The sequence below is a fragment of the Akkermansia muciniphila genome, assembly GCF_900184965.1.
Lineage (GTDB): Bacteria > Verrucomicrobiota > Verrucomicrobiia > Verrucomicrobiales > Akkermansiaceae > Akkermansia > Akkermansia muciniphila_A.
The window spans coordinates 1-57,671 of the sequence record NZ_FXYA01000122.1; the positions used below are offsets into that span (position 1 = coordinate 1).

Genomic DNA, 57,671 nt, shown 5'->3' on the forward strand with positions numbered 1-57,671 from the left:
GTTGTGATAGTGTGTATTTATCCATAATGATTACCAGTTAAGGGTTGTTGATGTAGAGGATTGCGACGCGCGGCGGCGCATGGCGGCGTAGTCGTCGCGGGTGGGGAGCGCCGGGGGTACGGGCTGCACCCTGGCGGAGTCCTGTTCCGCGGCGCGCTTGAGGGGGTCCAGGGCATAGGAACGGGCACGGCGGACTGCGGCGTCCTTGAGGCCGGGCTGGCAAGCCTGCACCTCGCCAAAAACCGCAACGGCCCCACCGGGGACATCCCGCTCCGCTTTGAGGCGGAACTCATGCGTTTCTCCACCCGCGAACCCGAAAAAAAATAGTGTCCCACATGGGACACTTGACCCTTTCTCTTTCCCCCCTCCTGACCCTTACGATTATTTATGGCTCCACCCTTACCGTCATTTATGGTTGGTCACAGTTATCAAAACGGGGGATTAACTGCCCGAACAAAAGACTTCCACGATAACGCCGAGCCAATTTTATCCCGTACTGAAGCAACACGCCGCGCTGTTCCGTTGTCAGGGGATGATGCTGCGCAATCAACTCCATGATCTCCGCAGTCAGCCCAGGAATCAGAGGCGCGGAAAGCTCCAATATGCGCCGTACCTCCTTTTCCACGGTTAAACGGGGAAAGGCGGTATTGAGATTTTTATAAGCCGGCGTTGAAACCTCCATCGGAGCATCCGCTTTGCCTTCTTCCAGTTTCAACTCCCGGCAAATGGTTTCCGCCATGGTCGCCGTCCCATGTTTATCCATCAAATCTTGAGCATGCTTCACTCTCTCGGTATCCTCACCGTTCCCGCCATCTTCTGAAAGGCTGTTAGACCATGAGGCATTATTGTCGTACCCTCTGTTATGAGCATACCAGCGGAGAACATGCCAAAGCTCAATCGGGGCGAGAGTTCGATGCCCTTTTAACGCTTCTGACGCCAAATAAAAGGGAGCGGGGTGCCCGGAAGTTTCTTTCATTTCCGGCGTGATGATTTGCGCCTGAACCAGCAATCTGCCGATACGATCGATGCGAACGCGCCGGGAGCGGATATTGCGTCTCAAACGTCTGTATTCACGCCTTTTAAATGCCTGACAATCATCTTTCGGAAACAGAACCGTACCGCAACCGCAAACCGAGGGATCCGCATCATCATGGGGTGCGGAAGCAATGACAGCCCATCCAATGGATGCATAACCAATATCAAACGAAAAAGTGAGAGAACGCGACATCACAAAAAAACTGCTTTAATTCATATTATATACCAATATTGCATTCCATCAAGTATTTTAAAAATTATTCCATTCAGAAAAAAAACAGTTGACAAAACATCTGAACATCACTTTAATTCCCAAAGGATTCAAGACAAAATTTGAAATGCAAACCGATTTTCCTGACTGCCAGCCAGTCACACCGGTAACAAAAGCATTTTTATCAAACTGCCATGTGTTTCAGCACATGGCAGTTTTTACACCTTCTGAAAGTTCGAAAGACTGACAAAAATCCGTCTGGAATTGCGCGGCCAAAGACGGACAATCCCCTGCGCCGGGAGCATCCGGCGCCCCTCTTTTTCCAACCTTTCCGCCATTTTCCAACCATGCCAGCAACCAGCCCTCCCCGCGCCTGGGCCGAAATCGACCTCGGGGCCATCCGCCATAACCTGAATGTCGTCAAGCAGGCGGCCAAAGGGGAATATTACATGCCCGTCGTGAAGGCAGGCGCCTACGGCCACGGGCTGGAACAGGTTTGCCGCACGCTGGATTCGGAAGGCATCGCTTTCTTCGGGGTGGCCAATGTGGGGGAAGCCCGGCGCATCAGCCAGGCGGGCTGCCGCACCCGCCCTTACATCCTGGGCCCCGCGTTCCCGGAGGAACGGGAGGAAATCGTGCTGAACGGCTGGCGCTCCTTCATTTCCACCATGGAGGAAGCAGAGCATTACAATTCCCTGGCGCGGCTGTACGGAAAGACGCTGCCCATCCACCTTTCCGTGGATACGGGAATGGGCCGCGGAGGATTCCTGCCGGACCAGCTTGAAGAACTGCTTTCCCGCCTGGGAGAACTGGACAGCCTGCATCTGGAAGGCCTGGGAGCACACCTGCCCTGCGCGGACGAGGACCGGGAAATCACGCTCAGGCAAATCGCCCTCTTTGAACGGATGGCCGCCCGCATCCGGGAGAAACTGCCCTTGAAGTATTGCCACCTGGCCAACAGCGCCGCCTCCCTGGATTATGAAATCCCCTCCAACAACATGTGCCGCCCCGGGCTGGTGCTGTACGGGTTTTCTCCCATTGACTCCTCATGGGCCTCTCAATTAAGGCCGGCCATGGCTCTTTTTTCCCGCCTGACGGTGGTGCGCACGCTGCCGGAAGGCCACGGCATTTCCTACGGGGGCACTTATGTGACGGACCATCCCACCAGGGTGGCGACCGTGGGCATAGGCTATGCGGACGGCTACCTGCGTTCCCTGGCCCATAAGGGCGCCCGCGTCATGGTGGACGGGGTTTCCTGCCCCCTTCTCGGGCGCGTGACGATGGATCAGATCATCGTGGACGTCAGCCGGGCGCCTCACGCGGAACCGGGCATGACCGCAGAGATCATGGGGCCGAATATTCCCGTGACGGAACTGGCTGAAAAGGCCGGCACCATTTCCTGGGAAATTTTTACCGGAATAGGCCCCCGGGTTCCCCGCCATTACAATTATTAGACTTTCAACCGGGGAAGAAGCCCGCCATTCCGCGTGGAACCTTCATTCCCTATTGACGGGCATCCAGAAATATCGTTTATTTAACCAATATGATGAAGGTTTCCACCAGAGGACGTTACGCATTGCGCCTGATGATTGATCTCGCCCACCACCGCAACGAAGGCTACGTTTCCCTGAAGGAGATTTCCGCCAGGCAGGACATTACCGTACGTTATCTGGAACAGATTATCGCCATCCTCCTGAAAGCGGGATTTGTCCAGAGCTTCCGGGGAAAGGCGGGAGGATACCGCCTTTCCAGACATCCGCGCGAATACACCACGGAAGAAATCCTGAAACTGACGGAAGGCTCCCTTCTGCCTATTTCCTGCACGGCTCCCCACGAAAATCCGTGCCCGCGGGCGGCAGGATGCGCCACGCTGCCTTTCTGGCGCGGGCTCCAGCAAGTCATTGAGAATTATTTGCGCCGCGTAACGCTGGAAGATCTGGCCGAACAGCAGAAGGAAATCGGCTGCGACTACGGAGCCGGCATTTAAGCAGCGGCCGCGGGCCTGAACATTTCTCCACCTTTTCCCATTCCGGCCCATGTCCCGTTTTTTTTACCCGGAGCTTGACATGGGCTTTTCTTTTCGTTATCTATTTCCTAGTTTTCCGATAGGAATATAAAAACATGAGCAAGAACCATCGATTTGAAACACGCCAGATCCACGTGGGTCAGGAAAGTCCGGACCCGACTACCGATGCGCGCGCCGTACCTATTTACGCCACCACTTCCTATGTCTTCAAAGACTCGGAACAGGCGGCGGCCCGTTTTGCCCTGGCGGAGCCGGGCAATATTTATAACCGCCTGATGAACCCAACCGCAGATGTTTTTGAACAACGCATCGCCTCCCTGGAAGGAGGGGCGGCCGCGCTGGCCGTATCCACCGGGGCCGCCGCAGTTACGTATGCCATCCAGAACATCGCCCGGGCCGGGGACCACATTGTTTCTTCCTCCACCGTATATGGCGGAACGTACAATCTTTTCGCCAATACACTGGCGGATGCCGGCATAGAAACCACTTTCGTGGACGCGAGAGACGTTCAGAATTTTTCCAGGGCCATCCGGAACAATACCAAGGCCCTGTACGTGGAAAGCCTGGGCAACCCGAATTGCGACATTGTGGATATGGAAGCGCTGGCGGAAGTGGCGCACGCCCACGGCATCCCGCTCATTGTGGACAGCACATTCGCCACGCCCTTCCTGTTCCGCCCTCTGGAACACGGAGCTGACATCGTGGTGCATTCCGCTACCAAATTCATCGGCGGCCACGGCACGGTGATGGGCGGCGTGATTGTGGACGGCGGCAAATTCGACTGGACGCAGAACGACAAGTTCCCAGGCATCAGCAAGCCCAACCCCAATTACCACGGAGCCGTGTTCGCGGAGGTATGCGGCAATCTGGCCTATATCGTCAAAATCCGGGCCACCCTGCTGCGGGACACGGGAGCCACCATCAGCCCGTTCAATTCCTTCCTGCTTCTCCAGGGGCTGGAAACACTTTCCCTGCGGGTGGAACGCCATGTGCAGAACGCTCTGCGCGTAGCGGGCTATCTGGCCGCCCATCCCCAGGTGGAAAAAGTGAACCATCCCTCCCTGCCGGACCATCCGAACCACGACCTTTACAAGAGATACTACCCGAACGGGGGCGGCTCCATTTTCACCTTTGAAATCAAGGGTGGCGCGGAAAAAGCTCGCAAGTTCTGCGAAAGCCTGGAACTATTCTCCCTGCTCGCGAACGTGGCGGACGTCAAGTCCCTGGTGATTCACCCTGCCTCCACCACCCACTCCCAGATGACGGAGGAAGAACTGAAGGCGGGGGGCATTACGCCATCCACCGTGCGGCTCTCCATCGGGACGGAACATATCGACGATATTCTGGAAGATCTGGAACAGGGCTTCCGCGCCATTCTCTAACGATTTGACGGCAGCAACGCTCTTTCCCTACAAGCCATGAAAATTTACAAAAACATTACGGAACTGATCGGCGGCACCCCGTTGCTGGAACTGACCAATTACGAACGCAGGAACGGCCTGAACGCCACCATCCTGGCCAAGCTGGAATACCTGAACCCCGCCGGCAGCGTGAAAGACCGCATTGCCCAGGCCATGATTGACGCGGCGGAAGCCGCCGGAGAGCTGAAGGCGGATTCCGTCATCATTGAGCCCACCAGCGGAAACACGGGCATCGGCCTGGCGGCGGTGGCCGCTTCACGCGGGTACCGGATTATACTGACCATGCCGGAGACGATGAGCGTGGAACGCCGCAACCTCCTGAAAGCCTACGGCGCGGAACTGGTGCTGACGGACGGCGCGCTGGGCATGAAAGGAGCCATGGCCAAGGCGGAGGAACTGGCCGCGGGACTGCCCAACAGCTTTATCCCCGGCCAGTTCGCCAACCCGGCCAACCCGGAAGCTCATTTCCGCACCACAGGACCGGAAATCTGGAATGATACAGAAGGCAAAGCGGATATTTTTGTGGCGGGCGTGGGTACCGGAGGAACGATCACAGGCGTGGGCAAGTACCTTAAATCCCGTAATCCGGACATCCGGGTCGTGGCTGTGGAGCCGTTCTCCTCCCCCGTGCTGACCCAGGGCATGGCCGGCCCCCACAAGATTCAGGGCATTGGCGCGGGATTCGTTCCGGAAACGCTGGACACCTCCGTGTACGATGAAGTCATCACCGTCACCAATGAAGACGCTTTCGCCACAGGGAAAGAGCTGGCGCGCACGGACGGCGTGCTGGCGGGCATTTCCTCCGGCGCCGCTCTATGGGCCGCCACACAGGTGGCGCGGCGGCCGGAGAATGAAGGCAAGACCATCGTCGTCCTGCTGCCGGACACGGGGGACCGCTATCTTTCCACCCCTCTGTTTACGGACTGATTCTTTCCATTCCTTTGTCATGAAAAAATTCAACCTCCATCTCTACCTGGTTACGGATGAACCGTCCAAATGCCGCTACAGCCTTCTGGAAACCGTCCGGAAAGCGGCGGACGGGGGAATTACCATCGTGCAGTACCGCTCCACCAACCCGGATGCGGGAACCTGTTACCGGGAAGCCCTGCCCATACGGGATTTCCTGGCCTCCCGCGGTATCCCCTTCATTGTCAATAACCGCATTGACCTGGCCCTGGCGCTGGAAGCAGACGGCGTCCACATCGGCCAGAGGGATCTTCCGGTTCCATCCGTCAGAGCCATGATCGGCCCGGATAAAATCCTGGGACTGTCCGTCTCCAATGAGAACCAGCTCCGCGCCGTGGATGCCGCCCTGGTGGACTACCTGGGCATGGGCCCCGTCTTTCCCACCATTTCCAAGCTGAACGCCCCGCCCGTGCTGGGCGTGGAAGGCTTCTCCGCTCTGGCTTCACAGTCACCGCTGCCCGTTGTCGCCATCGGCGGTCTGGACGCGGAACGGGCCCGGCAGGTGCGCGCCACTGGAACAGCCTCCGGAATTGCTGTTGTCTCCGCCATTTGCGGAGCGGAGAACCCGGAAGCCGCCGCACGGGCTCTGGCCTGACGGGCGGACCGCGGAAAATGCCGGACACCATCATTTTTTAACGCCATGCTTTCATCAACAAACCTTGTTCAAGCCGTTGCCGCCGATCTGGAAAAAATCCGGGAAACGGCCCCGCTGGTTCTTTCTCTGACCAATTCCGTCGTCCAGCCTCTGACGGCTAATCTTCTGCTGGCCATAGGCGCTGTGCCCGCCATGCTCAACGATGCGGAAGAAGCGGCGGACATGCTCCGCAACGGAACAGGCGCCCTGCTGGTCAACCTGGGCACCGTGACGCGCGAACAGGGGGCCGCCATGCAAACGGCGGTGCGGGAAGCCAACCGGCTGAATATCCCCTGGGTGATGGATCCTGTGGCCGTAGGGGCGCTCTCCCTGCGCACGCGGCTGGCGGGGCAATTAAAGGAACAGTCTCCCCGCATCATCCGCGGAAACGCTTCTGAAATCATGGCCCTGGCCGGCTATTCCTCCGTCATGAAAGGGCCGGAAAGCACCAGTTCCAGCGCAGACGCCCTGCATGCGGCCAGGGAACTGGCCCTGCACACGGGGGCGGCCGTGCTTGTTACGGGGCGTACGGACTATTCCACGGACGGCTGCCAGGTAATCGCCACGGAAAACGGACACGCCATGATGTCCCGCGTCACGGGCGTGGGCTGTTCCATGGGGGCATTATCCGCCGCCTGCGCCGCCGTTTCCCCCACTCCCCTGCAGGCGGCCGTTTCCACAGCCGTACTTATGGGCATTGCCGGAGAAATGGCCTTTGAACAGAGCCCCGCCCCCGGTTCCTTTGCCGTATCATTGCTGGACAGCCTTTATTCCCTTTCTCCGGAAGACATTGTCCGTAGAGCGCGCTTTCTTTCCCTTTAACCGTCTCCCTCCCCCCTGGAAGGTTACGCCGCATTCATACGGCCTGATTCTGCCGGCTCCGGAGGAGGCAGGCGCCTCAGCTGAGGCTATCCGGGAGAAAGAAAGCTCCGGGGCCCGCCCCGCTGGAAAACCTGCGCCATGCTTTCAGGCGTTACGCCCACGGAGCAGGAAACAGCATCCCGGGGACCTGCCCGGATCCCGCCACAGCCGTTTGCCTATCCCGACCGCCGAGCGCTGGGACTGCAAGCGGATTTAGTGTTGAGAAATACCTGCGGCTCCCTATAATAAAAAGCAATCCATTTCAGCATGGCAAACTCCACTACCACGCAAAAACTCTGCAACTGGTTCATTCAGCAGTCGAACGCCAGGGGGCACGTCCTGACGCCCGTCAAACTGAACCATCTGGTCATTCTGGCGGACTGGTGGCATCTGCACCGGACAGGCGGTTTTCTGATCAATGAACGGGTGGAAGCATGGCCTTCCGGTCCGGTACTCCCTTCCATTTATCATGAATACAAGGATCAGCCGCCCTACTCTTCCATAGAACATCCCAGCCGCCGCCAGCCCCCTTTGGAGGAGGAAACGGACATCATTCCCTTTCTGGAACATATCTGGAACGTCTATGGCAAATATACGGCCCAGCAGCTCGGACGCATCAACACCGCCCCTTCCTCCCCATGGCGGCAGGCCCAGGGCAGGCACGAACAGGCGCACCGCCAACAAATCACAGAGGAACATGTGCAGGCGTACTTTCAAAGCCTGGCCGGATAATTCCGGAAAAAACAGCCTGCCGCTTCCCTGCACAGCCTTTTTCCAATCAAAACATATCTTTGAGTAAAAAAAAACTTGCAAAAAACGGCCGGTTCCGCTTTAATGCGCCCGCGCTTTCAAAGCGTCCGTTACATAGCCCTATAGTGTAATCGGTAACACAGCGGATTCTGGTTCCGTATTTTGGGGTTCGAGTCCTCATAGGGCTACCACTTCTAATAAAAGAGCCGTCTCTTCGGAGACGGCTCTTTTATTTTCTTTTTATTTCCCAGTTCCGCCTCCTTCCCCCCAAACCCGGACAACAAGGAGACGGTAAAAAATCTGGAAGCAAAAGATGATTCTTTGACAGAACCTGTTTCCTCCCCGTTTATATTGGAAATATGGCACGTCTTTTATTCCTTCTCGGCGGCATTCTGCTCTCCTTCTCCCCTCCGGCAGAAGCGGCAGCCCAATACAGCATTATCCCTGAGCCGTCCAGAACGGAACTCAAGCAAGAAACAGCAACAACTTTACAGCTTCTTTCCGACCGGGAAGCTCCGTCCCTGAGAACGGACGCCTACCGGCTCACGGTCACCCCGCAGGGAGCGCACCTCGCTTCCGGAGGAAAGGAGGGCAGAATTTACGGGCTGGCAACCCTCCGCCAGCTCCGGGACCAGTTGGCGGAGCAGCCGGAGGGCATCCCCTGCGGCGTCATTACGGACGAGCCGCGCTACCCCTGGCGCGGCCTCATGGTGGACCCCGCGCGGCATTTCATCCCCGTCAAGGACCTGGAAAAATTCGTGGACCTCATGGCCTACTACAAATTCAACAAGCTGCACCTGCATCTGACGGACAACCAGGGCTGGAGGCTGCCCGTGCCCGGTTACCCCAAATTGAAAAGCGTCGCCTCCAGGCGGGCGGAAAGCTTCGGAGACGGAATCCCCCACGAGGGGATGTACACCAAACAGGAATTGAAAGGCCTGGTGGAGTACTGCGCCAAGCGGGGGATTGAAGTCATCCCTGAAATAGACATGCCGGGCCACAACCAGGCGCTCCATGCCGCCTACCCGGAATTTTTCTGCTTCCCCAAACCGGACATAAACGTGCGGACGACAGCGGGAAACAGCAGGGAACTGGTCTGCCCCCAAAAGCCGGAAGTCTGGGAATTTTATGCCGCCGTTTTCAAGGAACTCAAAGATATTTTCCCGTCCGGCACGGTTCATCTGGGCGGGGATGAGGCCCCTACGGAACTCTGGGGAAAATGCCCTCTGTGCCGGGAAGCCCGGACTAAAGCAGGCATGAAAGACGAACAGGAACAAATGAGAGCCTTTTTTGCGAAAACGACAGCCCTGCTTGCCAAAAACGGACAAAAACCGCAATTCTGGTATGAGGGGAATGCCGGCATTTACCATCCGGGGGAAACGGTTTACGCCTGGCGGCAAAACCAGGCATGCCAGTCTATAGAGAAGGCCAGAAAGGCGAAATTGGACCTGATTATGGCATCCAACGAATACTGTTACCTGGATTTTCCCCAGATTCAGGGGCAGCACAACTGGGGATGGATGAAAACCACCACCCTGCAAAAATGTTATGAACTGGATCCCGCTTTTGGAAAACCGGAGAACGAGGCAGGCCATATCCGGGGCGTTCATGCCCCCATATGGGCGGAACGCCTGCCGGACCTGGACCACTTGCTTTACCGCGCCTATCCGCGCGCCTGCGCCATTGCGGAAGCCGGCTGGTCCCTGATGAACGCGCGTTCCTGGGAAAACTTCCGGCGCAAGCTGGCCGACCACCGTCAATTCATCCTCAAACGCTTCAATTATGATATGGAGCGCACCAGGGAGAATGAACCCGCCTTCCCGTGGAAAAACAAAAAGTAATTCCCGCCGTTTTTCCTTATCACGCCTCCTTCACCATGATAGAGTCTTTTCCGAAACAACTTACCGTGATGTTCAAACTGCCCTCCATCCTGGCCTGCGCCATTTTTTCCGCACACACGGCATGTGCCGCCGCAGCGGAAAAATACAGCGTTATCCCGGAGCCGGGAAAAACGGAGCTGCAACAAAACAGTACCAGAACCCTGAAACTTCTTTCCGACCGGGAAACCCCGTCCCTGGGAACGGACGCCTACCGGCTCTCGGTCACTCCTCAGGGGGCGCACATCGCTTACGGAGGAAGGGAGGGCAGAATTTACGGGCTGGCAACCCTCCGCCAGCTTCGGGACCAGTTGGCGGAGCAGCCGGAGGGCATCCCCTGCGGCGTCATTACGGACGAGCCGCGCTACCCCTGGCGCGGCCTCATGGTGGACCCCGCGCGGCATTTCATCCCCGTCAAGGACCTGGAAAAATTCGTGGACCTTATGGCCTACTACAAATTCAACAAGCTCCAGATCCACTTGACGGACGACCAGGGGTGGCGTCTTCCGGTGCCCGGCTACCCCAAACTCAAAAGCATCTCTTCCAAACGGAAAGAAAGCATGCGCAACGGAACTCCTCATGAGGGGATGTACACCAAACAGGAACTGAAGGATCTGGTGGAGTACTGCGCGGCGCGCGGCATTGAGGTCATCCCTGAAATAGACGTGCCGGGCCACAATCAGGCCCTGGCGGCAGCCTATCCCGAATTCTTCTGCTTCCCGAACCCGGATACGAAAGTAAAGACCGATGAAGGCGTCACTCTCTACCTCATCTGCCCGCACAAGCCGGAAGTATGGGAATTTTATGCCGCTGTTTTCAAGGAACTCAAAGACATCTTCCCGTCCGGCATCGTCCATCTGGGCGGGGATGAAGCCCCCCTGGAAAAAACCTGGGCCCAATGTCCCCTCAGCATCCGGTACCGGGAGCAAAAAGGCATGAAGGACGTCCATGAGGAATTGAAGGAATTCATCAAAAAAATGTCCTCCATGCTGGCTGTTCACGGCAAGCGCATCCAGCTATGGTATGAAAAACCGTGGGCCAAAGCCAACATTTACAGCAAAGGAGACGCCGTCTTCACCTGGCGCATGGGCCAGACTCCGTCCACCATCACAGAAACAAAAAAACAGGGACTCTCCCTGATCATTGCTGCCGGAGAACACTGCTACCTGGACTATCCGCAAATTCCAGGGCAAAACAACCGGGGATGGATGCCCACCACCACGCTGGAACAAAGCTATAAGCTGGATCCCGCCTACGGCAAACCGGAAAAGGAAGCGAACCATATCATCGGCGTTCAGGGCACCGTGTGGGGAGAGCATCTCCCTGCCCTGAATCACATTCTCTACCGCGCCTATCCGCGCGCCTGCGCCATTGCGGAAGCCGGCTGGTCCCCGATGAACGCGCGTTCCTGGGAGAACTTCCGGCGCAAGCTGGCCGACCACCGTCAATTCATCCTCAAACGCTTCAATTATGATATGGAGCGCACCAAAGAAAACGAACCGCCTTTCAAATAATCCGCATTCTTTTTCCATGAGCAACATGAAATTTGCACGTCCGCACCGCCCCTCCGTAGAAGAACTGGCCCAGGGAGTACTGGCCGGAAACCGCGCCCTGCTGGGAAGGGCCATTACACTGATAGAAAGCAATGCCGTCCGGGATCAGGAATCTTCCCGCGCCCTCATCTCCAGGCTCCTGCCCCATTCGGGCAACGCCGTCCGCATCGGCATCACGGGCGTTCCGGGCGCCGGAAAATCCTCCTTCATTGAAGCCTTCGGCACCTACCTTTGCAAAAAAGGCTTCAAGGTGGCCGTGCTGGCTATTGACCCGTCTTCTTCAGTCTCCCGCGGTTCCATTATGGGAGACAAAACACGCATGGAGGAACTTTCCGGAGAGGAAAACGCCTTCATCCGCCCTTCCCCTTCCGGAGGCTCTTTGGGCGGCGTAGCCCGGAAAACGCGTGAAACCATGATTGCATGCGAAGCCGCGGGCTTTGACATTATTCTCATTGAAACCGTGGGGGTCGGCCAGTCGGAAACTACGGTGCGCTCCATGGTGGACATATTCATGCTCCTGCTCATCACCGGAGCCGGAGACGATCTCCAGGGAATCAAGCGGGGCATTATGGAACTCGCGGATATCCTGGTAGTTACCAAGGATGACGGCGACAACCGCCAACGCGCCGCAGCCCACTGCCAGGAACTGAAAATGGTGCTTCACTACCTGCAAAGCCCCACTCCCGGCTGGACGCCCTCCGTCCTCACCTGTTCCTCCCTGGAGGGACGCGGTCTGGACACCATTGAAGAAACGCTCTTCCGCTTCCGGGACAGCATGAAGGAATCCGGATTCTGGTACAACCGCCGCCGGAGCCAGTCCCTCTCATGGGTACAGGCCCTGGTGCACGAAGCTCTGCTCACCGCCTTTGAACAGCACCCCGCCGTAGCGTCCCGCATGCCCATTCTGGAAAACATGGTGGCGGGGGACAAGATGGACCCCGTTTCCGCCGCACACGACCTGCTGAGCCACTTCACTTATCCAGCGCCCGGACATTAAAGAAATCTTCAAGCACCCTGGCGTAAACTTCCTTTTTAAACTCCGGCAGCCACTCCAGCTTAAATTCGGCCGGGGTTATCCATTGATAGGCGCAAAACTCCCGATTGTCCAGGTCGGGGGCCGGAGCGTCCGCATGCAGCCGGCACAGGAAATATTCCTGCTCCTGCCCCACAAAAGGCTGCCGCCGCTTTTCACGGACATACTCCAGCACCTCCGGCGGATAATCGTAACGATACCCTTTCCGGGATTCCACAATATCATACTGGGTCGGTAAAAACCCCACTTCCTCTCTAATCTCGCGCCGCACGGCATCCAAAGCCGTTTCCCCCGGGTCAATTCCGCCCTGGGGAAACTGCCAGGCCCCTTTCTGCCCGGAACGCTCGCAAATCAATAATTTCCCGTCCTGCCGGACCATCATCCCCGCAACATTCGGACGATACAATCTTTCCATGCCTTGTTCATTAACATAACCTTTTCCGCATTTCCAGCCATGTTCTTCCATAAGCCTGTTGAAAACGGGCAAAAAATCCTTTTACAGATTTTTTCCCCCTCCTTCCAGGCGGCCCGGACATCATCCACCTTCCATCAGAAAAATAAAGACGGAAAATGTTCCGTTTGCAGCGGGAATGCCGTCCAATCAGCTAAAAATTTTAGTAATCAGATATTAACATCCTCCCTTTTTTCGAACATTGTTCTTTATTGGCAAGTCTATTGTTTTCACATAGTAAACTCCGGGAAGCAGGCCTCCCTTTTATTTTTCGCGCATTCCATTAATAAAGCTCCGATATGATCATAAAAATAAACTGTTTGGCCACCGCGCTTCTGGCAATGTCCGTATGGGGAGGCGGAGTGTACGGAGCAAACAAAAATGACCTTCACAGCATGCAAGATGCGGAACAAGGCCCCAAAGACAAACCGGATGCGCGGAGCATTTCCCGTTCCAATGCCAGAAGAGCGCTGTTTGAAGTCACGAAAGGAATTTACCAGATTCACGGGAACGGTTTTCCGAACATAACTATTATGGAGGGACAGGAAGGCATCATGATCATTACCCCTTTCGTCCCGGAAGAAATCATGACCGAAAGTCTTGACCTTTACTACCGGAAAGCGGGAAAACGGATTGTCAAAGCCATCGTCCATACACACCCCCATATCGACCATTTTGCCCATGCCAGAAGAGTGACATCCGGGCAGCACATCAATTCCAAAGGAACGCAGATACCGATACAGGGAAACTCTCCGCAAAAAGCCATCCCGGAAAAGGCTCATGCGGGCAATACCATGAAAAAAGATTCTGCCCGCATGGAGGCCGCTCCTTTTGATAAAACGGTAAAAAGCGCCCTGCATTCCGGCAGGGGCGCCGCTGATTCCGGTAAAATCATCACAGCGTTCCCGCCTGCCGGAACTACCGCCAAGACAGGTGGAACAGTAAGGATAGACGGCATAGAAGTGGAATTCATGACGGTTCCCGGAATGGGAACCTCTCCTGCCGCACTAATGTATTTTCCCCAATTCAAGGCGCTTTTTTATGGAGAAGACACGGCAAGGGCCATGCATGATATCTGCACTCTGGGAGTATCCAACATAAGGGACGCAAAAAACCGGTGGAAAGCTCTTGATCAAGCCATTCAGCGTTATGAAGACAAAATAGAAATTTTATTCGCGCAACATCATCGGCCCAGAATGGGAAAAGAAAATATTAAACGGTTCCTGGCCAGGGAATGCCGCAGCTGCAAATACATGCATGACCGGATATTGAATCTGGTCAGCAAAGGGTATTCTCCCGCAGAGATTGCGGAAAAAATCAATCCGATGCCGGAAGACGGCAGAATCAAGATTAGCTCTCCGGAAATCACCGGGCAAAAGGACTATCGTCAAGACGCCGGGGCATCAAGGCACGTTATGTTTGCCAATCTAAAAAGCGGCAACATAATGAATCTTGCAGGAAATATATTGAAACAATTCGGTTATCAAACGGAGTCCTTATTCCGAAACAATGAACTTCTCGTCAATGCCGGGGAACCGGGAAGCGGTCTGCTTAAAAATTCCCGCGAACTCGTCTTGACGGACACGTTATCTGCCCTGACTCCTGAACTGCTGTTCGACTACCTGGGCGTCAGCCTGAATAGCGAAAAGACCAAAGGGAAAAAGCTGGCTTTCAACTGGATTGCCCAAAATGGAAAACCATACGGTTTCTGGATTGAAAACGAAGTACTGATGTACCGCGAAGGAAAACCGGTCAAACACCCCGACGCAGTCATTACCGGAGACAAACTCCACTTTTCCCTGGTTGCCACGCGCGCAATGCCCTTAAAGACGGCGCTGGACAAAGGCATGATCAAAATTGAAGGCAATACGGATAAATTCAGGGAACTGCTCGGATGCATGGATAAGTTCCATGGGAACTTCCATATCATAGTTCCCTGAGCTCATTACCTCTTGAAGAGTACCGGCATTATTTTTTTCAACATCATTAACCGTATCAGCAAATATTGTTCAAACGGCCATGCCTTCCGGCGCAGGAAAGCAATTGAAACAAGGAATGGCTATTTCTCAAGGGCTAAACATATTCTCTCCCCGCAACATCCAACGATTTTTCTTCCCATAGGGTAAGGGCTAATATTAAATGGAAATCATGAAACGTTTTTTCCTTCCTGTTTTAGCGCTACTTGTTTGTGCAGCCGCACCTCTTTCCGCCCAGGCCAGGAAAGGAGCCGCCACCCCTTCCACGGACGACTACAACCAGAGCCAGTTCTGGATAGGCAATTTTCCGGAGGGGCAGTATGTGGTGCATCTCAGCCGGATTGTAGCGGTGGCGCAGCATAAGTATATTCTGGACAATGCCTGCATGGTGTATGAAGTGACGCTGATTACTCTGGGGAATACGCCCACCAAGTTTTATTATCTGGAAACGCTGGGGCAACATTCCGGCATCAACGCCATCAAAAATGTGACTGACCGGGCGAAGGAACTAGGAGCCGGCGCCGTCAACCGGGCGACGGGAGGAAGCATTGACCCGGATACAACCGTCGCAAAGATTTACCCGAATACGAATACCGTGGAATTCCGTGTAGCGACCCTGGAACAGCTCAATAAAATGTATGCCTCTCTGCTCAAGGCGTGGCAGGACGGGAAAGGGAGGACGTTCAAACCCTGAAGGCCTGAATCAGTGATTAAAGCGTAACTAAGCATGGTCTGATTCCAATCCGCGGCAAGTACGGATTTTTTAATCATCTTTCCTCACTGCTAAATATATTTCCTCTCCATCATGTGGGCCTTCAGAGGATCCGCAGAATAGAGGTGGGTAAGGCCGATCGCCAGAGCGTCGGCGGCATCGGATTCCGGCGTTTCCCGGAGTTCCAAAAGAGCCCGCACCATAAAGGCGACTTGCGTTTTTTGAGCGGCTCCGCGCCCCACGACGGAGAGTTTCACGCTTTTGGGGGAGTACTCCATGATACGCAGCCCGGCTTCCGCCGCGGCAATGACCACGGCCGCCTTGGCCGCTCCCATCGTGATGGCCGTCTGATGAGACTGGACATAGATGATGCGCTCCACCGCCATTTCGTCCGGGTTCCATTTGTCAATGAGGTTGCCCAAATGCTGCTTGATGGCAAGCAGACAGCCGGACTGGGACACGCTCCGGGGAATGGAGAGCGTTCCATAGTCCAGCGCGCGCGCCCGTCGGTAGTCGCCCTCCACCACGGCATAACCCGTGTTGCGGATGGCCGGGTCTATGGCAAGAATGCGCATGGGATGATCTTCATTCCATCAGAGAGAAACATCATGTTTCCCCCTCCTTAGCGCCTGCGGCGCTTGGGGCCCGCGGGTTTGGGCTTGCGGACGGATTTGACGGGCTTGTCTTCCAACAGGGCGGTGTACGTGTAATTGAACCCGTCCAGTTTTTTGCGCTCAATGGGTTTCCCGATGAAATTTTCCACAGCCGTGGCAAAGTCCAGTTCATCCGCCGTCATGATCGTGAACGCATCCCCTGAAGCTTCCGCGCGGCCGGTACGGCCGATGCGGTGCACATAGTCTTCCGCATTTTCCGGAACGCGGTAGTTGATGACGTGGGTCACGCCGCTGATGTCAATGCCGCGCGCCGCCACATCCGTAGCCACCAGAATATCGTATTTTCCGCTTTTGAATCCCTTAAGCGCCTCCATGCGCTCTTTCTGGGGAATGTCGGAGTGCATGACGGCCACTTCCCCGCGGTAACCATGATGCTTGAGCATGCCGCATACCGCGTCCGCCTCCTTGCGGGTGCGGGTAAAGATCATGACGGAACGGAAATCCGTTCCCTTGAGCAGGGCCAGCAGCAGCTCATCCCGCTGATCCAGAGCCACCGGATAAAAGGCGTGGCTGATGGTGGCGGCCACTTCACGCCGGGCGATGGTGACTTCCGCGGGGTCCGTCAGGCACCATTTGGCAAATCCCGCGATGACCGGAGGCATGGTAGCGGAGAAGAAGAGGGTTTGCCTTCCTTCCCACGGGCAGAGGTTGACGATTTTACGGACAATGGGCAGGAACCCCATGTCCAGCATTCGGTCCACTTCATCCAGAACCAGGGCCTTGACTTCGCCGAAGCGCATGGTGCAGCGGTAGAAGTGGTCCACCAGACGGCCGGGAGTGGCCACAACGATGTCCGCTCCTTTTTTCAGGTCTTCCGTCTGCTTTCCGTATCCCACTCCGCCGTACAGCAACGCTACTTTCAATCCGGTGAATTCACCGTATTCGGCAAAAGCTTCCGCCACCTGGTCGGCCAGTTCACGGGTGGGTTCCAGCACCAGTATCTGAGGTTTGCCGATGGGTTGAAGCTTCGTCAGCAGAGGGAGGGCAAAAGCGGCGGTTTTCCCCGTTCCCGTCTGGGAGGCCCCAATGAGGTCCCTGCCTTCCAGAATGATGGGAATGGCCTGCTCCTGAATGGGGGTGGGATGTTCATAACCGCATTTCTCCACCGCCTTCAAGACGGGTTCCGATAAACCTAATTCTGAAAATAACATTGATCTTGTATGCTTGCTAAAGAGTAGAACACGATTCCGCACAGAGGCGCAGGAACCGCGGTCAGGAGATGAACGGATTGGTCAGCAGTTCGTTCTTTACGGTGGTATAAGGCCCGTGTCCCGGGAAAATCATAGTCGTGGCGGGCTGGTTGAGCACTTTCTTTTCAATGCCCTGTTTCAGCAGGCGCAGGTTTCCTCCCGGAAGGTCCGTCCGCCCGATGGAGCCGGCAAAAATGACGTCACCAGTGAACATGATTCCTTCATCCGGCAAATCGTAAACAATGCTGTCCGGAGAATGGCCGGGCACCTGGTGGAGATGCCACAACAGGCCGCCCCAGTTCGCCGTGTGAATGTCCGGAGTGAGTACTTCATCCACCACAAACGGCTGGACGTTGAGGGGAAGCCCCCAGGCGTCGCGGGCCATTTTTTCCAGCGTCAGGCTTTCATTGTAGGGCTGCCCGGCATGAATGCGGCAGTCGAAAATCTGGCGCATGCGGCAGGCGTCCTCCACATGGTCAAAATGCTGGTGGGTAATGAGAAGGTCCGTGATGATGATATCGGGCTTTTTGGAATAGATCCAGTCCGCGAAGCCGGACGGAGCATCCACAGCCACGTAAGTGTTATCCCTCGTTTTGAAGAGGTAACCATTACAGGAAGCCACTCCACCCGTATAAACGCGAATCCGATCCATGGACAGGGATTGTAGTGAGATCGCCCGGAATATCCAGTATAAAGACGATTCCCTTAAATCGCTTTCTGTCATCTTCCCCTGGAAAAGCCCCTCACATCAGTCTCCAGGGAATGGTGCGTCCGGCATCCATCGGCACCACTTTCTGTCCATGACCTTCGTAAGCGTCCGGCACCGGCATTTCACGCCGCTGCAAACGGACTGTCCTGGCAGGCGGGTTCAGACCGTACAGAGCGCAGGCATGGCCGGAAACAAAGCCCTGCAGCCGGTCCAGGGCTCCGTGTTCGTCAAACAGAGCCGCCAGACGCGGAAGGGCGATGGGAGCCGTGAATACGCCGGCGGCGCATCCGCACGCTTCCTTGGCATGGATGGGATGAGGGGCGGAGTCACTGCCGAACATGAGGCGGGGATGCCCGGCAAGGGCAGCCTGCAGCAGGGCTTCCCGGTCTTCCGGCCTTTTGGCGATCGGCTTGCAGAACAGATGCGGCCTCAGCATGCCTCCGGCCACATCGTCCAAAGTAATCAGAAGGTGCTGGAGGGTTACCGTGGCGGCCAGGTTTTCAAATTCATCCAGCAACCGCACGGCGGCGGCCGTGGTAATGTGTTCCATGCAGATAATCAGCCGGGGGAAGCGCGTGGCCAAATCACGGTAAACATTCAGGAATTCGGCCTCCCGGTCCATCACGAAGCCGTGGCTTTCTCCATGCACCAGCAGGGGAATATCCATTTCCTGCATGATGGACAGGGTGGCTTCCGCATCCTTCATGGCTTTCACGCCGCCTTCGCTGTTCGTCGTAGCCCCTGCCGGGTACAGCTTGATGCCGAACACCAGTTCCTTGAGCCGGGACAATTCCTTCTCGGAATAGGAACGGAAAAATGCCGTCATGTACGGATGGAACACATCGCCTCCGCAAGCGTCCAGCACCCGCTTCCGGTAAGCCTGCACCGCATCCGCATCAGCCACCGGAGGCACCAGGTTGGGCATGATGACCGCTCCGGCAAAGGAGGCGGAACTTAACGGGGCGACCAGTTTCAGCATATCGCCGTCCCTCAGGTGAAGATGCATGTCCAGCGGGGAGTGCAGTTCCAGAATCATGCCGATATCATGAGGGAAGATTGCGCCTAAATCAAGCACGCTCCCCCGCCCCGCAGAAAAGCAATTCTCCAACGGGGGAGAAAAACGGGCATTTCCCCGCAAACCGGAAGGGACGCGGTATGCTTCGCGCTGTTGAAATGAAGTCAAATTCCGCTCCATGCCTCAGAATCCGGGGGCCATCCCGGACGATTTTCCTGAAACGGCAAGCGGAATACGGGAACAGCAACAATCCAGGCACAAAAAAGCCGCCCGGAGGCGGCTGTTTCTTCTGAACAAGGTGGCGAAGCGGACGGGGCTCGAACCCGCGACCTCCAGCGTGACAGGCTGGCGCTCTAACCGAACTGAGCTACCGCTCCATAACCTTGGATGCCGTCCCTGCCTGATGGCGGGGACGTGGAGGCTTATACACGCCTTCATACCCCGGTGACAAGAAAAAAAGACTTTTTTTGCAACTTCTGCAACCGCCGGCGGTTTGTACGGTGAAGAAACCGTAACTTTTCAATTTCCTGATTTATTTCAATACAACAACAAATTCTCAACCTTATTTGTTTTAGTTTGACAACAATTAACCGGTTTTGACATAACACCCCCATGCTTCAGACTGCCGCGGATATCACTGCCTCCGTTCACCAATTTGAGACGATTCTTTATCAATTCAAAAGAGATAACCTGAATGAGGTGGACCAGAACCATTACCAGAAAATCATGGGGCTTTCCGTCCGGCAGATGAACGCCCTGGGCGCCCTGAACCGCCTGATGACCAACCGCCAGGAAGGCATTCCCCTGAAAACGCTTGCCCATTATCTCCGCATGAGCATTCCCTCCACCTCCCTGCTGGTGGACAGCATGGTGAAGAAAGGACTGTTCGACCGCAAGGAGAATCCCCGCGACAGGCGTTCCCTGTGCATCCGCCTTTCCGAGGAAGGCGAATCCAGGTTCCAGATGCTTTTCAACGGCATGAAGGAAAAACTGGACACCCTGTTCAGCATTCTGTCGCAAGAGGACAAGGAAAATTTCTGCCGCATTGTGGATACCCTCTACAACCACGTTTACAATAAATAATACCACATGAAAAAACACACGCATCATCGGAAGGCGCCCCTCCGCCTGCTGGCCGGCTCCGGCCTGCTTTTTTCTCTGTTTGTTCCGGGTTATTCCCAGGGAGCGCCGGGAAGGGCTACGGCCAAGCCCAGCACCGTACTCGTCCAGAAAGCCGCCGCTATTGACAGCGCGGTGAACAAAAAGTACATCGGCCAGGTGGAAGCCATTGACCGGGTGGCTGTGCAGCCCCGCGTCTCCGGCAACATCGTAGCCACCCGCTTCCAGGAAGGAAAGGTCGTGAAGAAGGGGGATCTCCTGTTTGAGATTGAGGACACGCGTTACAGGGCGGCTGTGGAGGAAGCGGTAGCCAAAAAGGCCCAGCTTGAAGCCAAACTGCTTTACGCCAAGAATAGTTTTGAACGCTACAACAGGCTGCTGGCCTCCAAATCCGTCTCCATGGACACGGTGGAAAACGCCAAGAGCACCATGCATGCCCTAGAAGCGGAAATCCAGTCCGCAAACGCCGCCATTACGGTAGCGAAGGATAATCTTAATTACACCAGGCTCACGGCCCCCATCACGGGCCGCACGGGCCGCGTCACTTTTTCCACGGGCAATTACATCACCCCCACCTCCGGTTCCCTGGTGACCATTACGGGCATTGATGAGGTATATGTGAAGTTCCCCATCAGCGAACGCGACTTCCTTTCCCTGTTCGGCACCCAGGAACAGATGAAGAAAGACGCCCTGGTGTCCGTCAACCTCGCCAACGGCAAGGCATACGACCAGCCGGGCAGAATTTTCATGACGGACAATACCGTCCAGACGACCACGGACACCCTGAATGTCTGGGCCAAATTCCCCAATCCGGAAGATGAGCTGACGCCCGGCGGCGCAGTCACGGTTAATCTTTCCAAGAAAAACGTGGACCGCTTCCCGGCGGCCAACATCTCCTCCGTGATGCATGATGCGTACAAGAGCTACGTTTACATCGTCAACGACCAGGGCGTCGTGGAACGCCGGGACGTTACGCTGGGCAACACGGTCAATAACGAACAGTGTTTCAGTTCCGGCGTCAAGGAAGGGGAAGTCGTCATCATCGACGGCATGCACAAGGTGCGTCCCGGCGCCAAAGTGAATCCGGTCTATTCCGTCCAAAACTGAGCTACCCATGATTGCGGACCTGTTTATCAAACGCCCCAAATTCGCCATCGTCATCGCCATCCTGATGATGCTGGCGGGCGGCATCTGCCTGAACCAGCTCCCCATTGCGGAGTATCCGGAAATCGCCCCCACCAGCATCAATGTGCAGGCCACCTATACGGGCGCCAGCGCCCAGGTGGTGATGGAGACGCTGGCCTCCCCCATTGAGGAAGAACTCAACGGGCTGGAAAACCTGCTCTATTTCTCCTCCAAGTCGGATAACACCGGCGGCTATTCCCTGTCCCTGACGTTCAAGAGCGGCACGGATTCGGACATCAACATGGTGAACGTTCAGAACGCCTTGAAACGGGTGGAATACAAACTTCCCAGGGAGGTGACGGACCAGGGCATCAAGATCAAGAAACGCTCCTCCGACATCCTGGGCTTCTTCGCCTTCCGGTCCACCAGCATGAGTTCCCTGGAGCTGAACAACTTCGTCAAGACCAGGGTGAAGGATGAGGTCGCCCGCGTACCGGGCATCTCCGCCGTCAACCTGATGCCGGAAAAAAATTACAGCATGCGCATCTGGCTGGACGCCCTGCGTATGTCCGCCCTGAATATCACGCCGGAGGACGTTTCCAACGCCATCAAGGCGCAGAACGTCCAGGCCGCGGCCGGCTCCATCGGCTCGGAAGGGGAAAACAACTTCATCCAATACAAGGTGAACGTCACCGGACGGCTGCAAACCGTGGAGGAATTCAGCAAGATCATCGTCCGCACGGGCCAGGACGGCCACGTTACCCGGCTGGATGACATTGCCCGCATTGAGCTGGGCGCGGAAACCTACACGGGCAGCAGCCGCAACAACGGGGAAGACTCCGTGAACATGGCCGTGTACCGCCTGGACGACGCCAACGCCCTGGAAGCCATGAACGGCGTGAAAAACACGCTGGAGGAACTGGCAAAACGTTTTCCGGAAGGCGTGAGCTACGTCGTGAGCTACGACCCCACGCAATACATTTCCGCCACCATGGCGGAAATCGTGGAAACGCTTGTCATCGCCCTGATTCTGGTGGTGGGCATCACGTACCTGTTCCTGCAGAACTGGCGCGCCACGCTCATTCCGGCGCTCGCCATTCCCGTCTCCCTGATAGGCACCTTCGCCATCCTGCTGCCCCTGGGCTTTTCCATCAATGTGCTGACCATGTTCGGCCTTATTCTGGTAATCGGCTCCCTGGTGGACGACGGCATCATCGTGGTAGAAAATACGATGCGCATTCTGGAGACGGAGAATCTCTCTCCGGAAGAAGCCACCAGGAAGAGCATGCACCAGATTACAGGCGCCATCATCGCCACCACGCTGGTAACGGTAGCCATTTACGTGCCCATCGCCTTCTTCGGAGGCATGGTGGGGAACATTTATATGCAATTCTCCGTAACCATGTGCGTGGCCCTCTGCCTTTCCGCCGTCAATTCCCTGACGCTCAGCCCCGCCCTGTGCGTGTTGCTGCTGAAAAGGAAGCAAAGGAAACAGAGCAGGTTCAGCCTCTTCCGCCCCTTCAACGTCTCTCTGGAATGGGCGCGCAAAAGCTATATCAAATGCGCCGGCATCATGGTGCGCCGCGCGTGGCTGACGCTGATTCTTCTGGCCGCCGTCCTGGCCGGCAACTGGAAACTGTTTGAGACCGTTCCCAAGTCCTTCCTTCCCCCGGAAGACAAGGGCACCGTTTTCTGCGATATCCAGCTGGCCCCGGGCGCCACGCTGGGCCGGACGGAACAGGCCATGCGCAGTGCGGAACAGAAGCTGATGAGCATCCCAGGCGTGCGCCAGGTCTCCTCAACCTCCGGATTCAGCTTCATGGGCGGCAACGGGGAAAACCTGGGCATGTGCATCGCCCAGCTTGACCCCTGGGACAAGCGCAAGACGCCGGAGCTCTCCCTGGACTCCATCATGCAGAAAGCTTCCACCCTGTGTGATGAAATTCCGGCGGCCAAGGCCACCGTGTTCAGCCCGCCCGCCATCATGGGGCTGGGCCTGACGGGCGGCGTCTCCTTCATGCTCCAGGCCAGCGGGGAGGAAACGCCCAAGGACCTGGAACGCGTGACGAACGACCTTCTGGACAAAATCAACAAACTGCCGGGAACCATGTATGCCCGCAGCGCGTATGAGGCGAACACCCCCCAGCTTTTCCTGAACATCGACCGTGAAAAGGCGCAGAGCATGCACGTGCCCGTCAGCCGCATCTTCACGACGCTTCAAAGCAAGCTGGCCTCCATGTACATCAATGATTTCAACCTGATCGGCTACACGTTCAAGGTGAAGATGCAGTCTGCGGCAGAAAACCGCACCACCATCAATGACATCATGAACACCTACATTCAGAACGATCAGGGCCAGATGGTTCCGCTCAGCTCCGTAGCCACCCTGTCCTACATGGTAGGGCCGCGGCAGATATCCCGCTTCAACCAGCTCATGTCCGCGGAAGTGACCGCCCAGGCAAAACCCGGCGTCAGCAGCGGCGAGCTGATGAACCAGATTGAGGCTATTCCGCTGCCGGAAAACTACTCCATCACCTGGACGGACATGAGCTATCAGGAACGGCAGAACGACGGAAAAATCGTCCTGCTGATGGGGATGGCCCTGCTCTTCGGTTACCTGTTCCTGGTGGCGCAATATGAAAGCTGGACGGTCCCCATTTCCGTCATTGTTTCCGTCTCCGTGGCCCTGCTGGGCGCTTTGCTCGGCCTGATTATCTGCAACACGCCTCTGAGCATTTACGCTCAGCTCGGTCTGGTGATGCTGGTAGGCCTGGCCGGGAAAAACGCCATTCTGATGGTGGAATTCTCCAAGATGGAGCGGGAGCGCGGCGTTCCTATCCAGGAAGCCGCCCTGGAAGGGGCCCGGCAGCGCTTCCGCGCCGTGATGATGACGGCCATATCCTTCATCATCGGGGTATTCCCCATGGTCATCGCCTCCGGAGCGGGCGCGGCAAGCCGCAAAGCCATTGGCATCTCTACCTTCTACGGCATGATCCTCGCTACTTTGGTGGGCATCCTGTTCATTCCGGCCCTGTACGCCATGTTCCAGCGTTACCGCGAATGGGTGAAAGGTCTGTTTGCCGGAAAGGCGGAATAGATGTAAAGAAAAACTGCTCCATGCCAGACGGGGCGGCCCTGCCGCTCCGTCTTTTTTATGCCTTCAGCGCCTGAGCGCAGAGTTACGGACAAGAGCGGCTATTTGACCTGCTCGTACAAATACAGGTCAAAATTTTCAAACCGTTCCTTCAGGACGGCATGCGCCAGCCGGTCCTCAAACGGAGGAAGAAAAGTGTCCGCCGGATATTCCCCCTTTACTTTGGAAACCCACATGCGGGACATGGCCGGCATCATCAGGGAAAAAATCTCCGCCCCCCCGATAACCATGACTTCCGGGTCCATCAATTCCAGACGTTCCAACTCCCCTGCGGAATGAATCACCTGAACGCCTTCCGCCGTCCACGCCGGGTCACGGGTCAGCACGATGTTCTGCCTGCCGGGAAGGGGCCTGCCTATGCTCTCATACGTTTTCCGGCCCATCAGCACGGGGTGCCCCGTCGTAATGCGCTTGAACGTTTTGAGATCGTCCGGCAGATGCCAGGGGAGCGCTCCCCGGTAACCAATGCCGCGGTCGGGAGCCATGGCGACCACTCCTGTATAAGTAACGGGCTGTGACATGATGGGTTAAGGGATGAATGCGCTAAACGGAGATGGGAGCCTTGATGTGCGGCAGGGGATCATACCCCACGAGCTCAAAGTCTTCATAATGGAACCCGTCAATGGTGTTCACCTCCGGGTTGAGCTTCATGACCGGCAGAGGACGGGGCGTGCGGGAAAGCTGTTCCCTCGCCTGGTCCAGATGGTTCCGGTACAGGTGCAGATCCCCGAACGTATGGATGAATTCCCGGGCTTCATACCCGCATACCTGGGCGGTCATAAGCAGCAGCAGCGCATAGGAAGCTATATTGAAGGGAACCCCCAGAAAAAGATCCGCGCTGCGCTGGTAAAGCTGGAGGGAAAGGCCGTGTTTTTCTTCTCCCGGCTGGGCGGGAATCACGCAAAACTGGAACAGGGAATGGCACGGAGGGAGGGCCATATCGTCCACCAGGGCCACATTCCACGCGCTGACGATGTGCCTCCGGGACCAGGGATTATGTTTCAGGCCGTCAATCAGTCTGGCAATCTGGTCAATGGGTTTTCCGTCGTTTCCCGGCCAGCAGCGCCACTGCGCTCCGTACACGGGCCCCAGATCCCCGTTTTCGTCGGCCCATTCATCCCAGATGCTGACGCCGTTGTCTTTCAAAAACCTGATATTGGTATCCCCTTTCAGGAACCAGAGCAGTTCATAAATGATGGAGCGCAAATGAAGCTTCTTGGTCGTCAGGCACGGAAAACCGTCGCGCAGGTCATACCTGCTCTGCCGCCCGAACACGCCGATGGTGCCCGTTCCGGTACGGTCCTCCCGCCCCGCCCCATTAGTCAGAACATCCTCCAAAAGTGCCAAATACTGCTTCATTCCCTTAAATTACGCTTTTCTAATCCCTGAACCCGTGATAATACGAGCATGCGCCACCTTAGTATCATCTCCTGCTTCAAAAGCCAGCCTTTTCACTTCTCCCCGCCGTTTTCCTCCCCCGCATCTTTTCCGGTTTTCCGTTCCATGATCATTCCTGAAGAGCCATATTTGGGATTTGCCGCCTTTTGCCACATTGCAGGCGCTTTCTGCCTGATTCCGGCCCTGCTCCACACGCGCACGCCTCAGGGAACAATCGCGTGGCTCATTTCCCTGCTGGCGTTTCCATATATCGCCGTCCCCTTTTACCTGATCCTGGGACGCCGGAGATTCAGCGGATATGTGGAAACGCGCCGCCGCCAGACGGACCCCGAATCCGCATGGGGGGAACTGACGGATAAAATCACAGACTGCATGGTTCCGTATGCCATACAGTCATCAGACACGGCGGGAAAAATCATGCGCACGCTTTCCAACATCGTGCGGCTGCCCGTCTGCCGCGGCAATTCCTGCCGCCTGCTTATTGACGCGGCCAATGCCTTCCCGCGCATTTACGACGCCATCAAGAACGCAGAGCATTACATCCTGATTGAATTTTTCATCATCAAAAATGATTCCGTGGGGCAGAACCTGAAAGACCTGCTGATTGAACGGGCCAGGGCCGGCATCCGCATCTACATGCTGTATGATGAAATCGGCTCCCACAAGCTCCCGCCCGGTTACATTTCCGCCCTGCGGAAGGCAGGAGTGAACATTGAGCCTTTCAACGGGAAACGCCATTTCCTGAGCAACATCCTGCGGCTGAACTTCCGCAACCACCGGAAACTGGTGGTGGTGGACGGCTCCACCGCCTTTATCGGAGGCATGAATATAGGAAGGGAATACCTGGGCAAAGGCGCTCTGGGCTACTGGCGCGACACGTTTGTCCAGCTTGAAGGGCCTTCCGTCCAGCAAACGCAAATCAGCTTTCTGGAGGACTGGAACTGGGCCATGCTGAAATGCGGCCCCTCTTCCCTTCCCCGCCTCCGCTGGGAAATCACGCCCCAGCCGGAGGATGAAACCCTGCTCATCCTGCCCTCCGGTCCCGCAGACGTCATTCCCGCCTGGAAAACCGCGCTCATCGCCCTGGCGAACAGCGCCACCCGCCGGCTCTGGATCGCCACGCCCTACTTCGTCCCGGACGAGGGGGTCATGGCCGCCCTGCAGGCGGCGGCCCTGCGGAATGTGGACGTGCGCATCCTGCGCCCGGAGCGGGCGGACCATATTCTGGTGAAACTGTCCTCCTTTACTTTCCTTCGGGACCTGGACACATACGGCATCCAGCTCTGGGCCTATCAAAAGGGGTTCCTGCATCAGAAAGTGGTTCTGATGGACGATGACATAGCCACCGTGGGAACCGCCAATCTGGACAACCGTTCCCTGGCCCTGAACTTTGAAATCACCGCCGTTATCCATTCCCCCTCCGCCTGCGCGGAGGTGAAAGCCATGCTGGAGCGGGATTTTTCCTCATCCAAAAGGGAATCCCTGGCGGATTACAACAACAAATCCCTGGGCTTCAAAATGCTCTGCAACCTGGCGCGCCTGACGGCCCCCGTCCAGTAGTTCTTCCGGGGAATCCGCTCTTGTATGCTTGACCTGCAAGGGAGGCTGTGAGAAAATCATTCTCCAGAAGCCACCTCTTCAATTTTTAACAACAGTTAACTAAATAATGAATCCTGTTACATTCAACTGCACCGTTCTGCGCGACGGGCATCAATCCCTGGCGGCAACCCGCATGAAGACGGCAGACATGCTGCCCATTGCCCCCATTCTGGACTCCATGGGCTTCAGCGCCCTGGAAACCTGGGGCGGCGCCACCATCGACGCCGGGCTGCGCTTCTTGAAAGAATGGCCTTTCGACCGGCTGGACGCCCTGAAAAAAGCAGCCCCAAAAACGCCGCACATGATGCTGCTGCGCGGCCAGAATATCGTGGGCTACACCAACTATGCGGACGACGTGGTGGAAGCCTTTGTCGCCATGAGCGCCAAGCACGGCATGAACATCTTCCGCATTTTCGACTGCGTGAACGACCCGCGCAACATGGAAACCTCCATCCGCGCCGCCAAGAAAGCCGGAGCGCAGGCCCACGGCACCATCTGCTACACGACTTCTCCCGTGCACACCACGCAGACGTTTGTGGACATGGGGCGGGAACTCGCGGACATGGGGGCGGACGCCATCGTCATTAAGGATATGGCCGGCCTCATTCCTCCGTATGTCACCCAGGAACTCGTCAGCGCCCTGAAAAAGGACCTGAATATTCCCGTCTGGATCCACACGCATGACACCGCCGGCCTCGGCGCCTCCACCTACCTCAGCGCCATTGATGCCGGAGTGGACGCGTGCGATGTCTCCATCTCCCCCTTCGCCAACGGCACGGGCCAGCCGGACTGCCTGCGCATGCTTGCCCTGCTGAACGGTAATCCCCGCAAGCCGGATTACGACGCGGACAAGCTCATTGAAGTCTCCGAAATGCTCAAACCTGTCTATGACAGCCTGGGCAAATTCGCCTCCCACCGCAACGAAGTGGTGGACTCTGACACGCTCCGTTACCAGGTGCCCGGCGGCATGCTTTCTAACTTCCGCACCCAGCTCAAGGAACAGGGCATGGAAGACAAGTTTGAGGAAGTATTCGCGGAAATCCCGGTGGTCCGCAAGGCCCTGGGCTGGATTCCGCTGGTGACCCCCACCTCCCAGATCGTAGGCGTGCAGGCGATGCTGAACGTCAAGTTCGGCCGCTGGAAGAACATCACCCCCCAGGCGGCGGACATTGCCCTGGGCTACTACGGCCGCACCTCGGCTCCCGTGGACCCAGAAGTGCAGAAACTCTGCGCGGAAAAGATGGGCAAGGAACCGATCACCTGCCGCCCGGCGGACCTGATCAAGCCCGGCATGGAAGACCTGCGCAGGAAGCTTGCGGAAAAGGGGCTTCCCACGGACGACGAACACTGCGTCATCTACGCCATGTTCCCGCAGCAGGTGGAAGACTTCTACAAAAAGCCGGAACCTAAGGAAGAACCCCCCGTGCAGGTGAACACCGCTCCCGCCGCGGCTCCGGCGGCCGCGCCGTCCATGACCGTCATTGACAACGGCATCACCGCCCGGGTAAGCGGCCCCTCCGGTTCCCGTGACCTGACCATCGTCATCAACGGCCAGTCCCACTCCGTGAAAGTGGAACGCATCGGCTAAAATCTCCGGTGCGCCGGCTTAAACCGCTTGCGGGCGGTCCCTTCCATGAGAGGGACCGCCCGCTTTGCATGAACGCTCCTGCTTCTTATTCAACCGCTCTGTTTTCCCACAGATAAGGGAAGACTTACGCCGCCAACCAGAAAGCACGGGCATCCTGCCTTCTGATTTCATCCATATTCAGATATCTGGTTTTCAATAAATGGGCATTTTGGTGCCCCATCTCCCATTGCAAGCCGGCATAATCCCGGAATTCCAGCGCGTGGTAACTGGCAAACGTGTGCCTTAACACATCCTGCACCCATGGCCGGCTGTTATTCCAGCCGGCACGGGCGCGCACCAGCCGCCACTTGCGTTCCCATCCTGCCGGGCACAACGGTTCTTCCCCGGAATGATGCCGGAAAGCCCGCAAATACCGCAACGCCGCCGGCCGAAGGGTCACCCGCCGCGCCCCTCCCGTCTTGGAATGCCGCGCCGGAATGAGCGCCGCTTTTTCTTCCAGCCTGATATGCCGGAATTGGAGCCTTCTGACCTCCTGCGGACGCACTCCGGCATACAGCATCAGCACGGCTGCCGGCAGACACTCGCCGCCGTACACCTCCCGCGCCGCCGTCATCAGCTTCCGGCACTCCTCCGGCGTCAGCACAGGCACCCTTCTTTCCTTCACCAGCGGGCACGGCGTCTCCGCTGCCGGGTTCTTCCCCGCCCATCCTCTGCGGCAGGCAAAAGCGCATATTCCGTGCAGAATGACGCGCGCCTTGCGCCGTCCGCTGGCCGTCGGGAATATATTCAGGATGCGCTGGCAATCCTCCCGCCTCAGGCCCCGCATCATCTTATGCCTCAATTCCGGCCATGACTTCACCATCCGCGCCGTAACGCACCGGATTTCTTCCAGCGTGCGTCGCCGCCGATGCGCCCGGGCTTTCAGGGACTCCGCCACGCAAACGGAAAAACTGACCGTCTTTTTCATCGCTTTCCATTCCTTAATCCCCAGCTCCACGCATTGCAGCCGCCCGGCCATCCCGGCCGACACTCCCCGGAGCAACCGCGCCATGACCATCATTTCCGCGGCCTGCACGCGTTTTTTACGCATCCAGCAAATGAGCAAGGCCTCTTCTTCCGTCAATTCCTGTTGAGTCATGAAGCAAAGATAAGCAAACGGATTCCTAATCAGCATCAAGTCTAAAACGGAAAGAACTGAAAAATAATAAGGAAATACGTGCATAAATGGGAATTTGATACTTTCACCCGCAGATATGGAAATTTTACTTTCCCTCATTTTATTACTGTAAAAACACTTAAAAAACATGGATAGGACTCTTGCTGATTAGGAATCAGCCTATTTTCCCCAAGTGGGTTCCTTATCGTCAGAGTTATCTCAAATTAAATCCCGTAAACGGGTAGCGGAACACGGAGAAGTATTCACCCCTGACTGGCTGGTGAATGACATGCTCAACCTGGTGGCGCATGAAGCGGAACGCATTGACAGTCGCTTTCTGGAACCGGCATGCGGAGAAGGAGCCTTTCTGGCCCCTATCCTGTTGAGGAAGCTGGCAACCGTCCGCCGGCAATACGGCAGTTCCCCGGCGGATTATGAGTTCCGCGCCGTGCTGGCTCTCATGTCTATCTATGGGGTGGAACTGCTGGCGGATAACGTCCGCGCCTGCCGGGAACGTCTGCAGACCCTGTGGCTGGCGGAATATGAACGGCGTTTAAAACGTCCGCCCTCCGCGGAATGCCAGAAAACCGTCCACTTTGTCCTGGAACGCAACATTCTTAACGGCAACGCCCTGAGCATGAAAAAAGTAGATGCTTCCGCCCAGGATACTCAGGAGCCTATCCTCTTTTCCGAATGGTCCGCCGTGGGCGGCGCCCTCATCAAACGCCGGGACTTCCGGCAAGATGAACTCCTGCGTGATCAAAACGCCCGGACTTCCCTGGAACAGGCGGAAGGGGAACTTCCTCTGGAATACGTACCCAAATACCCGGTACGTGAGTTCCCCCCCATGGATTACCGCAAACTGCCGGAAGCGGAATCATGAACAATAACATCCATAACCCTGACGTATTGAGCTGCCTGGCCAATCTTTCCAGTGACGAGGTGTTCACGCCGCCGGAGATTGCCAACGCCATGCTGGATTTGCTCCCGCAGGAGCTTTTTTCCGACCCTTCCGTTACCTTTCTGGACCCCTGCTGCAAGAGCGGCGTCTTTCTGAGGGAGATTGCCAAAAGGCTCAACAAGGGGCTGGAAGCTCACCTCCCAAACCGGGAGGAGCGCCTGGAACACATTTTCAGAAATCAGCTCTTCGGCATCGCCATTACGGAGCTGACATCCCTTCTCGCCCGCCGCGGAGTGTATTGTTCCAAATACCCCAATGGGCCTTACTCCGTCGTTCGTTTTGACAATGCTGACGGCAACATCCGCTACAAACACATCACACACACCTGGAGGGGCGGCAAATGCGTCTTTTGCGGTGCCTCTCAAGCCGCCTATGGAGAGCAGGCACGAAAAGAGGGGCTGGAAAGCCACGCTTACGAATTCATCCACGCCAACAATCCGAATAACCTGTTTCCTATGAACTTTGATGTCATCATCGGTAATCCTCCCTACCAACTCAGTGACGGAGGCGACACGGAGGAACGACGCAGAGGCGGAGCTATTCCTCTTTATCATTTATTTATTCAACAGGCCAAAAAACTTGCTCCCCGTTATTTGATAATGATTGTTCCATCCCGATGGTTTTCTGGAGGGAGAGGACTCAATCAATTCCGAAATGAAATGCTGAATGATAAAAGGCTTGAACAAATCGTAGATTATCCAGACTCTTCCGAATGTTTCCCTGGTGTTCAAATAGAAGGCGGCATCTGTTACTTTTTATGGAATCGTGAATATTATAAAAATTGTTTAGTTAAAACTATTCAAGGAACAAAAATATCAAGCATGATTCGGCCTTTACTGGAAAACCAAGCTGAAACTTTTATACGCTATAACGAATCTATATCAATTTTAAGAAAAGTTCAAAAATATAACGAACCAATTATCAGTAAATTATTTAGCAGTCAAAAACCTTTTGGGCTTAGAACATATATAAAAGGGAGAGATAAAAAAGAATATGATAGTATAACTCTTTATGCCAATAATCATATTGGATACATTAGAAAAGAAGAAATTTTACAAAATACTTCATGGATTGATACTTACAAAGTATTTATTTCTGCAGCATACGGTATGGGAGGAAAATTTCCAACCTTCGTTATAGGTAAACCATTTCTTGGAAAACCAGGAACTTGTTGTACAGAAACATATTTGTTTATTGGACCATTTAAAACAAAAATAGAAGCGGAAAACGTTATTTCTTACATTCGAACAAGATTCTTCCGTTTTATGGTCCTTTTGAAAAAAAATACCCAGCATGCTGCTGCTCAAGTCTACTCCCTTGTACCAATGCAGGATTTTAGTAAGGCGTGGACGGATGAAGAACTTTACGCAAAATATGGTTTAACGGGAGAAGAAATAGAATTCATAGAAAGTATGATCCGTCCGATGGAAGGTTAACGGGAGCAAGAAAAAGAGGAGCAAAAACCATGGAAAAGAACGGGCGTTTTTTTGAAGGGAAGACGAATGCGCGGCCAATGATTTATGCCTATGAGGACGCCAGCTATCCCGGTTGTCTGAAAGTGGGGTACACGGCGGTGGATGTGGAAAAACGCGTAGCGCAGCAGTACCCTACCTTGAGGCCGGAAGGGAAGAAACCCTACCGGGTTATCTTTGCGGAACCGGCTCTGTATGAAGATGGAAGCAGCTTTACGGACCATTCCGTACACCGGATGCTGGAGAAAAAAGGCGTGGAGGGAGTGGGCGGAGAATGGTTCCGCTGTACGGAGAAAGAAATCAGGGCGGCATGGCTGGCGGTGCGCACCCGGACGGCCAACATGGAAAACCGTACCAGGGATTTTACCATGCGCCCGGAACAGGCGGAAGCCGTGGAGCGGACGCTGAACTACTTTAAAGCGGAACGCGCGGATGGACGCACGCCGCGTTTTCTGTGGAACGCCAAAATGCGCTTTGGCAAAACCTTTGCCGCTTACCAGCTGGCACGGCGGTTGAACGCGCGCCGGGCGCTCATCCTGACCTTCAAGCCGGCGGTGCAGCCGGCGTGGAAGGAAGACCTGGAAACGCACCTGGACTTTGAAGGCTGGCAATTCATCTGCCGGGAACAAGGGCCGGACGCCCAGCCCATTGACGAGCAATACCGGCAGGCGGACGCCGGACAGCCTATTGTGTGCTTCGGCTCCTTTCAGGACTTTCTGGGGGTGAATAAGGAAACGGGCGGCATCAAGCCCCAGCATGAATGGGTGCGGGAAATCAACTGGGATCTGGTTATCTTTGACGAATACCACTTTGGGGCGTGGAAGGAAAACGCCAAAGCTCTGTTCCTGATGGAGGATGAGGAAGAAGAATACAACACCGCGCCCCCGGAAACCAACACCGGCAATGTCTGCGATGAACAGGATCTGCCCATCACTGCGGACCACTACCTGTACCTTTCCGGAACGCCGTTCCGCGCCCTGAACTCCGGCGAGTTTATTGAAGAACAAATTTACAGCTGGACGTATTCCGATGAACAGCGCGCCAAGGCTGCCTGGCAGGGGGAAAATAACCCGTATGCCGCCCTGCCGCGCATGGTGCTGCTTACCTACCGCGTGCCGGAGGACATCCGGCAAATCGCTCTGGGGGGAGAGTTCAACGAATTTGACCTGAACGTCTTCTTCCAGGCGGAAGAAGGGAAAGGGAATAAAGCCCGTTTTATTCATGAAGAATACGTCCAGAAATGGCTGGATCTGATCCGCGGCTCCCATCATGCCGCGGCGACGGATGAGCTGAAGCTGGGCGGCAAAAAGCCCCCCATGCCTTACTCGGATACCCGGCTGATGAGTTTGCTCAACCATACCCTGTGGTTCCTGCCGGATGTGGCTTCCTGCCACGCCATGAACAACCTGCTGCAACAACGTCAGAATACCTTTTACCACGACTATCAGGTCATCGTCTGCGCCGGACCGGAAGCCGGCACGGGGGCGAACGCCCTGCCGCCCGTGTTGAAGGCCATGGGCGGCAATCCGCTGGAAAGTAAAACCATTACGCTCTCCTGCGGCAAATTGACCACGGGCGTTACCGTCAAGCCCTGGGCCGGCATCTTCATGCTGCGCAATCTCTCCAGCCCGGAAACCTACTTTCAGGCAGCCTTCCGGGTGCAAAGCCCGTGGACGGTGGACAGTGATCAGCCGGGGAAAAAAGAAATCGTCAAACCCAACTGCTACGTCTTTGACTTTGCCCTGGACCGCGCCCTTAAGCAAATAGCTGACTACAGCTGCCGCCTGAACGCCAACCCGGGCAATCCGGAAACCAAGGTGAAGGAGTTCATCAGCTTTCTTCCCGTGCTGGCCTACGACGGCAGCGCCATGAAACAGGTGGAAGCTGCGGAAATACTGGATATGGCCATGGCGGGAACCAGCGCCACCCTACTGGCCAGACGCTGGGAAAGCGCCCTGCTGGTCAATGTGGATAACGTCACCCTGCAGCGCCTGCTTGCCAGCCGGGAAGCCATGGATGCCCTGATGAGCATTGAAGGCTTCCGCAATCTGAACAGTGATCTTGAGACCATTATCAACAAATCAGATGCCGTCAAAGGAATGCGCAAAGGAAAAGACGATCTGACCCCTAAGGAAAAAAAAGACCTCTCACAGGAAGAAAAGGAAATCAAATCCCTGCGCAGGCAGATACAGCAGAAACTGATCAAATTTGCCGCCAGAATCCCCATCTTCATGTATCTGTCAGACTTCCGGGAATACTGCCTGAAAGATGTGATCACCCAACTGGAGCCGCATCTGTTCCGGAAAGTAACCGGGCTGACGGAAAAAGATTTTGAACTGCTCGTCAGCCTGAACGTCTTTAATGAAGCTCTGATGAATGATGCCGTGTACAAGTTCAAACGGTATGAAGACGCCAGTCTTGTTTATACGGGTATCAATCGCCACGCGGAGGAAAACGTGGGGCTGTACGCTACCGTCCTGAGCCGGGAAGACTATGAAATGATGGCCGGGGCCCAGCAGGATTCCATGGCCGGCGCTGTAGAGGGAAAAGCCCTTCCCTCCCCAACGGCGGATGACCGCATCGCCTGCTGTCCGGAAGAGGAAGAAGAGGAACCTCCGCCCGCTCCGAACGTGCGTATTCGTAAAGGGACGCTCCTTACCCACCGGGAATACGGCACGGGCATTGTAGTAAAGTTGGACGAATCCTCCGGCCGAATGACCGTAAAATTTGGCGAAGAGAAAAAACTCTTCCCCTACCCGCGAAGCCTGGAACAAGGGAAACTCATCCCTGCTGAGAAGGCAATCCCGGAAAAAGAGGGGAATTAACCTCTCCATAAAAACAGGAGGGAGCGTCCCTTACTGTTCATGGAGCCGCATCATCTTAAACTCCCGTTTAACGGTACGGACGACGCGCCAGAGCAGCAGCACGGCCGCTACGGACAGGCCGATGATGAATCCCGTCCAGATGCCGCGCGCGCCCATGGCCGGGACAATCCAGTCCGTGCGGGCGAGGATGTAGCACGCCGGAAATCCTACTATCCAATAAGAGAAGAACGTAATGAAGGTAATGGACGCCGTGTCCCGGAATCCTCTCAGAACCCCGGCGGAGAGCACCTGCAAACAGTCCGGAAGCTGGTAGGCCGCCGCCAGAATCAGCAGGACGGAAGCCGTGCTGACTATCAGCTCCGAGTCATTGTACAGGAGCACAATCTGCTCGCGGAACAGGGTGATGCCTCCAAAGGTGCACAGGCAGATGGTGAGCACCAGCACGTAGGAAGACAGAATGGCGGATTTGGCGCCTGCCAGATCATTCCGGCCATGATGGTACGCCACGCGGATGGAAGCCGCCAGCCCTACGGAGAGCGGGAGCATGAACACCAGGGCGCCCACATTCCCGGCAATCTGGTGGCTCGCCACCTGCGTCTCTCCCAGAGGCGCCAGCACCAGAGCCGCCGCGCAGAAGAGCATCACCTCGCACAGCTGGGAAACGCCTATCGGCACGCCCAGCCGCACAAGATGCGTGATGACGGATGGCGTGGGCCGCCGCCAGGAAATGATGTGCCTGCGGTACGGCCTGTGCTTGGGATTAAAGTAAACCAGCAGGAACATCAGCAGGAATTCAATATAGAAAATGACTGCCGTGGCCGCGCCGCACCCCGCTCCGCCCATGCGGGGAAAACCGTACATGCCGAAGACGAACATGTAGTTCAGGGGAATGTTGAGCAGCAGGCCGCACAATCCCACGTACATGGCGGGCCGCGTCATGTTGGAGCCTTCGTTCAGGCTCTTCAGGGCCACGAATCCCAGGTTGGCGGGAAGCCCCCACATAATGGCGGACATGTAGGCGGAAGCCATTTGACACATGGCGGCGTCATCGGAAATCCAGCCGAACACGTTTCTCAGCGCATTAATGACCGGCATGGAAACCAGGCTGAGCATCAACGCCAGCCACAGGCCGTGGTTAGTCATGTAGCCCACGCGGCTTTCATGGCTTTTCCCCCGCATATTGGCAATCACGGGGCCGATGATCATCAGCACGCCGCAGGCGAACAGAGCCACGGGCAGGTACACGGAAGACCCCAGGGCCACGGCGGCCATGTCCGTCACGCCGGCGCTCCCGGCCACAATCGCGTCCACCGCACCCATGCCCACAATGGAAAGGTTGACCACCAGCACCGGGAAAGCCAGCGGTATCAGCTTTTTCATCTCCTTCAAATTCCACGTCTTATTCATTTTCTTATTTCCTTCCATGCCTTTCCTCATTCCAAGAGCCGGAACCATTCCCGGCAAACAAGCCGGACCGGAGCGGCAAGCTCCAATCCGGCTTTAAAGTTAAGGGTTGTCCACCGTGCCGGGGCATCCTGCCCCGTCGGTCATTCAACGGTTAAGCACCACGCGGGCGCACTGTTCCGCCACCTGGCGGAACGCGGCGGAAACCGGGTTCTGCCCGGGATCTTCCAAAGCCACGGGGCGGCCTTCGTCCCCGCCGGAACGGGTGGAAATATCCAGCGGAATCTTGCCGAGCAGGGGCACTCCCAGCTTGGCCGCTTCCCGTTCGCCGCCGCCTTCGCCAAAGATATGGTAAATCTTTCCGTCGGAGGGGCACTGGAAATAACTCATGTTTTCAATCACGCCCAGAATGGGGGTCTTCACCCGTTCAAAAAGGCCGATTGCCTTGCGCGCGTCAATCAGCGCCACTTCCTGCGGCGTGGTCACCACCACTACGCCGTCCAGTTCCGCCGTCTGAACAATGGTCAGCTGGATGTCTCCGGTGCCGGGCGGCAGGTCCAGAATCAGGAAATCAACATCCCCCCACGCCACGTTGCGCAGGAACTGCTGGACGTAGCGTGTCGCCAGAGGGCCGCGCACCGCTACAGGATCGGACTCGTTAATCAGCAGCCCCATGGAAAGGAGCTTCACGCCATGAGCCGTCACCGGGAGAAATTCGTCATTCTCATTGGCTCCGGGGCGTTCCTTGGTGCCGAACATCAGGGACATGGACGGGCCGTAGATGTCCAGGTCCACCAGGCCGACGGAATAGCCCAGCTTGCTCAGGGCCACCGCCAGGTTCGCGGAAACGGTGGATTTGCCCACGCCGCCCTTGCCGGAAGCCACGGCAATGACATGCTTGGCGCCGGGAACGGAGGATTTCCAGGTAGAAGGGTCGTCATTAATTCCCTTTTTGGCTTCCGGAGCCTTATGCTCAATATTGACGTCGCAGTGTTTCACGCCGGGCAAATGCTTCATCACGCCGTGAACGCCTTCAAAAATGTAACGGGGAATATCCGCATTCTTGCTCTCAATCACCAAATCAATCGTGACGTTGTTTTCAGCGTCAATGTCGATCTTTTTCACCAGCCCGAAAGATACGATGTCCCGGCTGAACCCCGGAAATTTAACCGTGGTCAGCGCAGCCCGTATCAACTCCGGAGTCAATTCCTGTTGTGTCGTCATATCTCTGAAATATTCGTGGTTGCATCAACATTGCGGCCCCGCGCCTCCGGAATGCGGAATACTCCGGAATAGGAAAAAAGGGGACGTCAAAACCGGGAAGCAAAGATACTCCCTTTTTTATTTTTGACAACGCCTAATTCAGACAAAACGACTTTTTGACCGCCGGATTTCAATGACCCGGACACCAAGAAACGGCGGGACGGCCGCAGCCCCGCTAGCAGTCTTCAAGAAAAACGGGAGGGAGGGGGAACTTATTCCCCCTGCTGCTTCAGCGTCTCCCGGATATCCTGGAGAGCGGCGATGAAATCGTCCAGAATTTCCGCGGGCACCATAATCCGGTCCCGGTTGGAACTCACCTTTTCCGTAATACGCACCACTTTGCCGCGCGCATTCTGTTTGAGATCAAGAAAGAACGTCTTGCGTTCCGCAATGATTTTTTCTGTGCAAATAATATCGTCCTCCACGGCTGTAATCTACCTCTGGTTGAATGAGGCTTTCAGGATAAATCTTCCCCGCTGGCGGGTCAATATTTTATTTGCCCCACCCCCGGCAGATGCGGACGTGAGGCAAAAGCCGTGGAAAAACCGTTATTTGCCCGGCAGGGTTTCCGCATCCGTTTTCCGGGCAAACTTGGTTGAAAACCGGCGCTCCGCGCGTTAACCGCGGCAACGTGACCGGCCAAAAAGAATGAGGCACAGGAAAACATAACCCGGCTCAAAAAAAACAGCCGCCGTCCGGGCCTGTTCACAGCACTCGTTGATCATTTCCCTTCCCATCCTGGACCAGCCAACCGGCAGGGGGGATTTTCAGCTCTTCAGCTGTCGCCCTCCCACGCAGAGGAACGGGAAGAAAAGAAAAAGCCATGAGGGCCGCCCAAGCCCCCCGGAAAGGAGCGCCGCCCGTCAGCATTCCGCACGCCATCTGGCCTGCTCCGTCTTGTAGAGCTTGTACGTGACGGCATCCGCCAGGGCTTCCAGGCTGGCCTCAATAATGTTGTAGGAAACGCCCACGGTCGTCCAGGTAGCGACGCCGTCCGAGGACTCAATAAGCACGCGGACATTGGAGCCGGTGCCGTTTTCATCCTCCGCATCCGGGATGTTCGTCCGGGTAGGGGAAAGCACGCGCACCTTGTAGTCGATGAGGTGCATCTGCTCCAATTCCGGATACCAGCGCGTCAGGGCGCGGCGCAGGGCCCTGTCCAGCGCATGCACGGGGCCAAAGCCCCCGGCGGCGGTGTGCTCCACCTTGCCGTGGACGTCCAGCTTGAGGGAGGCTTCCACCATCATGTCCGGGTCCATTTCATGGCGGGAGGTCAGCACCACGGTGCGCAGGATGTTGAAATACGGTTTCAGGGCGCTGTCCGGCATGTGCCGCAGGAAGAGAAGCTCCGCGCTGGCCGGGGCGGCCACGTAGTCATACCCCAGAGCGGCATTCTTCTTCACGGCGGCGGAAAGCACGTCCAGAAGGGGGTCACCCTTTTCCAGTTCAAAGCCCAGGGTGCGGGACAGGGAAAGAATGTTGCTTCTGCCGCCCTGCTCCGTCATCAGCACGCGCTGGGCGTTCCCCACCAGGGAAGGGTCGATGTGCTCGTACAGAGCGGACTCCTTCATGATCGCGCTGACATGCACCCCGCCCTTGTGGGCGAACGCGGCGTTCCCCACGAAAGGCTGCCGCCGGAAGGGCGCCAGGTTGGATACCTCCGAGACAAAGGCGGCGGTGGATTTGAGCCGCGTCAGGGAGGCTCCGCTGAGGCAGGAAAAGCCTTTCATCTTCACCTGGAGGTTGGGAATGACGGAACAAAGATTGGCGTTTCCGCAACGCTCCCCGATGCCGTTGACGGTCCCCTGCACCTGGATGGCTCCGCTGTTTACCGCGGCCAGGCTGTTGGCGACGGCCAGTTCGCAGTCATTGTGGGCGTGGATGCCCAGGGGGGCGAGAGGCAGGCGTTCCCTGACCGTCCGGATAATGGAGCTGATTTCCTCCGGCATGGTGCCTCCGTTGGTATCGCACAGCACCAGGCAGTCCGCGCCATGTTCCCGGGCCGTACGGAGCACAGCCAGGGCGTATTCCGGATCCCGCTTGAAACCGTCAAAAAAGTGTTCCGCGTCAAAAAAGGCTTCTTCCATATTTTTTTTAAGGAAGGAGATGGAATTGCCGATGATTTCCAGATTGCGTTCCCGGGAAATGCCCAGGGCCACTTCCACATGGCGGGGGCAGGATTTCCCAAAGACCGCGGCTACCCGCGCGCCGCTGGATACCAGGGCATTCAGCGTGGGATCCGTCTCCGGGGTATGGGAAGGATGGTGCGTGCTTCCAAAGGCGGCCAGTTTTGCATTCCTTAGTTCGACGCCTCTCATGGCGTTGAAAAATTCCGTTTCCACCGGATTGGCGCCAGGCCAGCCGCCCTCAATGTAGTCCATGCCCAGATAATCCAGCTGGCGGGCGATGCGGACCTTGTCCGTCGCGCTCAGGTTGACGTCTTCACTCTGCGCGCCGTCCCGCAGCGTGGTATCATAGAGAAAGATTTTGGTGGACATTCCTCTGGTTCATACATGCAAACCGGGAACCGTTCAAGACCGGGGCCCGGCTTTTCCGCGGATGCAGACACGAAAAGCGCAAGGCTTGAAGAGAAAAACGGCTTTCGGTAGGATGGCCGCCATGCGTTTACCCAGGCAGTGTTTCTACCTCCTTTTCCTCTTTTTCTCCATGGCCCTCCCCTCCCCGGCGGCCTCTTCCGCCCACCCTTTCCTGGACAAGGGGCGTCCCATCCGCTGGAGCCGGCTGACTCCGGACAAGCTGGAACCGGATATTCAGGAAGCCATGCGCCGCACCCGGGCCTCCGTAGAGGAAATCAGCCGCCTCCGTCCGGAGGAAATGACGTATGAAAATACGTTCGGAGCGCTGGAGAAAAGCAATGACCTCCTTACGGAAGGCATGTGCAAGGCCTATGTCCTGAAAAGCCTGTGCGACAGCGCGGAACTGCGCAAGGCCATGGATTCCGTGGCTCCCTGCGTGTCCGCCTTCCTTTCCTCCGTCACGAAAGACCAGGCCCTGTGGAAAGTCCTGAAAACCGCGGAGGAACGCCTGCGGCAGACTCATCTGAGCCCCGAACAGAAACGGTATATGGAACTAAGCATGCAGAGCTTCCGGGACAACGGCGCGGATCTGCCGCCGGACAAGCGCGCACGGCTTGAGGCCATTGACAGGGAACTGACGCTCGCCTCCCAGCGTTTCAACAATTTGTACATGGACGCCAGGAAATCCTGGACCTGGACGGTGCGGAACGCCGCCCTTCTGGAGGGAATAGACGGAGGCGCCCTGCAACAGGCGCGTGAGGAGTTCCTGTGGCGTCATCCCGGCCAGTCCGATCCGGGCTGGACGTTTACGCTGGATTCCGCGGCTTCCGCCCGGGTCATGGAAAAAGCCCGGCGGGAAGAATGCCGGAAGGATTTATGGGAACACCACCAGTCTCTGGCCACGGGAGCATGCGACACGGAACCCGTCATCAGGAAAATCCTTTCCCTGCGCCGTGAAAAGGCGCATTTATGCGGATATAAGGCGTACCCGGATTACGCCCTGCGCGAGAGCATGGCGGGAAACGGGGAACACGCCATGAAGTTCGTCAATGAGCTGCTGGACAAGATCAGGGCCCCCTTTTTCCGTGAAATGGAAACTCTCCGCCGCCTGAAGGCCCGTCGCACGGGGCAGGAAAAAGCCCGCCTGAATCCCTGGGACGTGGCCTATTACGCCAATCTCCAGGCGGAGGAACGTTTCCGGCTGGACCAAGAGGAGCTGCGCCGCTACTTTCCCCTTCCCCGCGTTCTGGACGGCCTGTTTTCCCTGGCGGAACGGCTGTACGGCATCCGCGTAGCGGAAGTTCCGGCACGGCAGGCCTTATCCGGCATCCCGGCAGACAAATCCGCCGGAGCCGTGGAAGTCTGGCATCCGGACGTGCGCTTTTTCACGATTGACGACGGCAACGGCAACCGCCTGGGCTCCTTTTATCTGGATCTTTACTCCCGTAACAATAAACGGGCCGGAGCGTGGATGAACACCCTGGACACGGGCAGCCCGTCCACGCCGGAGACCCCGGGAAAGCCGCGCCTGGGCATGGTCTGTCTCAATATTCACCCGCCCGCGGCAGGACACGCGGTGACGCTGACCCACCGGGAAGTCAGGACTTTATTCCATGAATTCGGCCATTTGCTGCACCTGATGTTTACCAGGGTTGCCATCTCCTCCCTGGCGGGAACCAGCGTGCCGCGGGATTTTGTGGAAGTTCCCTCCCAGTTCATGGAAAACTGGTGCTGGCGTCCGGACGTGCTGAAAAGCTTCGCCCGGCATGAACAAACGAGCCTCCCCATTCCGGAGGAGATGCTGCTCTCTCTGGACGCCTCCCGAGGCAATACGCCAGCCCTCGCGCTGGCCGGGCAGCTCCTGTACGCCAAGATGGACCTGGCCGTCCATGCGGCACCGGAACGTTTCTCCTCCGGTTCTCTAGATGATGTGGATTCCGCCGTAGCGGGAGACATGGACTATTTCAAAAATTTCAAAAGAGCCGGCAAGCTGCGCACGGCGCGCCATTTGTTTTCCTCCCCTTCGGGTTATGCCTCCTTTTACTTCTCCTACCAATGGGCTGAAGTTCTGGACAAGGATATTTTCGAAGCCTTTGAACGGGCCGGAGGACCGGACAGGGAAACGGCAGGAAAATTCCGGGAAACCATTCTGGAAAAAGGATACGCGGTGCCGCCCATGCGGCAGTTCATGGATTTCATGGGCAGAAAACCGCGCATGGACGCCATGCTCCGCAAGAGGCGGCTGGCATCCTGAAATCAAAAAGCCTCAGGCCGCCGCTTCCGGACGGCACAGTCGCAAGCCACATATTATACATTTGTTTAATTAAATTATCCTTTCATTATGCAAAGGTTACAGACATTTTGCAGAATTCAGAACACATCTTTGCGTTGACTTTGTAAGAAAAAGAAGAGAAAATTCTTCCGCTTTGCCGCACCTTCCGGCACCAGCCGCAACCAACCGCATTCATTTATGTACAACAAGCCTTTGACGTTTGCCGCAACAACCCTGCTCCTTTGCTCCCCGGTGATCATGCTAACTTCCTGTGACGGGGAAAAGGATTCCGCCGCCCAGGCGCCGGCGCTCGTTCCCGAAGTGCAGGTGACCAAACTGGTCACGAAGGATGTTCCCATCAGGCAGGAATGGGTGGGCACCCTGCGCGGCACGGAAGATGCCGAAATCCGCTCCCAGGTGACGGGATACCTTCTTTCCAAGGATTACCGGGACGGAGCTTATGTCAAGAAGGGCCAGGTGCTTTTCCAGATTGATCCCCGCCCGTTCCAGGCAACGCTGGACCAGGCCCAGGGAAGATTGGAACAATATGAAGCCACGCTGAAAAAATACAAGCTGGACGTGGAACGCTACACCCCGCTGGTGAAGACCGGCTCCGTCAGCCGCAAACAGCTGGACGACGCCCTGCAGCAGGTCCAGGAGACGGAAGCCGCCATCGCCACGGCAAAGGCCCAGGTGGACGAAGCCAGGATCAATCTTAAATTCACCACCATTACAGCCCCCATTTCCGGCCTGGCCGGCCTGGCCACCCCTTCCATCGGCAACCTGCTGACGCCCTCCAGCCCCACCCCGCTGACCACCATTTCCTCCATTGACCCCATCCGGGTGGATTTCTCCGTGAGCGAACGGGACTTCCTGAACTCCATGGACAATAATCTGGCCAGTCAGAAGCACATCAAGTTTGACGTGATTCTGGCCAACGGCACGGAATACCCCATGCAGGGCGAACCCGTAGCCATTGACAGGAATGTGGATGCCCAGACCGGCACCATCAACATCGTCGGGCACATTCCCAATCCGAACCTGACGCTGCGGCCCGGTATGTTCGTCCGCGTCCGCGCCACGGTGAAAACGCTGGAAAACGCCGCGCTGGTGCCTCCGCGCGCCATTCTGTCCGCCCAGAGCGCCAAATTCATCATTTACCTGGATGACAAGAACATTCCCCACATGCAGGTCGTCAACCTCGGCCCCGTCGTTGACGGCATGCAGGTAATCAACGTCATTCCCATGCCGCATTCCACCTTCACGAAGGACAGCCCCATCGTGGTGGAGGGAATCATGCAGGCGGCCAAGGTGCAGGGGCACGCCCCCGTCAAGCCGCTTCCCTACAAGCCCGTAGTTTCCCAGCCCGTCATGCCCTCCATAGGGGCCCAGTCCTTTGAAAAGGCCAAAACGCCGGAAGGCATGAAGGATGGAGAAGCCCAGCCGTCCGCCAAATAACCTCCCTTCTCCGGAGACCCGGCATCTTCCCTTTTTCCCCGCGCATTTTCATGATTTAAAGCCATGTCCAGCTTCTTCATCAAACACCCGACCATCGCCATCGTCATCTCGATCGTGATGATCCTGCTCGGCGGCCTGTCCCTGATGGGGCTCCCCATTGAGCAGTATCCCAACATCGTCCCGCCCACCATCAAGATGCAGGCGACCTACCCGGGCGCGAATGCGGAGACGGTGGCCAATTCCGTAGCCTCCCCCATTGAGCAGTCCATTTCCGGCGTCGTGGGGATGGATTACATGACTTCCACCAACGCCAACAACGGCATCTGCTCCCTGAGCATCGTCTTTGAAGTAGGCACGGACCCCAACATGGACCAGACGCTGGCCTACATGCGCTACGGGCAGGCCACCGCCCAGATTCCCGCGGAAGTCTCCCAGATGGGCATCACCATCACGCAGTCCACGGGCAGCCCGCTGGCCGTGGTCAACCTGTATTCTCCGGACGACAGCCTGAACGCCATCTTCCTGAGCAACTACGCCTACGTGAGCCTGGTGGACCCCGTGAAACGCGTTCCCGGCGTGGGCGACGTGCAGGTGTTCGGCGCGGGCCGCTACGCCATGCGCATCTGGCTGGACACCACCAAAATGGCCGCCCAGAACATCTCCGTGGGAGAAGTCCAGTCCGCCATCCAGGCGCAGAACACCGTGATTCCCGGCGGCCAGATCGGCGCGGAGCCGGCCCCTCCCGGAACGGAATTCACCTACAGCATCCAGACCAAGGGGCGCCTTCAGACGGCTGAGGAATTCGGCAACATCATCATCCGTGCGGAGGGGAACAAGCTCCTTTACCTGAAAGACATCGCCAAGGTGGAGCTGGGCTCCCAGACTTACAACGTATCCAGCAAATACAACGGCAGGGATTCCGGCGCCATCGCCGTGTATGCCGCTCCCGGCTCCAACGCCATCAACACGGTGGACGCTCTGGTCAAGCTTTTTGAGGACCGCTCCCGCAGCTTCCCCGCCGGCATGGAGTACAACCTGACGCTGGACACCACGCTGGCCGTGCGCGCCTCCATTGAGGAAATCGAGCACACGCTGGTGGAAGCCCTCCTGCTGGTGGTTCTGGTGGTGTTCGTCTTCCTGCAAGGCTGGCGCGCCACGCTGATTCCGGCCATCGCCGTTCCGGTTTCCATCATCGCCACCTTCGCGCTGTTCCCTCTCCTGGGCTTCACGTTGAACACCATCTGCCTCATGGGCATGGTGCTGGCCATCGGCCTGGTGGTGGATGACGCCATCGTGGTGGTGGAAGCCGTGGAATCCCACATGGAGCGCGGCCTTACGCCCCGCCAGGCGGCCTTCGCCGCCATGGAGGAAGTATCCGGGCCCGTCATCGCCATCGCCCTGGTGCTGGCGGCGGTGTTCCTGCCCTCCCTGCTGCTGCCGGGCATTACGGGCACGCTGTTCCAGCAGTTTGCCGTGACTATCGCCATTTCCATGCTCATTTCCGCGTTCAACGCGCTGACGCTCTCCCCGGCTCTGTCCGCCATTCTGCTCAAACCCAAGGATCCGTCCAAGGGAGGCCCGCTGAAATTCTTCTACCGCATTTTCAACCGCGGTTATGACGCCACGGCCAGCGGCTACACCAAAGTGTGCCACTTCCTGACCCGCAAGCTCATCATCTCCATTCCGCTGCTGGCCCTGATCGCCTACGCGATTGTCCCCGTAGCCAAGAAAATCCCCAATGGCTTCCTGCCGGATGAAGACCAGGGCTACCTGTTCGCGGCCCTGATTATGCCGGAGGCCCGCTCCCTCCAGCTGACCACGGCCGCCGCGGACAAGGTCTCCGAACTCATCCGCCAGAATCCGAACGTGAAAGACGTGATCGCCATTTCCGGCTTCAGCCTGCTGACGGGCGTGCAGAGCACGAACAACGCTTTCTTCTTCGTCATGCTCAAGCCCTGGGAGGAACGCCCCAATCCGGACCAGAGCGCCCTGGCGGTCACTGCCCAGCTGAACGCCCTGCTGACCACGAAAATTTCCGAAGGGGTCACCATGTGCTTCCAGCCTCCGGCCATTGCGGGGGTAGGTTCCGCCAACGGCGTCACCTTCATGCTGGAAGACCGCGACGGCAAGGGCACGGAATACCTGGCGGAACAGACGGACATCTTTGTGAAGGAAGCGAACAAGCTTCCGATATTCGACCCGAACAACAACGGCGGCGTGCGCAGCGTGATGTCCTTCGCCGTGGAACAGAAGGATGTGCGGCTGGATGAAGAAAAATGCGCCACGCTGGGCGTCAGCATCAGTGAAGCCAACAGCCTGCTCCAGGCCTACATGGGGTCCCTGTTCATCAACTACATCACCCTTTACGGCCAGCAGTGGCAGGTGTACATCCAGGCTCAGGGCAGCGACCGCACGGGAACGGACATGCTCAAGAACTTCTACGTGAAGAATAACACGGGCAGTTCCGTCCCCCTCTCCACCCTCGTGAAAATCACGGATATCACGGGGCCGGAATTCCTGCTGCGCCAGAACCTGTATAATTCCTCCAAACTCATGGTCACGCCCGCCCGGGGCTACTCCAACTCCCAGGCCATGGAGGCGCTGGAAAAAACCTTTGAAGCCAGCATGCCTTCCGACATGGGTTACAGCTACGCGGACATGAGCTATCAGGAAGAAAAAATCCAGAACGGCATCGGCATCGTGCAGATTTTCCTGCTCTCCTCCGTCTTCGTTTTCCTGATCCTGGCGGCCCTGTATGAACGGTGGTCCCTGCCCCTCAGCATTTTCATGACGGTGCCCATCGCGGCCCTTGGCGCGTTCCTGGGCCTGTACTGGTTCGGTTATGAATTGAACCTGTACGCGCAAATCGGCCTGGTGATGCTCATCGGCCTGGCGGCCAAGAATGCCATTTTGATCGTGGAATTCGCCGTCATTGAAATGGAACGCGGCAAAACGCTGATGGAAGCCACGCTTTCCGCCGCCAGAATCCGCCTGCGCCCCATCCTGATGACTTCCTTCGCTTTCATTCTGGGCTGCGTTCCGCTGGCGCTGGCCTCCGGTTCCGGCGCTTATTCCCGCAATATCATCGGAATCGTGGTCATTGCCGGGATGACGATGGCGACGGTCGTGGGCATTTTCCTGATTCCGTGCTCCTTCTATTTCATCATGAAACTCTTCCGCGTCCGCGTCGCCCGTAAGACGGTGGAAACGGAAGACCCGGATGAAATCATCGCCCGCAAGCATCTGTTCCACGAAGCCCATGAATCATTAAAAGGGTAACCCCCTTTGCAACCATCTGAAAACAGACTCAACGCATATGCGAAGAAACCCATACATCACACGCGCCATCCTTCTGGGAACGGCTTTTGCCGCTTCCTCCTGCATGATGGGCCCCGACTTCAAACCGGTGGACATGCCCATGCCCGCGGCATTCAGGGGAGCCCCCGCGGCGACGGAATCCATTGCGGACCTGCCCTGGTGGAAAGTCTTCAAAAACAAGGACCTTCAGGACCTCCTGACGGACACCTACAACAATAACCGCGACTTGAAAGCCGCCATGGCGCGCGTGGAAAAGGCACGCCAGTACATCACCATTACGGAGGCCCCGCTCTTCCCGTGGGCGGATTATTCCGGCTCCGTCAGCAAAGGCTCCAACTATACCGGAGGCGGCATCGTCCAGACTACCGGAAACACACTGACGCCAGGGGCGATTGACGCCGGCATTTCCTGGGAACTGGATATCTGGGGCAAAACGCGCCGGATGACGGAAGCTGCCCGCGCAGACTACCTGGCTTCCGAAGAAGGACAGCGCGCGCTTATGCTTTCCCTGCTCCGCCAGGTGGCGGACTCCTACCTCCAGCTCCTCCAGCTGGACGAACAGCTTGCCATCGTGCAGAAATCCGTGGAATCCTATTCCGAAAGCCTGCGCCTGTTTGACGAACAGCTCGAAGGCCAGGTGGGCGACAGGCTCCAGGTGGCTTCCGCCAAGGCGGCCCTGGCTTCCTCCCAGGCCCAGATTCCCGCCATTCAGGTGCAAATCGCCAATTTGGAAAACGCGGTCTCCGTCCTGGCCGGACGCGCTCCCGGCCATATCCGCCGTTCCGGCAGCACCCGGGACATCGCCTATAACGTTAAGGTTCCCGCCGGCATTCCGGCCTACATCCTTTCCAGAAGGCCCGACGTCCGCCAGAGCGAATACAAGCTGCGCGCCGCCAATGCCGAGGTGGGCGTAGCCATTGCCAACTACTTCCCGACCATCTCCCTGACGGCGGCGGGCGGTCTCGCCTCCGCAGACCTGCGCCACGTGCAGGGACGCCGCGGCGGCTGGGGCCTGGGAACCAATCTGACCGGCCCCCTCTTCCAGGCGGGCAAGCTGACGGCCTCCGAAAAAGCGGCCAAGGCGGAATTCCTGGCGGCCAGCAACGACTATGAGCAAACGGTTCTCAACGCCCTGGCGGAAGTCTCCAGCACGCTCATCCAGAGGGACAAGCTGCGGAGCATCACCGCCACCCAGTCCGAGGCCGTGGAAGCCTACCACACGGCGGTAAAACTCTCCTTTGAGCGCTACCGCACAGGCCTTTCCAACTACATTGAAGTCCTGTACGCCCAGCAGAACCTCTACCCCGCGCAGATTCAGCTTTCCCAGTACTATTACCAGCACGCCAGCACGCTGGTTTCCCTGTACACGGCCCTGGGCGGCGGCTGGAACATGAGCCACAAGGCTATCATGGATGGCCCTTCCGGGCGATAAAGGCGCTTCCCCTGACAACAGGCAATATACCTGACTGTTTTTTCTCCCTCCGGCAAGCACAGCTTGCCGGAGGATTTGTTTTCCGGCCCGTGAACAACGGCGGCTCTCCAACCGCCTTCTCCGTCCCGGCAGCAGGAACCACGGGACGGGAATTCCCAACGGAGGGGCTCTTTTCCTGTTCCGTCCCGCATCCGGAAAGCGCAAGGCCCTCAACCGCTCCTTCTCCTTTTTCCCCGCGGAAACGGAGACCATATCGGCATTGCCCAATTCCCGTTCATTCACGATCAACGGGCCGCAGGACAATTCCATCGCGTTTTCAGAAATTCATGACCGTTGATTCCGATATTCCGCCGTTTTCAACAAAACAAGCCATCTCCCGCTTTCATCGCTGATGTGCCGCCTCCCGCCGGATTTCTAATCCGTTTGCGGCAATTCGAGCTTCCCAACAGGAGTAAAATTCGGCAAATCATGGCGAAAGAAATGGGCCGGGAAAAGACCAGCGCCCGGAAACACTACTGAAAATCAATGTATTGGGGCAAACAACGCATTTATCTTCAATATTTTTAATTGTTGGCGGATTAGAAATCCGATAAAAAACGGAAGTTTCTTACGCGGAAACATTTTTAGCAACTGTTGTAATCACTCACATGAAGACTAAATATCTTGCTCTCCTGATCGCCGCCATAGGAGGCAGCCTGTCCTTCGGGGCTTCCATCGACGGTCTGGACGCGGCTTATTCAAAAGCAACCACCGTTTATAACGGAACCTCCGGCGATACACTGTCTGTGTCATCCCCCACAACTATTAGCTTAAACAACGCATACAGCTGGACGATGGCATTCACCATTTCCGGGCTGGGAGCCACTTCAAATTCAGATGTAGGGTTGCTGTTTACCTACAACACCGGCTCTTACAAAAATCTGGAAGGTCTGGGATTTCAGCTTACGGAGTCCGGCAATCTCACTCTTTGCGCCGGAGGTTTTGCTTATGGCGGAAATCCAGCTGCCTCCTCCCCCTGGAAAACGCAAACGTTTTCCGGTTATTCCGCCAGCACCCCCCTGACCCTGTTTTACACATTCAACAGGGGAAATGTTTCCATCTCCGCCATGCTGGGGGACGACACGTCCACACTGACCACGCTGGGAGACCTCAGCAGCTCAGCCGCTTTCAGCAACCAGAACATGACTCAGATCAATTTCTCCGCCAAAGACGCCACCGGAAACACATGGTCCGTCCCGAATGGAATCACGGGGGAATATACCCTGAACAATTTTGATCTGTACACGGCGGTTTTGACAGAAGAGCAGATGAAGGCATACGCCCTGAGCGCCGTTCCGGAACCGGCTGCGGCCTCTCTCGGCCTGCTGGGCCTGGGCATCCTGCTGATGCGCCGCCGCAGGGCTTAAACTTTCGTCCGCCCGCCAGACGGGCCGCGCGATTATTCCCGAAGAACGCGCTTTCCCCGGAGCCGGCCTGTCTGGATGCATTCAGCAGCGGCACGGAAAAAATATTTCATCAACGGCCCTTCGTTTTCTTCAGGCCCTGATGGAACAAAGAAGCCCCCGCGGCATAACGCCTGCGGGGGCTTTTCTATTAAAGAAAAAACGGTAACGCCGCTCAAGGAGCGTTTTTTCAGTCTTCCCTTCTTTTAAACAATTCCAACGCAAGCTGGGACCAGGTCTCCAGTTTCTCAAACATTTCCCCGGACAGTTCCTCCGGAGACACGAAACGGAGATTGGCCAGGGCCGCTTCATTCGCGCGCACACGGTCCGTATCCAGCTCAAACAGGTGGACAATGCCCAGATGCACGGCCCCCACCTCATTGGTATCGTCATTAATCACGCCGAGCACCCGCTGGGTGCAGCTCCCGTCAATAACCAGTTCCTCGCGGATTTCGCGCTCCACTCCGGCCAGATAGGTGGACACGTCGTCATGGCCGGATTGGCGGTCCACCGGATTGATATGGCCTCCGATGCCGATGGACCCCTTGTCATGCAGGCGGGCCTCGCCACCGGAACCTCCGCGCGTGTAATGCAGAATGCGGCCCCTGTGGCAGAAAATGGCATAGGCGATGATCTGCTTGTGGGAAGGATCGTTTTCCGCGGCCTCCCGGTCCATGAAGGAGGCGACGCCCGGCTTCATGAACGCATTCAGATAATGATCCCCGCCTTTCCGGTGTCCCTGGAAATAGCCCGCCTCCTCAAAGGCGGCGCGGGGAACCACCAGAACCTGTTCTCCATGGTAACGTGACATGGAGACACCCTACCCGTTTTCCTCCCGCGCTCAACAAAAAAGGCGCTGAAACGGCAAATTCGCCCTTTCCTTCCAGGAACGCGCAGGCCGCCCCTCCGCATCAGGAAATATCCCGCACTTCCACGCCATGGTTCCGGAACCTGCGCATGATGCTTTCCAGCTGTTCCGCATTCATGAGATGGAGCGGCAGCCACAGCACCAGCTTCTTGCCGAACAGGAACAGCAGCGCGTGGCGCGTCCTGCACAACGTGGAAAAACGGTCGTAGGGAATATTCATGGGATCTACGCCCTTGCTGGAGAACGTCAGGTAGTCCTCATGGAAAACGTAATCCTTTTCCTGATGGTACATGGGCACTTTTTTGTTGGCGGCCAGAGCGGCCTTTGCCAGGAAGGGAACGTAAAACCAGGACAGGATAATCGCCATCAGCACCCCGGCCAGGGACAGCCAGGCGAATAAGGGCAGAGGCCGCAGGGAAAAGGAATACAGCGTCATCAACATAAAAAAGGCCGTAATGGCCAGATCCAGAGGCTTCTTCCACCTGGGACGCACCGCATGGTACCATGCCACCAGCACCTGCGTTGCCAGGCGGTCGGAAGGTACGGGCTTGACGAGTTTGATGACCTCTGAATCCTGCATCATGGCGGCAGGGTAGCTTTATTCCCGCCGGAGAAAAAGCCTAAAAGAGGGTTCTTCCGCCGCTATTGTGTCAAAAAAGCCCCTCCGGAAAGGTTTCCGGCCCCTTTTTCCCGCCTCCGTTCACGGGGGAAAGCCTCCTTCCCCGCATGCAGGCCAGAATTTCCTTGATAATCATAGTTCCCTTCATAGAATGAGAAACCAAAAGCTTTCTGAAGACCCGGTGGCAGACAATCTTCAAATTCACGTACGCACGTTCCAGCCCTCAACCACTCAGGCACAGGCTCTGGAAGCCCTGACGGATTCCATGTCGGAAGTCCTTGACGACCGACAGCTAAGGCACATCAGGAATGCGGTTCTTCTGCGCGAGGAAACGCAGACCACTTATCTGGACCACGGCCTGGCCGTCCCTCACGGACGCACCAGCGCGCTGGATTCCATGCAGGTCACCGTAGGCATCAGCCCTGAGGGCGTCCTCTGGCCGGACGATTCCCGCAGCGCGCACCTCATTGTGATGCTGGGCGTTCCCGCCTCCATGGTGACCGGCTACCTGACCACCATGCAGAAATTGTTGCGGTGGCATAAAAACGCCCCCCTGGGCCCCAACGGGGAATGGACGGGAGATGAAGCCGGCCTCCTGGCGTCCCTTCAACAAGCCCTGCAATGACGGACAAGAAAAACCAGCCTGCGGAGAAGACGCATCTTTCCTGGTCATGGCTGCGCATGGCGCTGAGCCTGCGTGAAAAAGTCAAGCTGGGAGACAAGCAGGTCATCTTCATCTGGGCGGTCGTCGTCGGCGCGCTGGGCGCCCTGATGGCCCTTGTCTTTGAAATGGGCGTGGAACTGGTGCAGGACGTCCTGACGGGGCGGACCAGCTACAGGCAAATTCAGGTCTTTCAGGAAATGGCCGGCCAGGACCCGGCCTGGTGCATCTTCGTCCCGGCGGCGGGCGGCCTTTTAGCGGGTCTTACGCTCCTTTTCACCCACCGTTTTGTGCCGGCCAAGGCAACGGAATACATGGAAGCCGTGGCGCTGGGCAACGGATACGTGCCTCCCAAGCCCAGCCTTCTGCGTTCCCTGTCCGCTGTTTTCTCCGTAGGTTCCGGCGCCTCCATCGGCCGTGAAGGCCCGCTGGTGCAGGCTGCCGCCGTAGCGGGTTCCGCCCTGGGGCGTTTCTTTCACCTCTCCGCGCCCCGCCTGCGCCTGGTGGTGGCCTGCGCCGCCGCCTCCGGCATGTCCTCCGCCTTCCATACGCCCCTGGCGGGCGGCCTGTTCGTAAGTGAAATCGTTCTGGGCGCGCTGACCATTGATTTTCTGGCTCCCCTGCTCGTGGCCAGCTGCGCGGGCTATTTCACCATGGGCCTGTTCCATGAACCCGCCCCCATCTACCAGCTCCAGCAGGAAGTCTCCCTGGCGGGCAACCAGCATGTGCTCTGGTGCGTGCTGCTGGGAGCCCTGGCCTCGCTGGTCGCCAGTTTCTGGCTCCTCATCCTCAAAAAATCGCGCCAATACCTGAACGGCAAGCGCCAGTGGCTGCCCGTGCGCCTGACGGCGGCGGGCGTGCTGGTGGGCGTCATCGCCATCTTTTACCCGGAAATCGTAGGGAACGGCAAAAATATCATCACTTCCCTCATTAATTATGAATTTGACGCCGCGAGAGCCGCTGTCCTGCTGTTCCTGAAAATATTCACCGTCGCCATCGTTTTCGGCGTGGGAACCGTGGGGGGCGCCCTGACGCCCAGCCTGACTATCGGGAGCGTCTGCGGCTTCCTGTTCAGCGCGGCTCTTACCCAGCTGGGCGTGCCCGGTGACCATGCCATCGCCTATTCCCTGGTGGGCATGGCCGCCTTTTTCACGACAGCCGCCAATGCCCCGATCACCTCTCTGGTGCTGGTGGTGGAATTCACCATGGCCGGGCAGATGATGTTCCCCCTCATTATCGGCGTGCTGGTTTCCTACGGAATGGCCAGGCTCACCAGGGCCCAGTCCATGTACCATGATTCCCTGGCCTTCGGCCCCAGAAGCACCTTTGACAAACCCCTGGCCCAGGTGCAGCTTCAGGATGTAGCGCGCAAGAACCCGCCCGTGGTGCATCCCCTGGACAAATTCGGCACCATTGCCGCCATGCTCATCAAAAATCCGGCCCAGCCCATCTTCGTCACATCCCCGGCCGGCAAATACCTGGGCAGCGTGGTGGCGGAAGACGTGGCGGCCTTTGCCCGCAACAAGGAGCTGGCCCAGGCCGTACTGGCCATGGATGTGCTGCGCAGCGACATGCCTACGCTTCCTGCGGACATGCACCTTCCGGAAGCGCTGGGCATTTTCTCCCGCCCCCACTGCGCGGAATCCCTGGCCCTCGTGAACCCGAACAACGACCTTCTGCTGGGCGTGGTCAACAAGACGGACCTCTATCTGGTGCTCTCCGAGATCATGCGCAGGGAAAAGCTGCAATAAGGGGGGCGGCCTTTCTACATTATATCCGTTGAAATACTGGAAAAAACGCCGCTCCTTCCCTCAAATTACGGGAAATGCCTGTTCAAGCCCCCCTGCCCGGTCAAAAGATATTTCCCCTTTCTCCAACTCCGGCGGCGTCCCGCTTTCCTTTCACGCCTTATCCGGGCATGGCATCCGGGGAACGGCGTATTTGGGGTTCCCTTCATGAAAAACACGGGGCAGAGGCATGATTTCTCCGGCACAAGCGCCCTGCCGCCATTGCGAAAAGTGAATCCGGCTTCTTCCGAGGGCCTCTGCCCGGAGCCCCTCCGGCAAAATTTGCTTCCTCCGGAAAACGCGGACGAGCCGGGAAGAGCATTTTTTTCCTCCTCTTTTTTTACAATAGGGGTCAGGTTAAAAATAACAACAAACTTGCATTTCAGACCTTTTCCGGTACGCTTCCGGCATGAGCCGTACCCTGAGAATAGAATACCCCGGAGCAGTCTATCACGTGCAGAGCGAGGGCAACCGCGGAGACGCCATTTACCTGGATGACGAAGACAGGGAAATTTTTCTGCGGACTTTTCAGGAGGCGTCCCGCAGAAGCGGATGGACCGTGTACGCCTACGCCCTGATGGCCAATCACTACCACATTCTTTTCCAAACCGCGCGCGCCAATCTGGTGGATGGCATGAAATGGCTCCAGACCGCTTATACCCAGCGTTTTAACGCGCGCCACCGAATGCGTGGGCATCTGTTCGCGGGCAGATACCACGCCATGGTGGTGGAAGCGGATAACGCTCACTATTTTTCAACCATCATTGACTACATCCACCTGAACCCGGCCCGGTCCGGCCTGGCGCGCCGCCACACGTTCCTTTCCGGCTGCAAATGGACGAGCCTGCCCGCATGGCTGGACTCTCCCGCCAAAAGGCCCAAATGGATTCATCCGGAACGCGGCCTCGTCTGCTTCGGCTGCGACGACACGGAAGACGGCCGCCAAAAGTACCTCAACCATCTGATGGGCCGTTTTGAAGCGGAACGCATGGATGAACGCTCCCTGCTGCCCGCCGGCCATGTAGGCCCCGGCACCGTCCAACGGGGCTGGTGCTACGGCTCCAGCGCCTTCCGTGCCAGGCTGGTGGGGGAACTTCCCCGGCTGGCGCGCAGAAAGCCCGTCACGACAGGGATGCGCGCGTCGGAGATCGGGGAATACCAGGCGGAAATCATCGTCAAAAACGGGCTGAAAGCATTCGGCCTGTCGGAGGAGGAGCTGCTGGCCACGCCCTACAGCCACCCGTCCAAACTCATCATCGCCCTGGCCGTCAGGCAAAGCACGCTGGTACCGTATGCATGGATCAGCAACCGGCTGCACATGGGCATTCCCAAATCCATGGGAACTTTGCTCCACCGGGCAAAAAAAATGGCGGAAACGGATTTGAAAACGCGGGCATGGATCGAGCGCCTGAGCCACTGACCGCCATTCCTCCCACGGAATAAACCTGGAAAAAACTTCCTCCTGCCACAAGAACCCGGCTGGCATGAAACCGTCGATCCGCGGCAGGAAGAAAACAGCGGGAAGCAATCAAGGCGCGCCCCCTTCTCCGGCACATCATCATGCAGGCCAGCCCAAGCAATTCCTGGGATGCCGCAGCCGGTCCCGGAACTACGGAAAACGGCCATGGCGGCAATCCCGGCTTACCCCCCTCCCAATGAGGGAAACAAGAACCTCCGCCGTGGCCTTCCCCGTCCACTTGACCAGGGTTAGCCTGTTGTTGGGAAAATTCCATATCTGCCGCCTTGGCGGTTTTTGACCACTTCTTCTTTTTCATTCGTTCTTTATCCAAACCATATTCAAAATCCGCCCCGCGGAAACAGGAACCCGAATGACCGAGGACAAACTCCGTGTTTCAGCATCCGGAACACGTAATGCGGAAAGGCGTCAGTCGGCAAAAATGGGGTCAGTTTACAAATCACAACATATGAACATATTTTCTATTTTCCTGCTGACCCCTAAAGACCGTCAGAAAAAAAATAATTGCCAGTCCGCTCTACGGAATGATAAACGGAAAGCGCATGCGCAACACTGCGCGTGAAGCGTCAACCCAAATACAACAACAGAAAAGATGGCACAGACATATTCCCAGCGCGTGCTCGACTTGGTCAAGGCCAAGCATAGCCACGAAAAAGAATTCATCCAGGCCGTTCAGGAAGTGCTCAGCACGATTGAACCGGTTTTGGCCGCGAATTCCAAGTATGAAGACCACGCGATTCTGGAACGGATCGTGGAACCGGAAAGAACCATTCTGTTCCGCGTGCCGTGGATCGATGACCAGGGCAAGGTTCAGGTGAACCGCGGGTACCGTGTGGAATTCAACAGCGCCATCGGGCCGTACAAGGGCGGTCTCCGCTTCCACCCCAGCGTCAACCTCGGCATCCTGAAGTTCCTGGGTTTTGAACAGGTTTTCAAAAATTCCCTCACCACCCTCCCCATGGGCGGCGGCAAGGGCGGTTCCGACTTCGACCCCAAGGGTAAGAGCGATAATGAAGTGATGCGCTTCTGCCAGAGCTTCATGACGGAGCTTCAGCGCCACATCGGCGCGGATACGGACGTTCCCGCGGGGGACATCGGCGTGGGCGGCCGCGAAATCGGCTACCTGTTCGGACAGTACAAGAGAATCCGCAACGAATTCACCGGCGTTCTCACCGGCAAGAGCCTGAACTGGGGCGGTTCCCTCATCCGTCCGGAAGCCACCGGCTACGGCTGCGTGTACTTCGCCCAGAACATGCTTGCCACCCGCAACGACGACCTGCAGGGCAAGGTCTGCCTGGTGTCCGGTTCCGGCAATGTAGCCCAGTACACGGTGGAAAAACTTAACGAACTGGGCGCGAAGGCGGTCACGATGTCCGACTCCAACGGCTATGTTTACGATCCGGACGGCATTTCTCCGGAAAAACTGGCCTGGGTCATGGAACTCAAGAACAAGCGCCGCGGACGCATCGCGGAATACGTGAAGCAGTTCCCGAAGGCCCAGTACTTTGAAGGCCAGCGCCCCTGGAGCGTTCCGTGCGACTGCGCCTTCCCCTCCGCCACGCAGAATGAAATCAACGGGGAAGACGCCCGCACCCTCATCAAGAACGGCTGCACCCTGGTGGCGGAAGGCGCCAACATGCCT

45 protein-coding genes and 2 tRNA genes (1 of these 47 running past the window's edge) are annotated in these 57,671 nt (G+C 57.0%); 30 read left to right on the top strand and 17 right to left on the bottom strand.

Features of this window, described 5'->3' with window-relative positions; genetic code table 11:
• Positions 1-30: 30 nt before the first annotated feature.
• On the bottom strand, positions 31-231 hold the full coding sequence (locus CI070_RS13830) for a hypothetical protein (protein ID WP_218824064.1): 201 nt from the start codon (positions 229-231) through the stop codon (positions 31-33).
• A gap of 178 nt (positions 232-409) precedes the next feature.
• On the bottom strand, positions 410-1,228 hold the full coding sequence (locus CI070_RS01605) for a hypothetical protein (protein WP_143245702.1): 819 nt from the start codon (positions 1,226-1,228) through the stop codon (positions 410-412).
• 365 nt (positions 1,229-1,593) lie between these two features.
• Between CI070_RS01605 and alr the strand changes: the two genes are divergently transcribed.
• The 11 genes from alr to meaB all read left to right on the top strand — a co-directional run bounded on the left by alr (position 1,594) and on the right by meaB (position 12,331).
• Positions 1,594-2,700 carry an alanine racemase gene (gene alr / locus CI070_RS01610; RefSeq protein ID WP_094137188.1) on the top strand — a complete coding sequence of 369 codons (1,107 nt, stop codon included), beginning with the start codon at positions 1,594-1,596 and terminating at the stop codon, positions 2,698-2,700.
• 92 nt (positions 2,701-2,792) lie between these two features.
• Positions 2,793-3,233, top strand: coding sequence for an RrF2 family transcriptional regulator (locus CI070_RS01615; RefSeq protein WP_094137189.1), 441 nt, complete (start codon positions 2,793-2,795; stop codon positions 3,231-3,233).
• 134 nt (positions 3,234-3,367) lie between these two features.
• On the top strand, positions 3,368-4,654 hold the full coding sequence (locus CI070_RS01620; protein WP_094137137.1) for an O-acetylhomoserine aminocarboxypropyltransferase/cysteine synthase family protein: 1,287 nt from the start codon (positions 3,368-3,370) through the stop codon (positions 4,652-4,654).
• A gap of 36 nt (positions 4,655-4,690) precedes the next feature.
• Complete coding sequence (cysK, locus tag CI070_RS01625; protein ID WP_094137138.1) at positions 4,691-5,620, top strand: cysteine synthase A; 930 nt, start codon at positions 4,691-4,693, stop codon at positions 5,618-5,620.
• Between the two features lie 19 nt (positions 5,621-5,639).
• Entirely contained in the window at positions 5,640-6,254 is a 615-nt protein-coding gene (gene thiE / locus CI070_RS01630) for a thiamine phosphate synthase (protein WP_094137139.1), read from the top strand.
• A gap of 45 nt (positions 6,255-6,299) precedes the next feature.
• The gene (gene thiM, locus CI070_RS01635) at positions 6,300-7,115 is read left to right on the top strand and encodes a hydroxyethylthiazole kinase (protein WP_094137140.1); all 816 of its coding nucleotides are present in this window, start codon (positions 6,300-6,302) and stop codon (positions 7,113-7,115) included.
• A 306-nt stretch (positions 7,116-7,421) separates the two neighbouring features.
• Positions 7,422-7,886: a Panacea domain-containing protein gene (locus tag CI070_RS01640; protein ID WP_094137141.1), complete on the top strand. Its 465-nt coding sequence runs from the start codon at positions 7,422-7,424 to the stop codon at positions 7,884-7,886.
• Positions 7,887-8,020: 134 nt separating this feature from the next.
• Positions 8,021-8,095: transfer RNA gene (locus CI070_RS01645), tRNA-Gln, on the top strand.
• A gap of 168 nt (positions 8,096-8,263) precedes the next feature.
• Positions 8,264-9,745, top strand: coding sequence for a beta-N-acetylhexosaminidase (locus CI070_RS01650; RefSeq protein ID WP_094137142.1), 1,482 nt, complete (start codon positions 8,264-8,266; stop codon positions 9,743-9,745).
• A 35-nt stretch (positions 9,746-9,780) separates the two neighbouring features.
• On the top strand, positions 9,781-11,295 hold the full coding sequence (locus CI070_RS01655) for a beta-N-acetylhexosaminidase (protein WP_094137190.1): 1,515 nt from the start codon (positions 9,781-9,783) through the stop codon (positions 11,293-11,295).
• 25 nt (positions 11,296-11,320) lie between these two features.
• On the top strand, positions 11,321-12,331 hold the full coding sequence (gene meaB, locus CI070_RS01660; protein WP_233465488.1) for a methylmalonyl Co-A mutase-associated GTPase MeaB: 1,011 nt from the start codon (positions 11,321-11,323) through the stop codon (positions 12,329-12,331).
• Here meaB and CI070_RS01665 read toward each other — a convergent pair.
• Positions 12,306-12,782, bottom strand: a complete 477-nt coding sequence (locus tag CI070_RS01665; RefSeq protein ID WP_179218532.1) for an NUDIX domain-containing protein — start codon at positions 12,780-12,782, stop codon at positions 12,306-12,308. The genes meaB and CI070_RS01665 overlap by 26 nt on opposite strands.
• 335 nt (positions 12,783-13,117) lie before the next feature.
• Between CI070_RS01665 and CI070_RS01670 the strand changes: the two genes are divergently transcribed.
• Positions 13,118-14,758, top strand: a complete 1,641-nt coding sequence (locus CI070_RS01670) for an alkyl sulfatase C-terminal domain-containing protein (protein WP_094137145.1) — start codon at positions 13,118-13,120, stop codon at positions 14,756-14,758.
• Between the two features lie 208 nt (positions 14,759-14,966).
• Positions 14,967-15,488, top strand: a complete 522-nt coding sequence (locus tag CI070_RS01675) for a hypothetical protein (protein WP_143245703.1) — start codon at positions 14,967-14,969, stop codon at positions 15,486-15,488.
• A gap of 89 nt (positions 15,489-15,577) precedes the next feature.
• On the opposite strand, the gene ruvC is transcribed toward CI070_RS01675, so the two are convergent.
• The 5 genes from ruvC to CI070_RS01700 form a co-directional block, all read right to left on the bottom strand.
• Positions 15,578-16,081 carry a crossover junction endodeoxyribonuclease RuvC gene (gene ruvC / locus CI070_RS01680; RefSeq protein WP_022197316.1) on the bottom strand — a complete coding sequence of 168 codons (504 nt, stop codon included), beginning with the start codon at positions 16,079-16,081 and terminating at the stop codon, positions 15,578-15,580.
• 47 nt (positions 16,082-16,128) lie between these two features.
• Complete coding sequence (locus CI070_RS01685; RefSeq protein WP_094137147.1) at positions 16,129-17,331, bottom strand: DEAD/DEAH box helicase; 1,203 nt, start codon at positions 17,329-17,331, stop codon at positions 16,129-16,131.
• 61 nt (positions 17,332-17,392) lie between these two features.
• A complete protein-coding gene (locus CI070_RS01690) occupies positions 17,393-18,022 on the bottom strand; it encodes an MBL fold metallo-hydrolase (RefSeq protein ID WP_179218534.1) in 630 nt (209 codons plus the stop codon).
• Between the two features lie 91 nt (positions 18,023-18,113).
• Positions 18,114-19,115, bottom strand: a complete 1,002-nt coding sequence (gene pyrC / locus CI070_RS01695) for a dihydroorotase (protein WP_094137191.1) — start codon at positions 19,113-19,115, stop codon at positions 18,114-18,116.
• 278 nt (positions 19,116-19,393) lie between these two features.
• Positions 19,394-19,471, bottom strand: a tRNA-Asp gene (locus CI070_RS01700).
• Between the two features lie 235 nt (positions 19,472-19,706).
• Here CI070_RS01700 and CI070_RS01705 point away from each other — a divergent pair.
• From CI070_RS01705 to CI070_RS01715, 3 genes are read left to right on the top strand one after another with little or no spacing between them, the layout of a single operon-like run.
• On the top strand, positions 19,707-20,177 hold the full coding sequence (locus tag CI070_RS01705; protein WP_094137149.1) for a MarR family winged helix-turn-helix transcriptional regulator: 471 nt from the start codon (positions 19,707-19,709) through the stop codon (positions 20,175-20,177).
• Positions 20,178-20,183: 6 nt separating this feature from the next.
• Complete coding sequence (locus tag CI070_RS01710; RefSeq protein ID WP_094137150.1) at positions 20,184-21,320, top strand: efflux RND transporter periplasmic adaptor subunit; 1,137 nt, start codon at positions 20,184-20,186, stop codon at positions 21,318-21,320.
• A 7-nt stretch (positions 21,321-21,327) separates the two neighbouring features.
• Complete coding sequence (locus tag CI070_RS01715) at positions 21,328-24,435, top strand: efflux RND transporter permease subunit (RefSeq protein ID WP_094137151.1); 3,108 nt, start codon at positions 21,328-21,330, stop codon at positions 24,433-24,435.
• Positions 24,436-24,533: 98 nt separating this feature from the next.
• Here the strand turns inward: CI070_RS01715 and CI070_RS01720 are convergent, their stop codons facing one another.
• Positions 24,534-25,013 (bottom strand): dihydrofolate reductase, encoded by a 480-nt coding sequence (locus tag CI070_RS01720; RefSeq protein ID WP_094137152.1) that lies wholly within the window; start codon positions 25,011-25,013, stop codon positions 24,534-24,536.
• Positions 25,014-25,035: 22 nt separating this feature from the next.
• Positions 25,036-25,851 carry a thymidylate synthase gene (locus CI070_RS01725; RefSeq protein WP_094137153.1) on the bottom strand — a complete coding sequence of 272 codons (816 nt, stop codon included), beginning with the start codon at positions 25,849-25,851 and terminating at the stop codon, positions 25,036-25,038.
• A 144-nt stretch (positions 25,852-25,995) separates the two neighbouring features.
• On the opposite strand from CI070_RS01725, the gene cls reads away from it, so the two are divergent.
• Positions 25,996-27,450 (top strand): cardiolipin synthase, encoded by a 1,455-nt coding sequence (gene cls, locus CI070_RS01730; RefSeq protein WP_179218536.1) that lies wholly within the window; start codon positions 25,996-25,998, stop codon positions 27,448-27,450.
• 106 nt (positions 27,451-27,556) lie between these two features.
• Positions 27,557-29,077, top strand: a complete 1,521-nt coding sequence (locus CI070_RS01735; protein WP_094137155.1) for a pyruvate carboxylase subunit B — start codon at positions 27,557-27,559, stop codon at positions 29,075-29,077.
• A 124-nt stretch (positions 29,078-29,201) separates the two neighbouring features.
• Here the strand turns inward: CI070_RS01735 and CI070_RS01740 are convergent, their stop codons facing one another.
• A complete protein-coding gene (locus CI070_RS01740) occupies positions 29,202-30,215 on the bottom strand; it encodes a tyrosine-type recombinase/integrase (protein WP_179218538.1) in 1,014 nt (337 codons plus the stop codon).
• Positions 30,216-30,426: 211 nt separating this feature from the next.
• Here CI070_RS01740 and CI070_RS01745 point away from each other — a divergent pair, with 211 nt between their 5' ends.
• The 3 genes from CI070_RS01745 to CI070_RS01755 are packed head-to-tail and all read left to right on the top strand — an operon-like array spanning position 30,427 to position 35,491.
• A complete protein-coding gene (locus CI070_RS01745; RefSeq protein WP_143245704.1) occupies positions 30,427-31,116 on the top strand; it encodes a hypothetical protein in 690 nt (229 codons plus the stop codon).
• Positions 31,113-32,630, top strand: a complete 1,518-nt coding sequence (locus tag CI070_RS01750) for an Eco57I restriction-modification methylase domain-containing protein (protein WP_094137158.1) — start codon at positions 31,113-31,115, stop codon at positions 32,628-32,630. The genes CI070_RS01745 and CI070_RS01750 overlap by 4 nt, the downstream gene beginning before the upstream one ends.
• A gap of 29 nt (positions 32,631-32,659) precedes the next feature.
• Positions 32,660-35,491, top strand: coding sequence for a DEAD/DEAH box helicase (locus tag CI070_RS01755; RefSeq protein ID WP_094137159.1), 2,832 nt, complete (start codon positions 32,660-32,662; stop codon positions 35,489-35,491).
• 30 nt (positions 35,492-35,521) lie between these two features.
• Here CI070_RS01755 and CI070_RS01760 read toward each other — a convergent pair whose 3' ends face one another.
• From CI070_RS01760 to cimA, 4 genes are all read right to left on the bottom strand, one after another.
• Positions 35,522-36,898, bottom strand: coding sequence for an MATE family efflux transporter (locus CI070_RS01760; RefSeq protein WP_179218540.1), 1,377 nt, complete (start codon positions 36,896-36,898; stop codon positions 35,522-35,524).
• A 144-nt stretch (positions 36,899-37,042) separates the two neighbouring features.
• Complete coding sequence (locus tag CI070_RS01765; RefSeq protein ID WP_094137161.1) at positions 37,043-38,119, bottom strand: P-loop NTPase; 1,077 nt, start codon at positions 38,117-38,119, stop codon at positions 37,043-37,045.
• Positions 38,120-38,370: 251 nt separating this feature from the next.
• On the bottom strand, positions 38,371-38,583 hold the full coding sequence (locus CI070_RS01770; RefSeq protein WP_012421062.1) for a DNA/RNA-binding protein: 213 nt from the start codon (positions 38,581-38,583) through the stop codon (positions 38,371-38,373).
• A gap of 438 nt (positions 38,584-39,021) precedes the next feature.
• A complete protein-coding gene (gene cimA / locus CI070_RS01775; RefSeq protein WP_094137162.1) occupies positions 39,022-40,656 on the bottom strand; it encodes a citramalate synthase in 1,635 nt (544 codons plus the stop codon).
• Positions 40,657-40,777: 121 nt separating this feature from the next.
• On the opposite strand from cimA, the gene CI070_RS01780 reads away from it, so the two are divergent.
• From CI070_RS01780 to CI070_RS01800, 5 genes are all read left to right on the top strand, one after another.
• Positions 40,778-42,949 carry a M3 family metallopeptidase gene (locus CI070_RS01780; RefSeq protein ID WP_179218542.1) on the top strand — a complete coding sequence of 724 codons (2,172 nt, stop codon included), beginning with the start codon at positions 40,778-40,780 and terminating at the stop codon, positions 42,947-42,949.
• A gap of 216 nt (positions 42,950-43,165) precedes the next feature.
• Positions 43,166-44,425: an efflux RND transporter periplasmic adaptor subunit gene (locus tag CI070_RS01785; protein WP_094137164.1), complete on the top strand. Its 1,260-nt coding sequence runs from the start codon at positions 43,166-43,168 to the stop codon at positions 44,423-44,425.
• A gap of 63 nt (positions 44,426-44,488) precedes the next feature.
• Positions 44,489-47,704: an efflux RND transporter permease subunit gene (locus CI070_RS01790; RefSeq protein ID WP_094137165.1), complete on the top strand. Its 3,216-nt coding sequence runs from the start codon at positions 44,489-44,491 to the stop codon at positions 47,702-47,704.
• A gap of 37 nt (positions 47,705-47,741) precedes the next feature.
• Positions 47,742-49,175: an efflux transporter outer membrane subunit gene (locus tag CI070_RS01795; protein ID WP_094137166.1), complete on the top strand. Its 1,434-nt coding sequence runs from the start codon at positions 47,742-47,744 to the stop codon at positions 49,173-49,175.
• Between the two features lie 647 nt (positions 49,176-49,822).
• Positions 49,823-50,581, top strand: a complete 759-nt coding sequence (locus CI070_RS01800) for a PEP-CTERM sorting domain-containing protein (protein WP_094137167.1) — start codon at positions 49,823-49,825, stop codon at positions 50,579-50,581.
• Between the two features lie 226 nt (positions 50,582-50,807).
• On the opposite strand, the gene CI070_RS01810 is transcribed toward CI070_RS01800, so the two are convergent.
• Positions 50,808-51,428 (bottom strand): hypothetical protein, encoded by a 621-nt coding sequence (locus tag CI070_RS01810; protein WP_094137169.1) that lies wholly within the window; start codon positions 51,426-51,428, stop codon positions 50,808-50,810.
• 100 nt (positions 51,429-51,528) lie between these two features.
• Entirely contained in the window at positions 51,529-52,068 is a 540-nt protein-coding gene (locus CI070_RS01815) for a hypothetical protein (protein WP_094137170.1), read from the bottom strand.
• Between the two features lie 187 nt (positions 52,069-52,255).
• Here CI070_RS01815 and CI070_RS01820 point away from each other — a divergent pair, with 187 nt between their 5' ends.
• The 4 genes from CI070_RS01820 to gdhA all read left to right on the top strand — a co-directional run.
• On the top strand, positions 52,256-52,729 hold the full coding sequence (locus CI070_RS01820) for a PTS sugar transporter subunit IIA (RefSeq protein ID WP_094137171.1): 474 nt from the start codon (positions 52,256-52,258) through the stop codon (positions 52,727-52,729).
• Positions 52,726-54,516, top strand: coding sequence for a chloride channel protein (locus CI070_RS01825; RefSeq protein WP_094137172.1), 1,791 nt, complete (start codon positions 52,726-52,728; stop codon positions 54,514-54,516). The genes CI070_RS01820 and CI070_RS01825 overlap by 4 nt, the downstream gene beginning before the upstream one ends.
• A 445-nt stretch (positions 54,517-54,961) precedes the next feature.
• Positions 54,962-55,972: a transposase gene (locus CI070_RS01830; protein WP_094137173.1), complete on the top strand. Its 1,011-nt coding sequence runs from the start codon at positions 54,962-54,964 to the stop codon at positions 55,970-55,972.
• 649 nt (positions 55,973-56,621) lie between these two features.
• On the top strand, positions 56,622-57,671 hold the 5' portion of the coding sequence (gene gdhA, locus CI070_RS01835) for an NADP-specific glutamate dehydrogenase (RefSeq protein ID WP_094137174.1). Its footprint extends 306 nt past the window's final position; only the first 1,050 of its 1,356 coding nucleotides appear in the window; its start codon is at positions 56,622-56,624; its stop codon lies beyond the right edge, outside the window.

What these genes read in the sequence shown, in the direction of transcription:
- CI070_RS01755 (WP_094137159.1), top strand. Translation starts at nt 32,660, where the DNA reads ATGGAAAAGAACGGGCGTTTTTTTGAAGGGAAGACGAATGCGCGGCCA.
- CI070_RS01620 (WP_094137137.1), top strand. Translation starts at nt 3,368, where the DNA reads ATGAGCAAGAACCATCGATTTGAAACACGCCAGATCCACGTGGGTCAG.
- CI070_RS01725 (WP_094137153.1), bottom strand. Translation starts at nt 25,851, where the DNA reads ATGAAGCAGTATTTGGCACTTTTGGAGGATGTTCTGACTAATGGGGCG.
- CI070_RS01640 (WP_094137141.1), top strand. Translation starts at nt 7,422, where the DNA reads ATGGCAAACTCCACTACCACGCAAAAACTCTGCAACTGGTTCATTCAG.
- CI070_RS01750 (WP_094137158.1), top strand. Translation starts at nt 31,113, where the DNA reads ATGAACAATAACATCCATAACCCTGACGTATTGAGCTGCCTGGCCAAT.
- CI070_RS01735 (WP_094137155.1), top strand. Translation starts at nt 27,557, where the DNA reads ATGAATCCTGTTACATTCAACTGCACCGTTCTGCGCGACGGGCATCAA.
- pyrC (WP_094137191.1), bottom strand. Translation starts at nt 19,115, where the DNA reads ATGATTCTGGAACTGCACTCCCCGCTGGACATGCATCTTCACCTGAGG.
- thiM (WP_094137140.1), top strand. Translation starts at nt 6,300, where the DNA reads ATGCTTTCATCAACAAACCTTGTTCAAGCCGTTGCCGCCGATCTGGAA.
- meaB (WP_233465488.1), top strand. Translation starts at nt 11,321, where the DNA reads ATGAAATTTGCACGTCCGCACCGCCCCTCCGTAGAAGAACTGGCCCAG.
- CI070_RS01780 (WP_179218542.1), top strand. Translation starts at nt 40,778, where the DNA reads ATGCGTTTACCCAGGCAGTGTTTCTACCTCCTTTTCCTCTTTTTCTCC.
- CI070_RS01705 (WP_094137149.1), top strand. Translation starts at nt 19,707, where the DNA reads ATGCTTCAGACTGCCGCGGATATCACTGCCTCCGTTCACCAATTTGAG.
- CI070_RS01785 (WP_094137164.1), top strand. Translation starts at nt 43,166, where the DNA reads ATGTACAACAAGCCTTTGACGTTTGCCGCAACAACCCTGCTCCTTTGC.
- CI070_RS01800 (WP_094137167.1), top strand. Translation starts at nt 49,823, where the DNA reads ATGAAGACTAAATATCTTGCTCTCCTGATCGCCGCCATAGGAGGCAGC.
- CI070_RS01675 (WP_143245703.1), top strand. Translation starts at nt 14,967, where the DNA reads ATGAAACGTTTTTTCCTTCCTGTTTTAGCGCTACTTGTTTGTGCAGCC.
- CI070_RS01820 (WP_094137171.1), top strand. Translation starts at nt 52,256, where the DNA reads ATGAGAAACCAAAAGCTTTCTGAAGACCCGGTGGCAGACAATCTTCAA.
- CI070_RS01825 (WP_094137172.1), top strand. Translation starts at nt 52,726, where the DNA reads ATGACGGACAAGAAAAACCAGCCTGCGGAGAAGACGCATCTTTCCTGG.
- CI070_RS01720 (WP_094137152.1), bottom strand. Translation starts at nt 25,013, where the DNA reads ATGTCACAGCCCGTTACTTATACAGGAGTGGTCGCCATGGCTCCCGAC.
- CI070_RS01815 (WP_094137170.1), bottom strand. Translation starts at nt 52,068, where the DNA reads ATGATGCAGGATTCAGAGGTCATCAAACTCGTCAAGCCCGTACCTTCC.
- CI070_RS01765 (WP_094137161.1), bottom strand. Translation starts at nt 38,119, where the DNA reads ATGACGACACAACAGGAATTGACTCCGGAGTTGATACGGGCTGCGCTG.
- CI070_RS01790 (WP_094137165.1), top strand. Translation starts at nt 44,489, where the DNA reads ATGTCCAGCTTCTTCATCAAACACCCGACCATCGCCATCGTCATCTCG.
- cimA (WP_094137162.1), bottom strand. Translation starts at nt 40,656, where the DNA reads ATGTCCACCAAAATCTTTCTCTATGATACCACGCTGCGGGACGGCGCG.
- CI070_RS01715 (WP_094137151.1), top strand. Translation starts at nt 21,328, where the DNA reads ATGATTGCGGACCTGTTTATCAAACGCCCCAAATTCGCCATCGTCATC.
- CI070_RS01670 (WP_094137145.1), top strand. Translation starts at nt 13,118, where the DNA reads ATGATCATAAAAATAAACTGTTTGGCCACCGCGCTTCTGGCAATGTCC.
- cls (WP_179218536.1), top strand. Translation starts at nt 25,996, where the DNA reads ATGATCATTCCTGAAGAGCCATATTTGGGATTTGCCGCCTTTTGCCAC.
- CI070_RS01690 (WP_179218534.1), bottom strand. Translation starts at nt 18,022, where the DNA reads ATGGATCGGATTCGCGTTTATACGGGTGGAGTGGCTTCCTGTAATGGT.
- alr (WP_094137188.1), top strand. Translation starts at nt 1,594, where the DNA reads ATGCCAGCAACCAGCCCTCCCCGCGCCTGGGCCGAAATCGACCTCGGG.
- CI070_RS01830 (WP_094137173.1), top strand. Translation starts at nt 54,962, where the DNA reads ATGAGCCGTACCCTGAGAATAGAATACCCCGGAGCAGTCTATCACGTG.
- CI070_RS01650 (WP_094137142.1), top strand. Translation starts at nt 8,264, where the DNA reads ATGGCACGTCTTTTATTCCTTCTCGGCGGCATTCTGCTCTCCTTCTCC.
- CI070_RS01795 (WP_094137166.1), top strand. Translation starts at nt 47,742, where the DNA reads ATGCGAAGAAACCCATACATCACACGCGCCATCCTTCTGGGAACGGCT.
- thiE (WP_094137139.1), top strand. Translation starts at nt 5,640, where the DNA reads ATGAAAAAATTCAACCTCCATCTCTACCTGGTTACGGATGAACCGTCC.
- ruvC (WP_022197316.1), bottom strand. Translation starts at nt 16,081, where the DNA reads ATGCGCATTCTTGCCATAGACCCGGCCATCCGCAACACGGGTTATGCC.
- CI070_RS01605 (WP_143245702.1), bottom strand. Translation starts at nt 1,228, where the DNA reads ATGTCGCGTTCTCTCACTTTTTCGTTTGATATTGGTTATGCATCCATT.
- CI070_RS01710 (WP_094137150.1), top strand. Translation starts at nt 20,184, where the DNA reads ATGAAAAAACACACGCATCATCGGAAGGCGCCCCTCCGCCTGCTGGCC.
- CI070_RS01740 (WP_179218538.1), bottom strand. Translation starts at nt 30,215, where the DNA reads ATGACTCAACAGGAATTGACGGAAGAAGAGGCCTTGCTCATTTGCTGG.
- CI070_RS01685 (WP_094137147.1), bottom strand. Translation starts at nt 17,331, where the DNA reads ATGTTATTTTCAGAATTAGGTTTATCGGAACCCGTCTTGAAGGCGGTG.
- CI070_RS01760 (WP_179218540.1), bottom strand. Translation starts at nt 36,898, where the DNA reads ATGAATAAGACGTGGAATTTGAAGGAGATGAAAAAGCTGATACCGCTG.
- CI070_RS01615 (WP_094137189.1), top strand. Translation starts at nt 2,793, where the DNA reads ATGAAGGTTTCCACCAGAGGACGTTACGCATTGCGCCTGATGATTGAT.
- CI070_RS01810 (WP_094137169.1), bottom strand. Translation starts at nt 51,428, where the DNA reads ATGTCACGTTACCATGGAGAACAGGTTCTGGTGGTTCCCCGCGCCGCC.
- CI070_RS01665 (WP_179218532.1), bottom strand. Translation starts at nt 12,782, where the DNA reads ATGGAAAGATTGTATCGTCCGAATGTTGCGGGGATGATGGTCCGGCAG.
- CI070_RS01655 (WP_094137190.1), top strand. Translation starts at nt 9,781, where the DNA reads ATGATAGAGTCTTTTCCGAAACAACTTACCGTGATGTTCAAACTGCCC.
- cysK (WP_094137138.1), top strand. Translation starts at nt 4,691, where the DNA reads ATGAAAATTTACAAAAACATTACGGAACTGATCGGCGGCACCCCGTTG.